This window comes from Caballeronia sordidicola (genome assembly GCF_000729995.1).
Taxonomy (GTDB): Bacteria; Pseudomonadota; Gammaproteobacteria; order Burkholderiales; family Burkholderiaceae; genus Caballeronia; species Caballeronia sordidicola_A.
This window is the reverse complement of sequence record NZ_JNFG01000007.1, coordinates 113158-170828: the sequence shown is the minus strand read 5'-3', so window position 1 is coordinate 170828 and position 57671 is coordinate 113158. Positions and strand designations below refer to the sequence as shown.

The window sequence follows — 57671 nt, the reverse complement described above, 5'->3', positions numbered from 1 at the left end:
ATGTCGCATGTTCTGATCGACAAAACTCCTCCTGTGATCTGGCATTGACGCGCTATGCGAGATGCGAGCTATACTAAAGCAGTTGCATATGCATCTGATTCTGGCGCCCCTACATTTCCCTGGTGCTCAGAGGGGGCTTAATTGCGGTAGTGCAACGGCCTGGGATTGTTCGCCGCTAATCGATTCTGGAATCTCATGTTCACGGACTGCTATTGCACACAATTCCGTCGCTCGGCAAACGCTTTGACGAGCGTCTACGACGACGCGCTCCGGCCGATCGGATTAAAAATCACGCAGTTCTCGCTTCTCCGCGCGCTCGAGCGTCTTGGATCGGCGACCTTCACTGAAATCGCAGTGGAAGCAGCGCTGGATAAGACCACCATCTCGAGAAACCTCAAGGTCCTGATCGATGCCGGCTGGGTCAAGGTCGGCAGTGAAGAAGATGCCCGCTTCAAGGTCGCTACCTTGAGCAAGGAGGGGGTGAAAATGCTGCGGCGTGCAGAGCCTCACTGGCAGGTCGCGCAGAAGCAGGTTGAAAGCGAAGTTCAAAAGTTTATGAAAGGCCCAGCAAGCAAGCGCCTGTTGGAAGCGCTCGAAACGCTTCAAGGTGTGGGGCGGGAGGTTTGACGCTGGTGGCAGTGTCGACCGATGGGTTCGTCGCATCGACTGCCGGGTAAACACGTGTATCTGGCCGATATTGCAAACAATAAGATGTAGCTACAACTATCTTTCTCGGTTTCATTCATTCAATTAGTTGTAGCTGCAACTGTACGTTGTTGAACCTTATCTTCTGCACAATAGTTGTATATGCAATAGATGAGACGAAATAGCGAAAGCGTCGTTCCATTGCTCACGGAGGGGCTATATGCCAACCTATATTGTTTCCGCTGCCGCCGGTTGTCTGTCTGCCGATGTCAAGCAACGCATTGCGGAAGACATCACCCGGATTCACAATCAGGCCACCGGCGCGCAGTCTTTCTTCGCTCAGGTGATTTTCAACGAAGTGCCTCATGGCAATCACTTCGTGGGTGGAAGTCCGCTTCGCGCGGAGCAGATTTTTGTGCACGGACATATTCGCGCCGGTCGCACCGCAGAGCGCAAGCGTGAGTTGCTTGAGGGCATGGTCGACGCGATTTCGAAAACCACATCCGTTGCCAAGCGATACATCTGGGCCTACATATCCGAACTGCCTCCGGCACAGATGATCGAATACGGTCATGTTTTGCCGGAACCCGGTTCCGAAGAAAACTGGCTCTCGTCACTGCCCGCCGAGGACCGCGACTATATGCAAAGCATCTGAAAAGACGTCCGATGCACGCCGCGCCGCATCCATGCCAAAGACGATGATCGATCGACGTTCACCGGGAACATTGATCGATCGCTTGCACGAGCGAATCCTGCAGCGACGGATCCTGGAAAAAAGCGTCGAGACTGCGGTGTTCATCGTTGGCGAATGCCTCTAGGCATCGTGCATTGTTTGCGCGAATGCTGGAAACAGAGCAGGCAAGTGCGACCAGCAGGGCCGCTATCCCTAGGATTGCCATAGCGGCGCTGGCGGCGCGTACCGGTGACCATCGCCACCCGATGCGCTTTTCAGCCACGGCCATTCGACGCAACTCGTTATCCATTTGCTTGCCTCCACTATAATTAGCAAGACAACTATCTGTCTTTAAAAAAAGACGTTGGACTTACACCAACGCCTTCCTCACGCCGTGCATGGACGTGACGGCCGACTCGAACAACTCCGGGCCGATCTTTGCGCGCAAGGTCCGTGCAATCTTTGCGCTGGCATTGTTGATTGGCCGATCGAGCGCCTGACCGCCGGCCGTTGCATGGACTGTCCACTCCCGGCCGTCTTCCTTGGCTTGACGGCGTTCCACTAATTGTTTTTCGCAGAGACTGTCGATAAGCCGGGTCGCGGTGGGTCGCGCTATGCCGAGGATCTCGGCTATCTGACTGCTGAGGCAACCGGGCGTGGCCAGCACAACTCGAAGCACAAATCCCTGCGGTGGTGTCAGCCCGAATTCTGCATAGACGACCGTCCACTCCCGCTCCACGAGACGGGCGAGGGCAGCCGAGTTGAAGTAAAGGCAGTGATCGAACATGGATAGATTAAATCACGAAATAGTTAGCAAGGCAATTAATTGAGAGCTTGTTGTGCAATTCCATGGCGTGTGCAACATGAACGCGCCGGGGGCGAACGTTCGAGCATTATTCGGCGTTGAGCCAGGCGGCGCAGGGTTGCGCCCGTGCCTGCGTTTCCACGTTACGCCGCGTAGGTTCTGTGCCGAGGGCGCATTTCCATCGATACCTATTTGCAAATCGGGATTTCTTGGTTTGTGATTGTTTTGCATGCCATTACTCTCCTCAGCTATTGCAGCCGATTCACTGCTACCTGGTCGATAATGTCGCCCGGCGCCTTATCGGCCGATGAGCGGCCGATAAGCGACCAAGAACGCCTTTCCTTTGCAAACAACCGTTTAACCGAGGTCACCTCCCCATGGGAATAGCAAAATCAATCAAAACATGGGGCGCCGCCGCGCTCGTGCTGACCATGTCCGCTGCTTCCACCGCTTATGCAGCGGACTCGGTCACCGTGGCATCGAAGATCGACACCGAGGGCAATCTGCTCGGGAACATCATTGCCCAGGTGCTGAAGTCGCATGGCATTACGGTCTCCGACAAGATAGGCCTCGGGACCACGCCGATTGTGCGCAAGGCGATCACGACGGGTGAAATCGATATCTATCCGGAATACACCGGCAACGCCGCGTTCTTCTTCAACAAGGCCGATGACCCGCTCTGGAAAAATGAAGCCAAAGGCTATGAGGAAGCCGCCAAGCTCGATTACGCCGCCAACAAGATCGTCTGGCTGACACCCGCGCCTGCTAACAACACCTGGGCGGTAGGCCTGCTCGGAACCGTGGCGAAGGCCAACAAGATCAAGACCTTCGAAGACTTCGGCAAGTGGGTGTCGGCGGGCGGTCAGGTCAAGCTCGCGGCATCCGCCGAGTTCGTCAATACCGCAGCCGCGCTGCCGTCGTTCGAAAAGACCTATGGATTCAAGCTGAAACCTGAACAACTTCTTGTGCTCTCGGGCGGCGATACATCGGCGACGATCAAGGCAGCCGCCGAGCAGACCGACAAGGTCAACGCAGCCATGGTCTACGGCACGGACGGCGGCATAGAGGCCGCGGGCCTGGTGGTACTGGAGGACAACAAGAGCGTGCAACCCGTCTACGCGCCCACGCCGCTGATTCGCGAGAGCGTGCTGAAAGCGCACCCGGAAATTGCCGGCTACCTCAAGCCGGTTTTCGCCAGTCTTGATCTGAAGACCCTGCAGACGTTGAACAGCCGCATTCAGGTCAACGGCGAGCCGGCCGCAACGGTAGCGGCGAGCTACCTGAAATCGAAGGGTTTCGTTAAATGATTGCCGGCACGGGGGCCGATGCACGGGCTGATGCACGCCCTCACGAGACCCAGGACGCGGCCGTGGCGCAGCACGACGCGGGCAGGTCGCGTATCGACAAGGTCGGTTCGCTGATTGCAGCGCTGGCCGTGCTCGCGTTGGTGTTCCAGCCGTTCGTGACCTTCCGTGCGAACCGGATCGTGTCGGGCAAAGGTCTCGGGTTGACCGATATCTTCACAGCTGGACAGGCTTGGGCATTTCTTGCGGTGTTCGCGGCAGGGGCGCTGTTCGCGTTGCTGCGCAGCCGGCCGACGCTTCGGTTCGTGGCCGGCGTTGTCCTGCTCCTGACGCTCTGCGTGCTGCTCGGCCTTGTGCCCGCGCATCTCGTCACAGAGGATCACCCGTTGGCGAGGGTGTCGCCCGCCGGTGGGTTCTGGATCCTGTTCTTCGCGTTCTCGGTGCTGGTAACCGACGCTATCGCCAAGCTCTCGTTCGGACCCGTGCAGCATCTCCTTGCGCTTGCACTGGCTGCGGCCGCAATAGCCGCCATCCTCAGCAGTGGACTATGGAGCGGGCTGTCGGTCATGCAGGAGTATGCGAATCACGCCGATACCTTCTGGCGCGAAGCGGCTCGCCATGTTGAACTCGTCACCGGGTCGGTTGCAGCGGCAGTCCTGATCGGCGTGCCGCTCGGTGTAGCGTGTGCGAAGTGGTCGACGCTGCGTGCGCTCACGTTGCCGGTGCTGAACATTGTCCAGACCATCCCGAGTATCGCGATGTACGGGTTGATGATGGTTCCGCTAGGGCTGCTTGCCGCCCGATTCCCGCTGCTCGATGCGCTGGGCATTCGCGGTATCGGTGTCGCGCCTGCGGGAATTGCGTTGTTCCTCTATTCGCTGCTGCCGGTCGCGGCAAGCGTCGTGGTGGGTTTTGCGCAGCTGCCGCGCGAGAGCGTTGAAGCGGCAGTGGCGATGGGCATGACCCCGCGCCAGCGGCTCTTTGCTATCGAATTGCCGCTTGCGTTGCCGGTCATCCTGACGGGCGTGCGGATCGTGCTGGTCCAGAACATCGGTCTCACGACCGTGGCCGCGCTGATCGGCGGGGGTGGCTTCGGGACCTTTGTTTTCCAGGGGCTTGGGCAAGCGGCGACTGATCTCGTGCTGCTTGGTGCCGTGCCAACTATCGCGCTCGGTCTCGCCGCGGCCATCGTGTTCAACGCCGTCACGGAACTCGCTGAAAGACGCCACTAAAGGACGCCACTAAAGGGCGACACGTATGATCGAAATCGAAAAGCTCAGCCGGCGTTTCGGCGATATCGTTGCAGTCGATGACGTCTCGCTCACTATCGAACGCGGCACCATCACCGCGTTTGTCGGCACGTCGGGCAGCGGCAAGTCCACGCTCCTGCGCATGATCAACCGCCTGATCGCGCCCACGAGCGGCACGATCCGTATCGACGGACGCGACACCGACACCTTGCCGGCCGAGGTTTTGCGGCGCGGGATTGGTTATGTGATCCAGGGCAACGGTTTGTTTCCGCATTGGACGGTGGCGCGAAACATCGCGACGGTTCCGCGCTTGCTGGGGTGGAGTGCGGCCAGGATCGACCAGCGTGTGCGCGAGTTGCTGGCGCTCTTCAACCTTGACGCCGATGCCTACCTCGACAAGTTTCCTCATCAGCTTTCCGGTGGTCAGCAGCAGCGTGTGGGCGTGGCGCGGGCGCTGGCGGCGGAGCCTGCAATCTTGCTGATGGACGAGCCGTTCGGCGCACTCGATCCGATCATTCGTGCCAAGGCGCAGGAGGACTTGCTTGCGCTTCAGCGGCGCCTGGGGATCACGGTTGTGATCGTTACGCACGACATGGAAGAGGCGTTGCATCTGGGCGATCGCATTGTGGTGATGGACGGTGGCCGCGTTCTTCAGGCGGCTACGCCCGCGGAGATCTTGCAGCGGCCCGCGCCGGGTTTTGTCGAGCGATTGGTGGCGGGCGTCGACCGGCCGTTCCGGTTGCTGTCGTTGATTCCTGTTAGTGAGATCGCTGAAACCGGCGCCGCCGAGGGCAGTCCCATTGCCGGCACGCAGAGCCTTCGCGATGCCTTGTCCGAGTTGCTTTGGCGTGGTGCGCAGAGCTTGCCGGTTGCATCGGCGGACGGTGGAGTGCACAGCCGCATTTCGCTTGCATCGATCCTGGCGCGCGCCGAGAGGTCCACATGAAATCAGCTGCCTGGATAGCGCGTACGTTCGCGCTTGCCGTGCTGCTCCTGCTGCTGTTCAAGCCGCACGTGTTCCAGCCGCTCCTTGCACCGTTGGCTGAAAACGGCGCACCGGCTCTCTACGACCGGGCGAGCCTGCTGGACCTCACGCTTGCACATCTTGCGATTGTGGCGGGCGCCAGTCTGGTGGGTGCGGTGATTGCATTGCTTGCGGGGATCTTCGTTACGCGCGAGGCGGGTGCGGAATTCCTGCCGCTCGCGCGTAGCGTGGTGAATATTGGGCAGACGTTTCCGCCGGTCGTCGTGCTGGCGCTTGCGGTGCCGGTGGTCGGGTTTGGTGTGAAGCCGACGCTGGTCGCATTGATTCTTTACGGTCTCCTGCCGATCTTCGAGAGCACCATTACGGGCCTGAAGGAGATTCCTTCGACGACTATCGATGCGGCGCGAGGAATGGGCATGAGTGCGACGCGGCAGTTGTTCACTGTCGAACTGCCGCTCGCGTTGCCGGTGATTCTTGCGGGCCTGCGGTTGTCCGTGGTGATCAACTTGGGCACGGCGACGATTGGTTCGACTGTGGCGGCGAAGGGGTTGGGCGATGTCATCATTGCCGGGCTGCAGACATCGAATACGGCCTTCATTCTGCAGGGCGGCGTTATTGTTGGGTTGCTTGCCGTGTTGATCTACGACGCGATGGGCTTCGCCGGGCGGTTGGCCTCGCGGCATGTAGTGGATGCTGCCGCGGGCGTTGCTTAGGGACTCGACGGGTCAGTTGTATCATCCCCTTCCGACATCCGTCAGAGCGAGAAATCCGAAGCACTTCCTTGCGACGAGGTTCGCCGGCTAAACGCCAAGCAAAAAAAGCCGACCTTGCCCGGTCGACTTTCAGCTTGCGAATTTTCTAGTTACTTCCTGAATATGTCGCGCACGGCGTCGGCTGCTTTACCGACCTTTGACTGAACTTTGCCCGCGACTCTTTCGGCGGCGCCTTCAGCTTGTGTTGTCCTGTTGCGGGTGACTTTGCCGAATGCTTCCTTTATGGAGCCGGTCACTTGCTTGGCTGCGCCTTCAACCCGATTCTTGTCCATGACGGTTCCCTTTAGAGAGCTTGCGTTATTCGCGTGCTAAACGTGCGTCGAGCGCTGATTTGCTTCGCGTAACCACAACCCGACAAACGCTTTCATTCTGCTCATTCACTTCAATTGCCGGCGGTCGCAACTCGATCGGTCTGACCAATGCATTTGAAATGCCGCTGAGGCATATATTGTTGGTATTGCGTGGATAGCCGACCAACCATGCTCGACCTGCAAGCGTAGCAACCAAGGCGCACAAAACGTTCCCGGGCTTGGTCGGGGTTGCGATCATGGTCGGCTGAGCTTTGATCGAGCTTGAAATGTGTGTTTGCGCTTAATGCCTCCTTACGGCTTGGTCTCTCGGAGGGTTGGCGACGCGGTTCGACGTGCGTATATATTTGAAGGGAGGTTGTCCGCGGATAGCGCGGAATGAACCTTTGGCAGGTTCAGTCACTGGTGGCGAAGCGTGTGGGTATCCGTGTTCGGAGAAGGAGGGTTTCACACATCGGTGGTTCTGGCGAGCACCGTGCTTTTGGGGTGCCAAAAACGTGGAAACCGCACGCTAGGTCAACTTACGAGCCCTCGTTTTGAAAGCGCTTTCTTTGCTTCGTTTCTTTGTCGCTTTGGACAAAGAAATGACGCGCTGCCACGCGCAGTGGCTAACAGCGATAAAGAGATTAGCAAACCTAAGTAGATCATTAACGCCAAAAGCAGCAACCCGGCATCGACTCCGACCACCGACCCCAAAACCGCCAAACCCCGACCCCTAGCGCGAGCGAAAATCACCCATCATTCCGCTTACTCCACCCAAAAGCAAAGATAGTGCTTAGCGGTATAGAACTGCATACCGACGCGCAGAGTTTCCCTGGCATAGGCAAATCAAAGACACACCAAGGCTCCGCCTCAGAAACTCGAGCCAAAGCCGAACCGGATCCGCCAATCGCGACGTTTAAATGATCGATACCCGTACGATGCCCAGCGGCGCTAAGCAAACTATTATCACGCGCTTGCTGCTTGCTAAAAAGCAAACCCTCCGACGTCGCTAAAACCTGGCCCGATACGCGACTCGGCATCGGCGCAACGTCATCGGATGCCACCTTGTACGAAGGCAACGACGTCCCCAAGCCCAAACAACTAGCACTGATGCCAACCATGATCCAGACACCCGCATAGGCTATATCGGCGCATAAAACGACGTCCCCCCTGGCGTCTTGCACGAACATCCGACCCTTGGAGTCATCACGCAATTCAACCGCACCGGGCTGGCATCCAAGCATCCGGGCAACAGCCAGCCGCAACACCGCGCGGCTCGATATATACCTATATCGCAGCGCGGGACTGGGAAGCAAAGCCGCGCGCCGGGTCTCGTCCTGGGTCAGCCACTGCGCCGAATCCTGCGCACTCACGCGTTGCCATTGACTGCGAAACCGGAACACAAAGATCTCACCGGGGGCCGGCGAGCGTGGACTGAGCGAAAGCGTTTCGTTCATGCGAAGCGGCAGGAACTGCGGCTGCGTTTCGTAGACGGGCAGTTGGATCGGCGCATCGAGGTCATCGATAAAATCGCGCTGCGATGTCTGCGTCAATGAGCGCTCAGTCAATAAACCGGTGGGCATGGTAAATACCGTTTCAGAGCGAGAGGGTACGTGCCGACAGTCCGCACGCGACAACGCCGGAGCGGCCCGGCGAACCGGAACCGCCAGGCGTTCCTCTCAAGCCGATGAGGGATAGGATCACGAACCAAAATGGCGTTGATATCGCCGTTCCTTTCGCACCACTTCTGTCTGCCGCCACTCAGGCGCAGGCTTCGAGCCATTCCGTCACGTAGCGGTCGCTGGAGGGACGCTCCACCGCGCGCACACCATCGGCTGGCGTGCCGACAAACAGAAATCCAAGCAAACGATCACGCGCGGTCAGCCCGAGCGCGCGATGCATTTGCTGCTCATAACTATCCGGTCCGGTCGCCCAGAAGCCGCCAAAACCGAGCGCATGAATAGCGTTGAGCATGTTCATGGCCGCGGCCCCAACGGACAGCAACTGCTCGACTTCAGGCACCTTCGTCTCGCGTGTCAGCGACACCACGAGCGCGATCACAACGGGCGCCGCCAACGCACGGCGGCCACGATGTTCATGCGCCGAACGAGGCTCTCCCGGAGCTCGAGCGCAAGCGAGATCGACGAGCAACTCGCCGAGTTTCAGCCGCGCGTCGCCGCGAATCAGTACAAAGCGCCACGGCCGCAACGCGCCGTGATCGGGGGCGCGCAGGGCGGCATCGAAAATCTGCTGAAGCTGGGAATCATCGGGCGCGGGTTCGGCTAGCGGCCAGTGCGACTGGCGTGTCATCAGCACGTTCAGGGCGTCGGCACTGACGCCGGGGGTCATCGTTTCCATAGGAGGGTCCGGGCTTTCTCAAGGCATCCATGATCGCGAAAAACTCTCCGTATTGCAAATGATTCTCAATAACTTGATTTTGTCATGGCAGATGCCTATGCTTCGGTCCTGTTAACAATTTTTGAGATTCCGCGTCGATGACCCCCGCACCGGTCCCATTCCGACAGCTGCGTGCCGATCCGCTGACGTTGAGTTATGGCGTGTGGAACTCTGAGCCTGGACGCCGATTCGGCGGAGGTGTGGCGTCACTTTTGGCGCGTGTTGTTCGACCTGGTTTGTGCGCCTGAAGAGGCGCGGCGGATCGGGACCGTGCGTGAGTTTTATCGCTGCTCGACTGCGAAAGAGGCGCTGTTGAAAGCGGCCGGCGCGGGGATTAGGGAAGGGCTGAAATCATTCGATGGAACCAAGGCCAAGGCGCGGGCCCCACCGGGGCGCATGCCTGGATGAGCTGAACGGTTACCCGGCGCGCCGGCACTCGGACTCTGAGCCTGCTGCCGCAACGCTGCCAGACAGGGTGACAAACCGGCTGACAAACCGGCTGACAAACACGGTGACAAACGATCTTTACATCAGATGATTTAAACTGTAATAATAGTAATTCTCATTCGCGTTAAGGAGATTTCATGAGCTGGGGCGACGAAAACACGACCTACAACGTTGTGATGAACCACGAGGAGCAGTACTCAATTTGGCCGGACTACAAGGCGCTGCCCGCAGGATGGACTGCTGTGGGCAAGACCGGCAAGAAGGACGACTGCCTTGCGTACATCGACGCGGTGTGGACCGACATGCGTCCGCTCAGCCTGCGTCAGGCGATGGCGGCCGATGCCGGCGCCAAAGCGGCCTGAGACAGGTCGCGGATGAACGTCACGCTGATCTGTCTGCCGTTCGCCGGAGCAAGTGCGGCGGTGTATCGGGAATGGGGTGCATTGCTGCCATCGTGGATTCGCGTTCGCGCCCTCGACCTTCCGGGCCACGGTGCGAAACGCGCGCAGCCTGCGCTGCATTGCTGGCCTGATGTGGCGGGCGCACTGGGACGCGAAGCCTTGCGGGCGATCGACGGACCTTTCGCGATCTTCGGCTATAGCATGGGCGCGCTGGCCGGTCTCGAACTGGCGCACTGGTTGTACCGCGCAAATGGCCTCGTGCCAGTGTGGTTCGGTGCCGCGGCGTGCGCGGCGCCGGCCTGCCGGACGCTCGACGCAACCTGGCTGGATTGCACCGACGAAGCAATGATCGATGAACTGCGGCGTCTCGGCGCAACGCCCGAAGAACTGCTTGGCGATTCCGGATTCCTCGATCTCGCGCTGCCCGTGCTTCGCGCTGACTTTCATCTGTGCGCGACGTACGTTCGTACCAGCAACGCGTTGCGTGCACCACTCACTTGCCCATTGACCACGCTCGTCGGCCGAGACGATACGTTATCCGAACAACCGGAAAACCTGACGGCATGGGCACACGAGACCTCGGGGCGTTTCACTCAACGCGTGTTCGACGGTGGCCATTTTTTCATCGATACAGCGCGGGCCGAGTTGATCGACGCAATCGTGGCATCGCTGGCGGCAACGCTACCGCATGCAGCCTCCGCGATTCCGCTTCGTCAGGCGAGCGTCGCACACTTGCGCGCCTCAAGCGCAGTTTCTCGCACTGCATCTACTGATTCCGCCGGCGCGGCCGGTCCAAGGAGTTTTCATTCATGACGTTTTCTTATCCTGCGCTGTTCGACTTCGAACCCTTTGCCGGACGAAGCGAAGAGTTCGTGGCGCTGATCAGGCAGTTCGCGGCCGCGCATCCGTTTCGCAGCGCCACCGTCGATGAATTACTGCTCGATGACGACTATCATCGCCGGCCGTTGCGCCCGGAAGATTTCGGATTCCTCAAGTTCATGAAGCCGGTGCGCGCCGACAATGTCAGCCGGCTTCCGTCGCTGGCGTCGAACCGCACGCTGCTATCGATCTACGAGCTGGACGTCGCACGCATGCCGCACAGCGGCGAAGCCGCGGACTGGCAACGCTTCACTGAGTTTTATCGTGACGACGTCAGGACGCTGGGTGCACAACTGGCCCCGTTCCTCGAAGCGTATGCGTTCTCTTACTTGGGCAGTGCGTCAACGGCACGGGAAAGCGTTGCGGCTGCGAGTGCCCGGCTTGCACGCATCATCGACGACGAAAGCACCTTCTGGGATACAACGTTTGCGCGCCTGATGCGCAACGACTATCTGGAAGAAGGGCTGCGCTTCATCATGGTCCAGCGCTGGGCGCTCGCGCCGTCGAAGCGACGTGCGGTGGCGCGAGCGGCAGCGAACGGTTATTTCGATGTATTGCCACAGCACGCGTGGCCCACACTCGAAGGTGACCTTCCCGACGACACCTTGTTGCAGCGCGTAGCTGCGACTTGCGGCGTGACACGCCAGCAGCACGCGTACTGGCAGTTCTATTTGCCGACGAGCATGGCCAAAACCAATCTTCTGTATGCGCTCGCCCGGCGTCCGGATCGCGCATTCGCGCTGACCGGCGCGGTGTTTGCGGCCGAAGCGGAGTGGCTGGCTTTCGGTCTTGCACTCGAGCGTGCATGCGCCTGGCTGCAGCCCGCGGGCCGGGGACCCGGCGAAGCCGAAGCGCGCAAGGCCGCATTGGTCGGCCGTTTCGCAACCGCGCTGCAAACCGCGGCAGACCGCTTTGGGCGTGCCGCGTTCGAGCAATGCGTGTCGGGCGCAGCAGCGGGCGAACGGTTGGCTGAGCGCGGCCGTTGGGATCTGGGCGAGCAATTGCAATGGCTTGGTGCGATCCCTCAATACTGCGAGTTCGCGCGCCGCATCAGCAAGCGGATTGATGCCGAGTGCCCTGACATTGACCGCGAGACGTTCATCGAGCCGCATGAAATGTGTTCGACGACGCATGTCCATAACGACCATCGGCTGGTCACCATTCAGGAAGGCGACATGCTGTTCTGGGGCAACGTCGGCATGCAACTCAAGATGCATGAAGGCGACATGGTCCTGATTCCCGACGGCCGCCTGCATGGCTCGACGGTGGTGTCAGGTGAGTGCACGTACCACCAGCCGATCATTCCTGATGACTGGGTGCAGGCACTGGTCGCCGAGCTGGACGCGAAGACGCCGGCGGCACACTAGCCGCGCTGATCAGCATCAAGCGGAGTGCAACGCGCTTCGCTGTCCAGGCGCCTCTCTCGAAGGCGCCGGTTCTCCCCACAAAAGACACGGATATGGCAAGCGCCCATGACAGGGCCGGTATCGGCTCGCCCGCCGATTGTGTCGCGCTGCGCGCGGCACAAGAACGTCAGGGCGAAGCCGGGTGCGAAATTGGGCGATGAACGACAGGAATGAAGATGCTGACAAACGAAGAAACGACGCAGCAAAATCCCGCCAAGCCGGCGAAATCAATTGATGGTCAGGGCTTGATGGGCACATCCGGCAGAACGCCCGAGTTTGATGCGAGCGACTGGAAGAGCCGCATCATCGCGGGCCGCTTGATCGGCGCTGAAGTTGATCTGCCCGGGTGGTTGGAGGCCTCCTACGAGACCTTGCGCGAGCAGGTGATGCATCCGGCCTATCCGTGCTTCTTCGGTACGACGGCGGAACGGCGCGGTGAGATGTTCTACTCGTTCGTCAGCGGCAAGGGGAAGGACATCCGCGATCTGTCCGCGACCATGCAGACATTCGCGGAACTCGCTTCGCTGCCGCAGTATCGAAAGAACAATATCGCAGTGTTCTTCGAGCCCGACGCCGATCCACTTTCACACGATGAGTATCACGAACTATTCTGGAAGACGCTCCAGCATCTTCATAATGTCGACCCCGATCCGGCTGCGGACCAGCAACCCGAGCCGTCGCATGAAGAGTGGGAGTTTTCGTTTGCCGGCGTGCAGATGTTCGTGGTCTGCGCGTGTCCCTCGTTCAAGCTGCGTCACAGCCGCAATCTCGGCCCGGGCATGGTGCTGTTGTTCCAGCCACGCAGCGTGTTTGTCGATACGATCACCAACAAGGTTATCGGCCGCGAGGCTCGCAACCAGGTTCGCAAGCGCCTGGAGACCTGGGACGAAACGCCGGCGCATCCTGACCTCGGCTTCTACGGCGATGCCGGCAATCTCGAGTGGAAGCAGTATTTCCTCGACGACCACAACGTCGCCGCGCAGGATGCCTGTCCATTCCTGAAGCGGCAGGCTCGCAAGAACATATCGCCGGCTGTCGTGCCTGAGGCGGTTGCCGCACCCGCTCCGCAAGACACAAAGCCGGCGGCAAGCGGCCTGCATGCCGTCGCTCAAACATACGCGAGTTTGCCGCCGGAAAAACGCGCGGCGTTTCGTATGCGTCTGCGTGAGCGCGGTATGTCGGGCGAGCAGTTGCCCATCGTTGCGCTCGGGGGACGTTCAGCGCGTTTTCCGTTATCGCCCGCGCAGGAGCGGTTGTGGTTCCTGTGGCAACTCGATCCGCATGATGTGAGCTACAACTTGTCGGGCGCGCTGAGGCTTGAAGGTGAGCTGCAGATCGACAAGCTGCGCGCGGCGCTCGCTCACGTCGTACAACGGCATGAAGTACTGCGCACGCGTTTTGTGGAATCCGATGGGCAGGCGTGGCAGGTCGTGGGCGAATCTGGCTACGGCTGGACCGATATCGATTCGGCGGGTGCGAGTCCGCTCGAAGGACGCTTGCAAGCGCTGTCGCTGCAACCGTTCGACCTCACGCGTGGGCCTCTCTTGCGCGTCGCGCTGCTGCACGAAGCGAGCGGGTCGCACGTGCTGCATGTGTCGATGCATCACATTATCTCCGACCACGCGTCGGTCAAGCTGTTGCTCGATGAGTTCGTCGCGGCCTACGAACAGCTATGCAAAGCAGGGGCGCCGACAGCCGAGCCGTTGCCTGTGCAGTACGGCGACTACGCCGCGTGGCAGAAGGAATGGTCGGGCGACAAAGAGAACGACCCGCACCTTGCTTATTGGGTAAAGCAACTGGGCGGGACGCAGCCCGTGCTCGAACTGCCGGTCGTGAAGAGCCGTGCGAGCGCGCAAACCACGCGCAACGCTCGCGGTGCGCGCGTCAGTGTCACGCTGGACGCAGCGCACGCCCAGTCGCTCAAACGAGCGGCGGCTAATCATCACACGACCCTGTTCACTCTACTGATGTCGACCTATGCGGTCTTGCTCGCACGTTACAGCGGTCAGAAGGACCTGCGCATCGGCGTACCGGTTACAGGGCGCAACCGGCTGGAAACGGAACGGGTAATCGGCTTCTTCGTCAACACGCTGGTGATCCGGGCAGACCTCGCCGGCGTTGCGTCGTTTAAGAGTTTGCTCGGCCAGCTTCATGAGCGCGTGCTCGAAGCGCATCGTCACGATGCATTGCCGTTCGCCCAGCTTGTCGAGGCGTTGCAGCCTGAACGCAGCATCGGGCAGACGCCGTTGTTCCGGGTGATGTTCAATCACACACGTGGGCAGCATACGGACATCAGCGTGGCGGGACTGCGCGTGTCGGAAGTGGCGAACGAGGTGCCGACAGCACGCTTCGACCTGGTGCTGAATGCCGTCGAGCGCGACGATGAGCTGCGGTTGTCGTTCAACTATGTGGCGGACCTGTTCGACGAAGCTATCGTCAAGCAGATGCTTGAGCACTACGTCCAGATCCTGGGGCAAGTGAGCGCAGTAGAGGACCAACCGCTGGCGCAGATTGCCCTAAGCCGCGATGGCACGGATGGCGCGACGGACCGGCCCGTAGCAAGCGCAGCATTCGAACCGGTCGGTCCGCGGTTTAGCCGACAGGCGGCGAAACATCCGCTAGCGCCAGCGTTGCATTGTGAGGGTGACCGCCTTTCTTATAGCGAACTCGAGCGCTGGACCAATCGTATTGCGCGCCGCTTGAACCGGATAGGCGTTCGTCCCGATGAATGCATTGGCCTGTGCGTGGAACGCTCGACCGCACTGGCCGCGGGTGTGCTTGGCGTGCTGAAATCGGGCGCCGCATTCGTGCCGCTCGATCCGGCTTATCCGCTCGAACGGCTCGCCGCGATGCTCGACGATGCCGGCATTGTGCGAGTGCTGGTCGACCAGACGGGGCGTGAGCGTCTGGGTGAATTGCTGCGCGGCCGCGAGCCGATTCATGTGGCCGATGACCGGCCGCTGCAAGGCGACACCGAAGCAGACAACGCGTTCGCCGCACCGCTTCATCCGGAGCAGCTCGCCTATGTGATCTACACCTCGGGTTCTACGGGCCGTCCAAAGGGCGTAGCGATCAACCATGGGACCCTGAGCCAGCATCTGGACGACTTCATCAGCACGTATCGCATTGGTGCGGTCGACAAGGTGCTGCAATCATCGACGATCAACTTCGATGTCGCCCTGCACGAGCTCTTGCCCGCGCTGCTGAGCGGCGGTCAGGTCGAGATGCGCGGCCCGCAGCTTTGGGACCCTGAGACCACGAGCCGTTATCTGATCGAGGAGAAGGTGACGTTCGCGCGCATTCCGACGGCGTACTGGCAGCAATGGTTGCGGGAGCCGCCGCCGGCAGCTTCGTTGGCAGCATTGCGGCAGATCACGGTGGGCGGTGAAGGATTGCCCGGCGACGCGTTGCGGCAATGGCGCAATGGTCCCCTTGGGTCTATCCGGCTTGACAACCTGTACGGTCCAACCGAAACGACCATCGCCTGCATGTATCGCGAGACCCGCGCTCAGGACGAGGAGCAGGCGATCGTATCGATTGGCGGTCCTTATCCGTCGCGCTCGGTTCAGGTCTGCGATGCCGACGGCAACGAGGCGCCGGCCGGTGCGCTGGGCGAGTTGTGTATCGGTGGGCATACGCTGGCACGTGGTTATCTTGGGCGCGCAGGGCTGACTGCCGAGCGTTTTATTCCCGATCCTGAGGGTCCTTCGGGTAGCCGGCTTTATCGGACGGGCGATTTGTGCCGCCGGCGTGTGGACGGCAGCATCGACTTCCTCGGGCGGATGGACAGCCAAGTGAAACTGCGCGGCTACCGCATCGAGCTGGGTGAGATCGAAGCGGTGCTCCGCGAAGCGCCCGGCGTGCAGGCGGCGGCAGCGGCGCTGCGTGGCGAAGGCGATGCGAAGCGACTCGTGGGCTACGTGGTCGGCGACGCCGATGACGCTACGGTCCGTCGTATCCTGCAGAGTCGTCTGCCGGGTTATATGGTGCCGTCGGCGTTAGTGTGGATGGAGCATTTGCCGCTGATGCAGAACGGCAAGGTGGATCGCGCGGCATTGCCTGAACCGGGCGTGGAGGTGGCACGCAAGCGCATGGCGCCGCGCACGGAGCTGGAAGCGGCATTGCTCGCGATCTGGCAATCGGTGCTGGGCCGTGACGGTCTGAGCATGACCGATAACTTCTTCGAGATCGGCGGTCATTCGTTGCTGTTGATGCGAGTGGCCTCGCGCATTCGTCAGGAACTCGGCCGCGATGTCTCGCTGCAGACGCTGTTCCTTCACCCCGTGCTTGAAAGTTTGGTGGCGGAACTGGCGCTGAGCGAGGCGCGTGCGGGAGACGTCATTTCGCCGCGCAAGCAGGAGGCACGCATTCCGCTGACGCACGAGCAGGAGCGGTTGTGGTTCTTATGGAAGCTCGAACCAGACAGCGCTGCTTACACCATTACCGGCGTCGTCAATCTGCGCGGTGCGCTCAACCGGCAAGCGGTGCGCAGCGCCTTGGATCGCTTGCTCGAGAGACATGAAAGCCTGCGAACGCGTTTTGTCGAAGAGGATGGCCAGCCGTGGCAAGTAGTCGATAACGCGGCGCACGATGGGTCCAGTGGGCTCTACGGCTGGCGCGAGGAAAGCGTGTTCGGTCAGCATGAACTCGATGCGCGCTTGCTTGAATTGGGCCGCGAGCCTTTCGATCTTGAGCATGGGCCAATGCTGCGCGTCACGTTGCTGGACCGTGCGCAGGACGAGACGGTCCTGCATTTCGCGATGCCGCACGTGGTATCGGATGCGTGGTCGCAAGTCATCTTGCTGCGTGAGTTCTCGCAGCTGTATCGCGCGGCGAGTTGCAACGAAGCGGCCGATCTGGCGCCGTTGCCGATCCAGTACGGGGACTATGCGTTATGGCAGCGCGACCCACGGAACGAAGCCGCACTCGATGCCCACTACGCATACTGGCAGTGCGAACTCGGCGGTGAACAACCGCTGCTTGCGTTGCCTGTCGACCGGGTATGTCACGGGGTGCGTAGCAGTGCGGGTGCGGTCATTAGCAGATCGCTCGGTGCTGAGTTGACCGATGCACTCGAACAACGCTCCCGCGAACATGGCGCCACGCGTTTCATGACCTTGCTTGCAGCCTATGGAACACTGCTGCAAGGTTATAGCGGACAGGACGACGTTCGTGTGGGTGTCCCGGTAGCAGGGCGCGACCGATTGGAGACAGAGCGTCTCATCGGCTTCTTCGTCAACACGCTGGTTATCCGCATGGCGACGCGCCGTACGGAACCGTTCAGCGCGCTGCTGGCCGAGGTGCGGGACCGAACGGTTAGTGCGCAGGCGCATGCCGGCGTGCCGTTTGCAAAGCTGGTTGAACTGCTGCAGCCACAACGGAGCATCAGCCACACGCCGCTGTTCCAGGCGATGTTCAACTACAGTGCAGAGCCGCGCTCGCAAGTGGAACTGCTCGGTATCGAAGTGAGTACGCTGACGGGCGGCACGGGATCGGCGCAGTTCGACCTGTCGCTCGATGTATCGGTTAACGGCGACGGCCTCAGGATCGCGCTGAACTACGCGACTGATCTCTTCGACCCGGCGACAGCTACCCGCTTGCTCGATAGTTACGTAGCCGCGCTGGAGACAATCGCATATCAGCCAGACACGCGCGCAGTGCCATTGCTGGGAGATCGCGAACAGCAGCAACTCCTCGCATGGGGCCGCAACGACCAGACGTTTGCAGATGCTGATCCGGTGCACCATTTGTTCGAACGTCAGGCGATGAAGACCCCGGATGCGACTGCGTTGGTGTTCGGCAACCAGACACTCACCTACCGCGAACTCGACGAACGCGCCAATCGGCTGGCGCACAAACTGGTGCGGCTGGGTGTACGGCCTGAGGTAAAGGTCGGTATCGGCGTGGAGCGTTCGGTCGAGATGATGGTCGGCTTGCTGGCCGTATTGAAGGCGGGCGGCGCCTACGTGCCGCTTGACCCGCAGTATCCGGCAGATCGTCTGACGTACATGGTGGCCCATAGCGGCGTGCGGTTGTTGCTTACGCAAAGAGCAGTGACACAGCGCTTCGGCGCGAACGATCAGACCCTGCCGACGCTGGAACTCGACACGCTCAATCTTGACGATGAACCGTCGTACAAGCCGCACGTGGATGTGCGCCTACACAACCTGGCCTACGTCATCTATACGTCCGGTTCCACCGGTCAGCCTAAGGGCGTGATGGTTCATCACCACGCGCTCAGCCACTTCATTCACAGCATGCAGGCAAAGCCCGGCCTGGCAGCGGACGACGTGCTGGTCGCGGTGACCTCGCTGTCATTCGATATTGCCGCGCTCGAGTTGTACCTGCCGCTTGTCGTCGGTGCGCGAATTGTCCTGGCTACGCGAGAGACGGCTCGGGACGGAACGGCGCTCGCACGGCTAGTGCATGACGCGAAGGCGACGGTGTTGCAATCGACCCCTGCCGGCTGGCGGTTGCTGCGGGCCGGCGGCTGGCCACAGGCACCGCTTGTGCGCTTCAAAGGATTGTGCGGAGGCGAGGCATTGCAGCCGGATCTGGCACGCGACCTGAACGAACAGGGCGTCGAGCTATGGAACATGTACGGACCGACCGAGACGACGATCTGGTCGACGGCCGGGCGCGTGGTCGATGCCACGCCGGTTCTGGGCAGTCCTATTGCGGGAACGCAGCTTTACGTCCTCGATTCAAGCATGGCGCTCGTTCCGCCCAACGTCCCGGGCGAGTTGTATCTCGGCGGTGTGGGGCTGGCACGTGGTTATATCGGGCAGGGCGGACTGACGTCGGAGCGCTTCGTGGCGGACCCGTTCAACGGTGACGGCGCGCGCTTGTATCGGACGGGCGATCTCGTCAAGTGGCGCGGCAACGGTCGCCTTGAGTATCTGGGGCGTATCGACCATCAGGTGAAGATCCGAGGCTTTCGTATCGAACTGGGCGAAGTCGAGGCGCAGTTGCTGGCGCAGCCGGAGGTAAGCGAGGCGGTCGTCGTGGCGCACGAGGGTCGACTGGTGGCCTATGTTTCGTGCCTGGCCGGGCAGACAGTGGATGCCGCCGCGCTCGCCGGCCAGCTAAGAGAAAAGCTCAGCATGGTGTTGCCAGAGTACATGGTGCCTGGTCTTGTCATGGTGCTGGAGCGCCTGCCGCTCAACACGAATGGCAAGGTCGATCGCCACGCTTTGCCGCTACCTGTTCAGACCGAGAAAATCTGGGAAGCGCCGAGGGGTGATATGGAAGCCGTGCTCGCTGGCGTCTGGCAGGACGTGCTGCGCGTAGAGCGTATCGGCCGTCACGATAACTTCTTCGAGATGGGCGGCCAATCGTTGTTGGCATTGCGCGCGGTAGCCGCGCTGCGTGAAGCGTTGCGCGTTGAGTTGCCGGTGCAGAAGTTGTTCGCCTACCCGGTGCTGGCGGATCTGGCGCGTGCGATCGAGAGCGATGCGTTGTCCACGGTCCACGTCGAGATCTCCGCGAGACCAGCAGGAATGCTAAACATACCATTGTCGCCGGCACAGGAACGGTTGTGGTTTTTCTCGTGCCTCAGTCCGCAGAGTCCCGCATACAACCTTGCGGGCGCGGTGAAACTGGAAGGCGCGCTCGACCGCGACATCCTGCGCAAAGCGGTCTCGACCCTCGTTGCGCGTCATGAAAGCCTGCGCACGCGTTTCATTGAAGTCGATGGCGTGGCGATGCAGCAAGTCGATGTTGTCGAGCCGGGTTGGTCCGTGGTCGATCTCGAAGACGTCCCGCAGGAGAGCAGAGCCAAACGCGTGGCCGACACCGTGCACGCGATCTCCCGCGCGCCTTTCTCCCTGGAAGAAGGACCGCTGTTTCGCGTCACGCTGATCCGGCTTGGCGACTGCGAACACGTGCTTCATTTCGTGACGCATCACATCATCTCGGACGCATGGTCGAACCGGATCATCCTCGACGAGTTCTCGCGTCTTTATACGGCGATTCGTCAAGGCCGCACGCATCAGCTTGCACCGTTACCGGTCCAGTACGCCGACTACGCGCTCTGGCAAAACGATGCGCAACAGCAAGCACGCGCCGACACGGAACTCGCGTTTTGGCGTGAGCGCCTTGGTGGCGAACTGACGGTGCTTGAACTGCCGTTCGACCGGTCGCCGCCGGCTTCGCGCAATCAGGCAGGCGCACGGGTAGACGCCAGGCTCGAAACGCCTGTCATTGACGCAGTGCGAGCCGTGTCGCGACGGCATCAGGCGACGCCGTTCATGGTGCTGCTGGCGGCCTTCGATGTCCTGCTCGCGCGCTATAGCGGGCAAGCCGATATCCGCGTGGGCGTGCCCGTTGCAGGACGAGACCGGCTCGAGACGCAGTCGCTGGTGGGCTTCTTCGTGAACACGCTGGTGATCCGCACAGAGATGGCCGGGCTCGATACCGTCGACACGCTGCTGCGCCACGTTCGCGACCGCGTGCTCGAAGCGCAGGCGCATCAGGAGGTGCCGTTCGCCCGCGTTGTCGATGCGCTCAATCCTGGCCGAAGCCTGACGCAGACCCCGCTCTTCAGCGTCATGTTCAACTACGACCATGGCACGGAGGGCGAAGGGCTCAGCTTGCCGGGCCTGCGGACCTCGCCAATCGAAACATCGACTGGTACGGCGCGTTTTGATCTTGTGCTGTCGGTCCGTGAACGGCATGACGGCATGACGATCTCGTTGAACTATGCCCGCGATGTGTTCGACGCTCAGACCGTCGAACGGATGCTGGGCCACTACGTCTCTCTGCTGGAACAGATCGTGACGAAGGACCATGCGTATCTGGCTGAACTCGTGCTCGATGCTGAAGTCCAGCGCTCTGCGCTCAGCAATTACGCGTTCGTGCCGGCTGGCGAACGCATCGCTGCGCGGGCACGGCGCAGGCCTCAGGCGCCCGCCGTGCATTGCGAAGGCACGCGCCTGTCCTACGGTGAACTCGACGGTTGGTCGAACCGCATTGCAAGAGCGTTGCATGTGCGAGGGATGGGTTCCGAGACGCGCGTGGGACTGTGTCTGACGCGCTCGGTGGGCTTGGTCGCGGCGGTTGTCGGCGTGCTTCGCTCGGGCGCGGCATTTGTACCGCTCGATCCAGCGTATCCGGCCGAGCGTCTGCGCACCATGATGGATGACGCGCATCTGTCGTGCGTACTTGCCGATGCTGACACGCTCGCGACCGGCGGGACGCTCTTCGAAGGCCGCGAGGTCATCGATATAAACACGCTCGATACATCGCCTGGCGATCCGCTCGATGTCTCCATTCATCCCGAGCAACTGGCCTATGTGATCTACACATCGGGTTCGACGGGACGGCCCAAAGGCGTGGCGATCAGTCATGTTGCGCTGAGCCGCCATCTGGACGATTTCATCGGCACATATGGGATCGATGCAGCTGACATCCAGTTGCAATCGTCGACGATCAACTTCGACGTGGCGCTGCACGAAATGCTGCCGGCGCTGATGCAGGGCGGTCAGGTCGAGATGCGTGGTGGGAAGCTATGGGACATCCAGACGACCAGCCGCCATTTGAAGGAGGGCCGCGTCACGTTCGCACGGATTCCAACCGCGTACTGGCAGCAATGGCTGCGCACACCGCCGCCATTGGAAGACCTGGCTTCGTTGCGGCAAATCACCGTCGGCGGCGAGGGACTTCCCGGCGACGCACTTGCGCAATGGCGCAACGGGCCGCTCGCCCGTATCAGGCTCGACAATCTGTACGGTCCGACGGAGACGACGGTGGCGTGCATGTATCGCGAGACGCGTGCGGCCGATACGGCGCAGGCGATCGTCTCGATCGGCGTGCCTTATGGGTCGCGGAGCATCTATGTGATGGGCCGGCACGGTAACGAGGCACCGGTTGGCGCGCTCGGCGAGTTGTGCATTGGCGGCCTGACGCTCGCACGCGGTTATCTGGATCGACCCGGCTTGACGGCGGAACGGTTCGCGCCTGACCCGCGTATGCCGGGGGCACGTTTGTATCGCAGCGGCGATCTTTGCAGGCGGCGCGTGGATGGCAGCATCGACTTTCTGGGGCGGTTGGACAGTCAAGTGAAGCTGCGCGGTTTCCGCATTGAACTGGGCGAAATAGAAGCGGTGCTGCGTGAAGCGCCCGGTGTGCAGGGATCGGTTGCTACGCTTCACGGTGAAGGCGATGCAAAGCGGATCGTTGGCTACGTGGTGGGGGATCGTGACCAGTTCGATGAAGCAGGCGTTCGCGGTGTACTGGAAAGCCGTTTGCCGGGCTACATGGTGCCGTCGGCGCTGGTGTGGCTCGAGCGTTTGCCTCTCATGCAGAACGGCAAGCTCGATCGTGCGGCGCTGCCCGAGCCGGGCAATCACAAGAGTGCTAAACAAACCGCTCCGCGTACGCCGCTTGAGACGCAGTTGCTTGGCATCTGGCAGGAAGTGCTCGAGCGCGATGACCTCGGCGTCACCGATAACTTCTTCGAAGCAGGCGGACATTCGCTGCTCGCGCTCAAGGTGCTTGCCAAGGGTGCTCAGGCCGGGTTGGCGAGCTTGACCCTTGAAGCGTTGTTCCAGCACGCGACGGTTCGCACGCTCGCTGCGTATCTTGGCGCACGGGATGCGAGTGTTGAGCCCGCAGCGAATGTCGTCTCGATGAGCGAGCGCACGGACGCACCGATCGTCTTCGCAATTCATCCAGCCTCGGGGTTGGTCGCGGACTACCGGCCGCTTGCTGAAGCCCTCGATGGGGTTGCGAACGTCTATGGCGTACAGGCGCCGTTTTATACGGAAGACTGGTGGCCCGGTGATTTGTCGGAGCTTGCTGCCGATTACGCCGCGCGTATTCGCACGGTGCAACCGGTCGGGCCGTACCGGTTGATAGGCTGGTCTGTGGGCGGCGTGATCGCGACCGAGGTGGCGCGTGTGCTGTCGCGCGACGGCGGTGAAGTGCCGTTCGTCGGCTTGATCGATGCACATGTGTTGAAGGCCGAAGACAATCGAGAGACCAGCGATGCAGCGCCGGTGACCCATGAGCAAATGCGCACGTATCGCGCAACGGATCACGAGTTGCAGAAAGTGTTAGACGATGCAGGCAAAAAATGGCCGTCGATGCAGGGCGAATTGTCCGATGCCGGTACTCGCGCACTGCTCAGCAAAGTGATGTTGTTCCAGCGGCACCTGGGTCATATCGTCCGCTACACGGAGCGCGCGCCGTTGCCGGTCGACCTGAAGCTGTGGTGGGCACGGCACCGGCCTTATCGCCCTGCACGCGAAGCGACGGCTATGTGGTCGGCGCATTCGACGGGCTGGGTGTCGGTGGTCAGCGTGATCGATGCGGATCACACGCACATCGTGCGGCACGGCGATCTCTTCGATGACCTCGCTCGCGCGCTGGCCTCCGGCGCTTCAGGCGACCGCGATCATGACCGTCGGCCGGAGGAACTGTCATGAGCTTGAGTGAGCACGATGAGGCGGGCATGGCGACGCGCCTGCATACGCTGGCGCTTGAACGTCCCGGCGCGGTCGCCTTGATCACGATCGACGCCGCGGGTGAAACGTCGTACGACTATGCCGAGCTCGATCGTCGGGCGGTGTGCGTGGCCACCCACTTCGGTAAGCAACGGGCGGCGGGTGAGCGCGCGTTGCTTCTAATGGACAGCGGCGTCGACTACGTGAGCGCGTTTTTCGGCTGCCTGTATGCCGGGGTCGTCGCCGTCCCGGTCTATCCGCCGGAATCGAAACGCGAGCAGCATCTGGCGCGGCTGCGGGGGATTGCGCAGGACGCGGGGGTGCGTTACGTGCTGACTACCTCAGCGTTGCAAGAGCGCTTTGCGGACCAGTATGGCGAACTGGCGCCGGACGCGGAGATCATAGCGGTGGACACATTGAGCGCAACGAGTGCATCGTCCGTGCCCCACGCCTTCACGCTGCATGACGTACAACCATCCGATATCGCGTTCCTGCAATACACGTCGGGTTCCACGGGAACGCCGAAAGGCGTGATGGTCAGCCACGGTAATCTGATCGCGAACGAAATAGCGATCAAGGCGGGACTTGGCGTGCAGAGCGACGACGTGTTCGTGAGCTGGCTGCCGCTCTATCACGACATGGGTTTGATCGGCAGTTTGTTGCAGCCGGTCTTCAGCGGCATCCCTCTCGTACTGATGTCGCCGCAGTATTTTCTCGAACGTCCGCTGCGCTGGCTTCAGGCTATCGCGCGGCATCGGGGCACGATTTCAGGTGCACCTGATTTCGCGTATCGATTGTGTGCCGAACGCCTGCGCGACAACGCGGTCGCGGAACTTGACCTGTCGAGTTGGCGGCTCGCTTTCTCGGGTTCCGAACCCGTGCGACGCGACACGCTCGATGCGTTTGTCGCGCGCTTCGCGTCCGCCGGCTTCGACGCCGCCGCGCTATACCCGTGTTATGGCCTCGCCGAAGCAACGCTCTTCGTGACGGGTGGCCGGCGCGGCGCGGGTTTGGTATCGGCCAGGTTTGAGAGCGACGCCTTGTCTGCCGCTCGCGTGGCCGTCACGTCGGAGAGTGAGCCGGGCACCGTGCTGGTCGCATGCGGCGCGCCGCAACCGGGCCACGTGATCGACATCGTCGATCCGGAGAATGGGCAAGCGCTCACCAGTGGCCAGATCGGAGAAATCCATGTAAGAGGCCCAAGCGTAGCGCACGGTTATTGGCAACGTGCCGATGCCAGCGCATCGACGTTTCGTGCAGACGGCGCGACACGTTGGCTGCGCACCGGCGACCTGGGTTTCGTTCATGACGGGCAGCTTTATATCGCCGGCCGTTGCAAGGATTTGATCATCGTGCGCGGCAAGAACCTGTACCCGCAAGATATCGAGCAGGCTGTTGAAGCGCGCTGCGAGTTCGTGCGCAAAGGCCGGGTTATCGCGTTTGCCGCCGATATCGATGGCGCCGAAGGTCCTGCGATCGCACTCGAAATCGCGCCGCTGATGAAAAAGCGCTTCACGGCGGCCGACATTGTGGCGCAGTTGAACCGCTGCGTGTTCGACGCGTGTGGCGAGGTTCCTGTAGCAGTCGTACTGCTGAATCCTGCGGCGTTGCCGAAGACATCGAGCGGGAAGTTGCAGCGCGCGGCTACGCGGCAAGGCTGGCAGGATCGCACGCTTGATGCGTATGCGCTGTGGGAGCGTGGTCACTTCGTATGGGGCGCAGCTTCTAGCGAGACGCCGCAGCAGGCTCCGCTCGACGGCCTTGAAAAAGAACTCGCGGCGATTTGGAGCGAAGTGCTCGACCTGGAGGTTGCGACACGCGACGCACATTTTTTTGCGTCAGGCGGAAGCTCGCTGACGGCCGCGCGCTTAGCGGCACGCATCAGCCAACATTGGCGCCGGCCGTTCGAGATCGGGCAGGTCTTCGAATCCCCGACACTCGCGACCATGGCTCAAGCGCTGTCTCATGTACTTGAAAATCCTGAGTGCGAGTCAGCCGACACCATCAAGTTGGAACGTGGCGACGAGCTCGTTGTATCACACGCGCAGCAGAGGCAACTGTTCGCGTGGCAGTTCGATCCGCAGAGCCGCGCTTATCACATCGCTGCCGGCATACGGTTGCGTGGCCAACTCGATATCGACGCGTTGCGCCGCAGCTTCGACATCCTCGTCGAACGTCATGCCGCGTTGCGTACGAGCTTTGTCGAGACGCCGGGCTCGGTGCATGTCTATGTGCCGCGAATCCATCCGGCAACACCCCTCGACTGGATGCGAGCCGATCTGCTTGATGAAAGCTCCAGCGAAGAAACGCTTCGCAAGCTCGCGCAACGCTTCGCCGCCGAGCCCTTCGATCTTGCGCAAGGACCCGTGTTGCGGGTGGGCCTTGTACGTTACGGCGACAATGAACACTTGTTGCTGCTGGCGCTGCATCACATCGCAACCGACGGATGGTCGATGCAGATCATCGTCGATGAATTTGTCGCGCACTACTGTGCCGCTGTCACGGGAACGGCGGCCACGATTGCCGCGCCGCCGGTTGGTTATAGCGATTACGCCGCGTGGCAGCACCGTTGGCTCAATGGCAGCGAAGCGCAGCGCCAGCTCAACTATTGGCGCAACGAACTGGGCGACGAAGCACCTGCGTTGGCCTTGCCATTCGATCGTTCGCCCGCCGCCGGGACCGGAAGCCTCGCTGCCGCGCGTATCCCGTTCACGCTTCCCGCAATCCTCGCAGGCCAGGTCCGCGATGCAGCGAGCCGGCATTGCGCCACGCCGTTCATCGTGCTGCTCGCGGCTTATCACGCGTGGTTGTATCGCGTGACAGGGCAAGCCGACATCCGCACCGGCGTGCCGGTAGCGAATCGCCAGCGGCCTGAAACGCACGGTGTCGTTGGATTTTTCACGAATACCATCGTGCTGCGTAGCGTCTGCACGGCTTCGCTGAGCGTATCGGGGCTACTGGCGGTGCTTCGTCGCGCGGCGATCGAGGGGCAGGCGCATCAGGCACTGCCGTTCGATGTGCTGGTCGAGCGCTTGAACCCGACGCGCGACGCGCAAGCGCTGCCGCTCTTCGAGACAACGTTCAACTATCTCGCCGATGACTATCCGGCACTCGAGCGTCTGCCCGGTCTCACTGCATCGCGTTATGAAATTGAAGAAGCACACGTGAAGGTTCCGCTCGCGCTCGATCTTCGCGAATCGCGGGAAGGTGGAATGCGTGCTTACCTGACCTACGCGAGCGATCTGTTCGACCCACCGAGCGTCGAGCGAATGGCCGCGCAATATCAACGGGTAGTTGAAGCGTTCACCGTGGCGTTGCTCTCTGATGATCCTGCTGCGGACTCGACCCTCGCAGCCCTTGATCTGCTCGATCCTGAAGAGCTGGCGCGCGTAGCAGTCGCGAGCCAAGGAAGCAAAATAAACCTCTCCGGCGAGCCGGTCCATGTGCGCGTCGCGAGCCATGCGCAAGCCCAGCCGGACATGCCGGCGCTGATCGATGGAGAGGCGCGTCTGAACTATCGCGAACTCGACCAGCGCGCGCAGCGGATCGCATGCTGGTTGCTCGATCAGGGACTTCGGGCCGGGCAACCCGTTGCGATTGTCGCGGACCGCTCGGCGGCATTTGTCGTCGCGATGCTGGGTGTATTGAAAGCCGGGGGCGCCTATGTTCCGCTCGATGCGGGGAATCCGCCGCGAAGACTTGAACAGACTTTGCGCGGTTGCGGCGCGCGATTTGTGCTGTGGGAGAAAGAACAGACCGGACTAGTGCTTGATGGTCCGCAGAAGCAAACGACGATCGGCCACGCCCAACAACACGCGCACGCACTAACCCGCGAGCTACCTGTCGTCGACTCGCGCGAAGCGGCCTACGTGATCTACACGTCGGGCTCTAGCGGCACGCCGAAGGGCGTAGTAATACCTCACGCCGCGTTGAGCAACTACGTGGAAGCGGTGCTTGACCGTCTCGCATTACCGCCGCGCTCGACGTTCGCGATGGTGTCGACCGTGGCTGCCGATCTTGGACATACCGTGTTGTTCGGTGCGCTCGCGTCGGGTGGCACTCTGCACCTGATTGACCGTGATACGTCGCTGGATGCAGACCGCTTCGCTCGGTATATGAAGGAAAACAGCATAGATATACTGAAGATCGTTCCGGGACATCTGAGTGCATTGCTGCAGGCGCGGAATGCCGCGGATGTCCTACCCGCTCATACGTTGGTGTTAGGCGGTGAGGCAACGGTGTGGCCGTTGTTCGAAAAGATCCGTTCGCTCAAGCCATCGTGCCGTGTGATCAATCACTACGGCCCGACCGAAACAACCGTCGGCATCCTGACGCAAGACGCGGCGCATGCTGATGCAAGCGCAGCCACGTTGCCCCTGGGCTTGCCGTTAGCCAATACGTCGACGTGGGTGCTCGATACACACATGAACCCCGTCGGTGCAGGCGAAATCGGCGAACTGTATCTGGGCGGCGCGGGTGTCGCGCGGGGTTATCTGGGACGGCCGGGAATGACGGCGGAGCGCTTCGTTCCTGATCCCTTCGCGGCAGGCAGGCGGTTGTATCGCAGCGGCGACCGGGCACGCAGGTTGACCGACGGTGCGATCGAGTATCTGGGTCGTATCGACGATCAGGTCAAGATTCGGGGCTATCGCGTGGAGCCGGGCGAGATCGCGGCGCGACTGCGTGCGCTCGATGGCGTGCTCGACGCAGCAGTGATCGTCTCGGCAGCGGGGCGTCTGGCTGGGTTTGCAACGGCGAAGCCGGGATGCAACCTCGATACCGCTTCGCTCAAGAAGCAACTCGCAGCTGTCCTGCCGGACTACATGGTGCCGTCAAGTTTGCGTGTGCTCGATGCGTTGCCGCTCAACCGTAACGGCAAGCTCGACCGGCAGGCGCTGGGCGAACTGGCGCGCACGACGGCAAGAACTGGCGGGAGCGTCAGTCGTATGCCACAAGGTGCGATTGAAATCACGCTCGCAGCTATCTGGGCCGACGTGCTGGGACTGGCTGAAAAAGCCCCCGGAAACAGCATCCTTCGCGACGACAATTTCTTCTCACTCGGCGGTCATTCGCTCGCCGCCATGCGGATGTTGTCGCGCGTGCGGGCCGCGTGGTCAATCGAGTTGCCGCTGCGTGCCGCGTTCAGCGTACCGACGCTCCAGGCGCTTGCTGTGTGTATCGATGAACTGTCCGGAAGCGCAGCCGAAGCAGGCAGCGAGACGCCGACGATCCGTATTGTCGAGCGGCAGCGGGAGATGCCACTATCGCTCACGCAGCAGCGCATCTGGGTGGTGGACCAGTTGGCGGGCGGCAGCCTCGCGTCGTACAACATGGCCGCGGGCCTGGACCTGCGCGGTGAACTCGATGCGAACCTTCTGCATGCGAGCCTCGCTGCATTGGTCGGGCGCCATGAAGTGCTGCGTTCGTCATTCGTTGACCGTGACGGCGATCCTGTGCTGAGCATCGCCGACCATCTTGATGTGCCCATGCCGCTCGTCGACTGCGGCGCATTGCCCGATGGGCAGCGCGAGCACACCGTCGCTCGTTATCTGGCCGATGCGGCCAACCGTCCATTCGATCTTGCTGCGCCGCCGCTGATGCGCGCGTTGCTCTTGAAGTTCGAAGCGTCGCATCACGTGCTGATTCTCGTGCTGCATCACATCGTGGCGGATGGTGCGTCTGTGCATATCCTTATCGATGAGTTGTGCGCGCAATATCGTGCGAGGCGCGACGGTATGCCGATAGCGTTGCCGCCCTTGCCGTTTCAGTACGCCGACTACGCGGCGTGGCAGCGTGAACAACTGGCACCGCCGAAATTGAACATCGAACAGGACTTCTGGCGCAAATATCTGGAGAATGCGCCGCACTTCCTGGCCGTGCCTGCTGACCGTCCTCGTCCCCCAGTCGCTTGCCACGATGGCGGCACAGTGCGCTTGACGTTGTCTCGCGAGACCGGCGCACGCGTCATGAGACTCGCGAGTGCAAACGGCATGACACCGTTCGCGGTGCTGCTCGCCAGTTTCCAGTTGTTCCTGCACAAGCTGACGGGTCAGGCAGATCTTATGATCGGCACCGACGTAGCAGGGCGCGAGCGCACCGAGTTCGAAGGGTTGATCGGGTTCTTCATCAACGTGTTGCCGGTCCGTTCGCGCATCAGCGCCAATAGCTTGAACACGGCGAGCTTCAACGCATGGCTCGACACCGCGAAGCATTCAGCTTGGGAAGCGCTTGAACATCGGGCGTTGCCATTCGACCGGATAGTCGATGCGCTTGCTGTTTCGCGCCGGCGCGATGCGAATCCGTTACTGCAAATGTTGTTTGTACTGCGCGACCTGCCGCGCAAGAACACAAGCGTGCCGGGACTTGCGATCGAGCTGCTGCGAGCGCAGACAACCCGATCGAAATTCGACATGGCGCTGTTCGTGGAGCCAATCGATGGCGGCTACGAAGTCGAATGGGTCTACGCATCGTCGCTATTCCTGCGGTCCACGGTGGAGCGCTGGTTCGGGTTGTGGCGTGACTTGCTCGACCAGATCTCAGGCAATCCCGAAGCACCGCTCGATCTCGCCCCGACGCTTCCCGACAACTCGTCCGACGCCGTGCCGCGTGACGTAGCAGAAACCATTTCGCAATGAACGAGAGCCACTCATTTATGAACGCGACCCTGATCACCGACGCTTGCGTCGAGACTTCTTTTTTCGGCTCCGGCACGCGCTTGCCCATTGTCCTGACACCGACCGGCCCGATCATCGATTTACCCGGCTGGATAGGCGCGCATCGCGACCAACTCGAGATGTGGCTCCTCCGCCACGGCGCCATCCTGTTCCGCGATTTTGGCCTGCCCAGGCCTGCCGACTTCGAAGCCTTCGCCGAAGCCATCTCACCTGCTCTGTATGGCGAATACGGCGACCTGCCAAAGAAGGAGGGCGGCCGCAATACCTACCGCTCCACGCCATACCCCGAGCAGCAGATGATCCTCTACCACAACGAAAGTTCGCACCTGTCGCGCTGGCCGCGTCGGCAATTCTTCTTCTGCGAACTGGCGTCCGTGTCGGGCGGCGCGACGCCTATTGTCGATTGCCGCGAGATGCTGCGGCAGTTGCCGGCGCAACTGGTCGATACGTTCGAGCGCAAGCAGCTGATGTATGTACGCACCTTCACGCGCGGTCTTGATGTGCCGTGGCGCACCTTCTTCGATACCGACGACCGGCGCGTGGTGGAAGCACGCTGCGAGGCGGCGGGTGTCCAGTACGAATGGCTGCCGAACGACGAGCTCCAGACCCGCACCGTGTGCCCGGCGGTGATCGTGCATCCGCTGACCGGTGAGCGCTCGTTCTTCAACCAGGTGCAGTTGCATCACATCGCCTGCCTCGCGCCGGATGTCCGCATGGACCTGCTCGATGTGGCCGGGCTCGAGCGCATGCCACGGCACGCGTATTTCGGCGACGGCAGCGCGATCAGCGACGAGGACATCGCGTTGATCGGCGAAGCGTACGAGCGCTGCGCGGTGCGTTTCGAGTGGCGCGCGGGTGACGTGCTGATGCTCGACAACATGCTCGTCGCCCACGCTCGCGATCCCTATCAAGGGCCTCGCAAGGTTGTCGTGGCGATGAGCGAGCTGGTCGAACGCTCGCAATTCGCACGTTCCGGCGGCGTCTGACGTACGCGCTTATTCCCCCATTCCTCATAAAGAAAGCAGACTACATATCATGGATCAACAGACTCCCGAACTACAGGAACCGGCTCTCGACGCAGCCCTGCGTACGCTCTTCGCAACCTTGCTCGAGGTCGATCCCAACGCGGTCGGCGACGATGACGACTTCTTCGAACTGGGCGGCGACTCGCTGCTGGTCATCAAGCTGGTCGCACGCATCCGCCGCACGCTGAGCCGTGAACTTTCTCCCGGCGATGTCTTCGATCACCCAACCGTCGCCAGCCTGGCGCGCTTCCTCGACAAGCCTGACTGACCTTATCGAAGAACCCGCGCAACCGACCAGCGACAGACCCGCACGATAGTCAGGGAAATTTCACACAAAAAATATCTCATCGATATAATCTCGTATTAGTAATCATTCGCATTCGCATTATCGTTCACAAAACCCAACCACACCAACCGCAAGAGACCATGGCACGACAACAATCAGAACGACGCGGCGCGGGCCGCCTCGGGGCGCGCGGGCGCACAAACAATCCCTGGTGGCTCGCGCCGATCGCAGCGGGCGTGCTCCTGGCGTCCTCCGCGTTTGCTCAAAGCGACGCAGTCGTGCCTACGGACGGATCCGGCCAGCCGGCGGCATCCGCCAGCCCGGGTCAACAGTTGCCGGCTGTGGTGGTGAAGGGGCAGCGCGATGCGGAAACGGGCACGGGACCGGTGAAAGGTTACGTGGCGAAACAGAGCACGGCGGGTACGAAGACCGATACGCCGATCATCAAGACGCCGCAGGCGATCTCGGTGGTGACGCGCGACCAGATGGACATCCAGGACGCGCAGAGCGTCGCGCAGGCGCTGCGCTATACGTCGGGCATCAACCCGGAGCAGCGCGGCACCAACACGGATTCGCTCGAGTACCTGTACGCGCGCGGTTTTCTCGTCGATGAGTTCTGGAACGGTTTGCGCACCCCCGGTCCGGCCGGCGGTTTCGGCTTCAACGTGACGAGCTTCGATCCGTACATGTTCGAGCGTATCGAGTTGCTGCACGGACCGGCGTCGGTGTTGTATGGGCAGGGTTCGCCGGGTGGCACGGTGAATCTCGTGAGCAAGATGCCGACGGCTGAGCCGCTGCATGAAGTCGGATTCCAGACCGGCAGCTATGGGCGCTTGCAGGGTTTCTTCGACTTCAGTGGTCCTATCGATCAGGACGGCAAGGTGCTTTACCGTTTGACGGCGGACGGTTTTAATACCGCGACGCAGACCGACTACGTGAACCAGCAGCGTTTCGCAATTTCGCCGACCATCACGTGGAAGCCGACGAAAGACACCACCTTCACGGTCTTTGCGAACTATCAGGCGGACCCCGAGGCGGGTATCTATAACAGCGTGCCGGCGGTGGGCACGATCCAGACCGGCGTGGCTCAACTGCCGCGCAGTTTCTATCCGGGCGAGCCGGACTTTGACAGCTTCCGCAAGACGCAGGAGTCGATTGGTTACCAGCTGGATCATCGTCTGAACGACATGTGGTCGTTCAAGCAAAGCTATCGCTTCCTGCATAACAGCCAGACGATCCAGTATGTTGCCGACGACGCGGGCTACACCAACAACGGCACGGAGCTCGCGCGTGACGTGTACCTGAACACGGGCCGGCTGAACTCGCACACGCTCGACAACCAGGCGACCGCGCGTTTCAACACGGGACCGGTGTCGCATACGGCGACCGTGGGTGTCGACTATCAGTACACCCAGTTCGATCACGCGTTCTACGGAGCGTTCGACAATGTGCCGTCGCTCAGCGTCACGAATCCGCAATACGGCCAAGCTGTGCCGTATCCGGACTTCATGTTCGGCACGTCGAACAAACAGGCGGTCAAGCAGCTTGGCACGTATGCTCAGGATCAGATCGATATCGACCGGTGGTCGTTCCTGCTGGGCGTGCGTGAAGACTGGACGAACGAAAATAGCCAGTCGTACGTGACGGGTGCGCAGTCTAAGCAGTTCAACCGCGCGTTCACGTGGCGTGCGGGCGGTGTGTACAAGTTCGACAACGGCTTTGCGCCTTACGTCAGCTACACGACGTCGTTCCAGCCGCAGGTCGGCGCGACTGCTTCAGGGGCGGCGTTCTCACCGACGACGGCTCAACAGTATGAGATCGGCGTGAAGTATCAGCCGAAGAACTACAACAGTTTCGTCACGGTATCGGCATTCCACCTGACGCAGCAAAACGTGCTGACCACGGACCCGAACAACGTCAACTTCCAGGTGCAGACCGGTGAAGTGCGGTCCCAGGGTTTTGAGGTCGAAGCCCACGCGAGCCTGACCAATAACCTCGCGCTGATCTTCAGCTACACGTACACGAACCTGCTCAATACGAAGAGCAATACGTCGAACCTTGACAAGGTGCCAGTCGGCATTCCGCGTAATACCGCGTCGCTGTGGGCGGACTACACGGTGACCAGCGGGCCGCTCAACGGTGTGCAAGCGGGCGCGGGCGTGCGTTATATCGGCGGTTCATACGGCGATACGGCGAACTCGCTCCTGCTCTCGTCGGCCACGCTGGTGGACCTCGCGTTGCGTTACGACCTAGGCCGCGCGTTCCCATCCATGCACGGCTGGACTGGCTCGCTCAATGCAAGCAACCTGCTCAATCGCACTTACATGGCGTCGTGCAGCAACGGTTCTTGCTACTGGGGCCAAGGTCGACTCGTACTCGCGGGATTGAAGTATCAGTGGTAATTCAACAGGAGGCAGGGCGCCGATGCGGTCTATTGCAGCAAGAGCTTTATTAACGTCCTTATCGACGCCCGGCGAGCCAGCCGGACCACTGCCGCTGTCCCCTGCGCAGGAAGGGCTCTGGTTCATGCAGCGGCTTGCGCCGCTGTCTACTGCCTACCATCTGGCGCGGGTTTTTCACTTGCGCGGACAGGCCGACATCAGCGCGCTTGAACAGGCGCTGAATGTTGTGCGTGCACGGCAGGCTATATTGCGTACGCGTTTTGCGGAACGAGACGGCAAGCCTGTTCAGATCGTCGATGCACCGGTCGATGTGCCATTGCCATTAACCGATCTTTCTTCGCTTCATGCCGATGCACGCGACGAAGCGCTGGCAGAAGCGCTTGCTCATGAGGTGCGGCAGCCGTTCGACCTGACCGCTGAAGGTGCGGTCCGCGTGCGGGTTTTCGTGATGTCGGCGCAGTGGAACGTGTTGTCGGTGGTGGCTCATCATCTCGTCTCGGATGGAACGTCTACTGGGATCTTCACGCGTGAACTCGCCCACGCATACGGCCGGATCGTGCATGATAAAACGGCTCCTGAACTACCAGACCTCACATGGCAGTACGCGGATTTCGCCGCATGGCAACGCGACATGCTGGCAAGCGACAAGTCCCGCGCCGACGTGGCGTGGTGGACCGATTACATCGGATCGCCCCATGCAGGTTTCGAACTGCCTGTCGACTTCACCCGCGCGCCGACTCTGGAACGTCTGGCGCGCACCCATACCTTCACGCTGACTGACTCATCATTTAACGCGCTGCGCTCGCGCTGCAGGGCCGAGCGCTGCACGCTGTTTGCCGTGTTGATGGCGGCGTGGCAATTATTGTTGTCGCGCCATGCAGGCAGCGATGATTTCTGCATCGGCGTGCCGACCAGCGGACGAATCCGCGAGGAAAGCGAAGACCTGATTGGTCTTTTCGTCGATACGCAGGTGTATCGTGCGCGCGTTCAACCGGCCATGACGGGACACGCGCTGCTGCAAGCGGTACGCAACGATACCCGCGCTGCGCTCGATCACGGCAGCGTCACGCTGGCCGCGCTCGTCGATGCGATAGGCGGGAGGCGGGAAGCCGATCGTCACCCGCTCTTCCAGACGCTCTTCAACGTGCAAGGCGCTGCTGCTTCGGGAAAATTGCAACTTGCTGGCCTTGACGTCGATATCGTCGACGCTGAAAGTCATGTGGCCAAGTTCGACCTGAGCATGGATATCCGCGTGAGCACCGATGCCGTCACGTGTACCGCACGCTATGACGGCGCGTTATATCGCGCTGACACCATCGCGCGGCTTGGACGCCACTATGAAGCGATGCTGACCGGCCTCTGCCAGGACCCTGATCGGCCGGTGGCGGAGATTGCGTTTATCGATGAAGAGGAACTAGCCGCTCTCTCAGCTTGGAGCACGCAAGCTGCGGAGTTTGGCGAGGCAGAGCCCGTTCACCGTTTATTCGAACGCCACGCGATAAAGACGCCGGATGCGCTAGCGCTCTTGTTCGGCGACGAGGTGCTGACTTACCGCGAACTCGATCAGCGTGCCAACCAACTTGCGCATCGACTGGTGAAGCTTGGCGTGAGACCGGAAGTGAAGGTCGGTATCGGCCTTGCGCGGTCAGTGGAAATGGTGGTCGGCTTGCTGGCCATATTGAAAGCGGGCGGCGCTTATGTTCCGCTCGATCCGGACTATCCGCCCGAGCGGCTCGCCTACATGATTGGCGATAGCGGCATAAGTCTGTTGCTTACGCAGCACGCTGTGCGTGAACGCCTGAACCAGCATCTGCCTCCGGGCGATGCATGCACGGTGCTCGAACTCGACGAACTGGATACATCGGGTGAATCGCAGCTTCGTCCGGACGTTAAGATCCACCTGGAAAACCTGGCCTACGTGATTTATACGTCGGGTTCCACAGGACGTCCGAAGGGCGCGGCGAACCGCCACGGCGCATTGTTCAACCGGCTGGCCTGGATGCAGACCGCATACCATCTCGACGCTACCGATACCGTTCTGCAGAAGACCCCGTTCAGCTTCGATGTGTCGGTCTGGGAGTTCTTCTGGCCATTCATGTTCGGCGCGCGTCTGGCGGTGGCGGGGCCGGGCGACCATCGAGACCCCGCGAAGCTGGTTGAATTGATCGACCGCTTCAACGTGACCACGCTGCATTTCGTGCCGCCGATGTTGCAAGCCTTCATCGCTTCACTCGATGCTGACAGCGCCGTTTGCGGAAGCCTGCGCCAGATCATCTGCAGTGGCGAAGCGTTGCCGGCGACATTGCAGGATCGTGCGCTGCAACGTCTGTCGCATATCCAATTGCATAACCTGTACGGCCCGACCGAAGCAGCCATCGACGTCACGCACTGGACTTGCCACGCAGGCGATCCGGTGGTGCCAATCGGTCGGCCGATTGCGAACGTCAGCACGCATGTGCTCGACCAGTCGATGAATCGTTTGCCTGTGGGTGTCGCGGGCGAACTCTATCTGGGCGGTGCGGGACTCGCGCGTGGTTACCTCAATCGACCGGCGCTGACGGCCGAGCGTTTTGTGCCTGATCCGTTCACGGATGGTGGGCGGCTTTATCGCACGGGCGACCTTGCGCGCTGGCGCGAGGATGGAGCACTCGACTATCTCGGACGGCTCGATCATCAGGTCAAGATCCGCGGCTTTCGCATTGAGCCGGGTGAGATCGAAGCGGTATTGCAGACCTTGCCGGGCGTCGATGAAGCGGTAGTCATTGCGCAGGATGGGCCGGGAGGTAAACGGCTGGTAGCGTACGTGACGGCGCGTGCGGGTCATGCGTTGCAGCGTGACGTGCTGGCTGCGAGCCTTCACAACGTCCTGCCCGAATACATGGTGCCGTCCGCCTGGGTCGAACTCGAGCGCCTGCCGCTGTCGCCGAATGGCAAGGTCGATCGCCGGGCGCTGCCTTCGCCTGATCAGCAGGAACGGGCATGGGAAGCGCCGCAAGGCGATGTCGAACCGATGCTGGCGCGTATCTGGCAGGAGGTGTTGCGCGTCGAACGCGTTGGCCGCGACGATAACTTCTTCGAACTGGGCGGCGATTCAATTCTGAGCCTGCTGATTGTGGAGCGCGTACGGCTGGCCGGGTGGAAGGTCACTCCGCGGCAGTTGTTCGAGCGTCAGACCGTGGTCCAGCTTGCTGCGGTAGCTGAGCCTGTTACGGCAACCGCGGTCGTCACTGACGCGGTCAAGCGAGACACCACCAAGGCGCTTTTGCCGATGCAGGCATGGTTCCTCGACCTGCCGATGGAGCAGCGGCATCACTGGAATCAGGCAGTGCTGCTGACCAGCAGCGAACCGTTGGACACGGCGCTGCTCGAGCGCGCATTGCATGCGTTGGTGCAGCACCACGGCGCGCTGCGCATGCGCCTGACGCAAGACGCTGCCGGTGGATGGTCCCTGGGTAGTGAGCGACCGTCGACAGACTTGCTATGGGTACGCGAGGCGGCTACGTCCGCTGACATCACGGCGCTTTGTAATCAAGCTCAACGCAGCCTTGATCTCGGTCAGGGACCGCTGCTGAGAGCGCTGGCAATTAATTTTGCCGACGGCAGCTGGCGGCTCTTGCTCGTGATCCACCATCTGGTTGTCGATGGCGTGTCATGGCGCATTCTGCTGGCAGATCTGCGAACCGCGTATGCGCAATTGCAGGCCAACGAAGCAGTCACATTGCCGCCGAAGACAACTTCATGCAATGAATGGGCGACACGCCTGGCACGCCACGCGAGGAGCCCTGCGCTGCGTGCGCAAGTCGACTATTGGCTGGGAATTACACGCACGCCGGCCGGCCTGCCCTGTGACTTCCCGGACGGCGCGAACATCGTGGCTTGTCAGCAGCACGCAACGTTCCGGCTCGACCGTACCTTGACGCAAAGTCTGCTGCAGGAAGCGCCGGCAGCGTATCGCACGCATGTCAACGACCTGCTGTTGACCGCGCTGGGTCGCGCGCTTTGCAACTGGACCGGAAAGGAGCGAATCCGCATCGACCTTGAGGGACACGGTCGAGAGGATCTCTTCGACGACCTCGACCTGAGCCGCACGGTCGGCTGGTTCACGAGCCTGTATCCCGTTTCCCTCGAGCCGCAGGGCGATGTGGGTGCGGCGCTGAGGCGAGTCAAGGAATCACTGCGCCGGGTACCGGACCGGGGTCTCGGATTTGGCGTGCTCAAGTACCTCGGCGACGACGCGGACCGGCACGCGCTGGGTGGCATCGAACCTTCGCGGGTCGTGTTCAACTATCTCGGCCAGTTCGACCAGAGCTTTGATGCAACGTCTACCTGGCAACCTGCGTCTGAATCCGCGGGCCGATCGCAAGATGAAAGGGCGCCGTTGCCGCATGACCTGTCTGTCAGCGGCAAGGTGCTGGACGGCACGCTCACGTTGAGCGTGGGTTATAGCGACGAGCGTTATCGGGCGAGCACGGTTGAAGCGCTGATCGCTACGATTCGCGTAGAACTGGAACGTGTGATCGAGCACTGCACGAGTGGTGCAACCGGTGTCACCCCTTCGGATTTCGAATTAATTTCACTGACACAGCACGAGCTCGACCGGTTACCACTGACATTGAAGAACGTCGTGGATATTTATCCGCTGTCACCCATGCAGTCCGGGATGTTGTTCCACACCTTGTATGCACCCGGCAGCAGCGTGTACCTGAATCAGCTGCGGGCGGATATCGATGGACTGGATGTTGCGCGTTTCAGTGCGGCGTGGGCTGCGGTGACGGCGCGACACGACATCCTGCGCACAGGCTTTGTACCCCAGGGAGAGGGTTGGCTGCAATGGGTGGCGCGGTCGGTGGAACTGCCATTGACGCATCATGATTTGCGCGGCCGCCACGACCTTGCCGCTGCGCTGGACGATCTGGCTGCGGCCGATCTCAAGCAAGGTTTCGACGTCACGCGTGCGCCTTTGCAAAGGCTGGCGCTGGTGCGTGTCGATACGCATCGCTATCACTTCATGTGGACGCACCATCATGTGCTGATGGACGGTTGGAGCGTCGCGCAGTTGCTCGGTGAAGTGCTGCGGCACTACAGCGGCCAGAGCCTGCCCGCGCACGGCGGGCGGTATCGCGACTATATCGGCTGGTTGCAGAAGCACGATGATGAGGCGAGCGCCGAGCACTGGCGCGAGCAGGTAAAGCGAATCGAAGACCCAACGCGGCTGGCTACAGCAGTCGCGAGCCGCCATGAAAAAACGGGTACCGGGACGGCTAGCGGTTACGGTCAACATACCTTTGAACTGAACCCGGAATCGACCGCGCGCCTCGTTGCATTTGCCCGTCAGGAACGGGTCACGGTTAACACACTCGTTCAGGCCGCGTGGGCGCTGCTGCTGCACCGTTACACGAACCAGTCGACAGTGATCTTCGGCGCAACACTTGCAGGCCGGCCTGCCGGTCTGGCCGGCGCGTCGAAGTTGCTCGGGCTCTTCATCAACACGCTGCCGGTGATCGCCCAGCCGCATGCCGGCAAGCGGCTGGGCGACTGGCTGCGCGAATTGCAGCAGCAAGGCATGACCGCGCAGGAACATGCACACACGCCGCTGGTTGAGATCCAGCGCTGGGCGGGTGCAAGCGCGCAAGGCCTGTTCGATACTGTCGTGGTCTTCGAGAACTATCCCGTCGATACCGCGCTGAAAGAAGCGTCGCCCGGTGGCCTGACGATCGACAACGTCCGTGCTTGCGATGAAACCAGCTACCCGCTGACCTTGGGCGTGATGCTGGGCGACACCTTGAAGCTGGACTGCCGGTTCGCGCACGAGGCGTTTTCCGACGGGGACGTAGCAGGCATTGCGCAGCAAACGGGCGGCTTGCTGAGCGCGTTTGGCGGTGCAGCGGACCGGTTGCTCGCTGACTTCGACTTGCTTGACGGCGCGCAACGGCAAGCGCTGCTGACGTTGGGCCATGCCGACGCATTGGCTGCATCCGCAGAAAACGTGCTACCGGTGCACATGCTGATCGAGGCACGCGAACAGCAGCAACAGGATGCGCTCGCGCTCGTGGCCGGTCACGACAGCTTGAGTTATGGCGAACTGAACGCACGGGCAAACCGCCTTGCGCATCGTTTGATGCGGGAAGGGGTGGGACCGGAAGTGCGGGTCGGGTTTGCCGTGGCGCGTTCGGCTGAGATGATCGTGGGCCTGCTGGCCGTCCTGAAAGCGGGTGGTGCATATGTACCGCTAGACCCGGCGTACCCCGTCGAACGTCTCGCTCACATGGCGGCGGATAGCGGCATCACGTTGCTGATTACCCAGTCGCATCTTCACGGACGGCTGCCGGCAGAAGTTGGGCTGAAGCGGCTGGATCTGGATACGCTCGATGTATCGGCGGAACCGGCTAGCAATCCGTCCGTCAAGCTCGCTGGCGGCAACCTGGCGTATGTGATCTATACATCGGGCTCTACCGGCAAGCCCAAGGGCGTGGCGGTGGCACACGACGCGCTGTCGATGCATTGCCAGGCCATTGCAACCCGCTATGGCATCACCCCGGAAGACCGGCAACTGCATTTCGCTTCGATCAGCTTCGACGCCGCCGCCGAGCAGTGGCTGGCCCCGTTGATCAGCGGCGGGGCGATCGTATTACGCGACGACACCGTCTGGCCGGCTCAGCGGCTTGCGGCCGAGATGGAGGCGCACAAGATATCGATACTGGATTTGCCGCCTGCCTATGTCAATGCCTTCGCTCAGGAGATCGGGCCGGGTGCGGTATCGGTCAGGACGTGCATTGTAGGTGGGGAAGGCTGGTCGCGCAGCGGCTTCGAAATGGTCAGGAAGCACTTGAAGCCCTCGTGGATTTTTAACGCGTATGGACCGTCGGAAACGGTGATTACGTCGACCGTGTGGGGCGCTGATGGAGCGTCCGAATTCGATAGCGCGTATGCACCGATCGGCATCCCCGTGGGCGAGCGTACGACGTATGTGCTGGACGCGGCGTTGAATCTCGTGCCGCGAGGCATGGCTGGCGAACTGTACCTGGGCGGCGCGGGACTGGCGCGGGGTTATCTGAACCGAGCAGCGCTGACGGCAGAACGTTTCATACCTGACCCGTTCGACTTGAGCGAGGGCGGCCGTTTGTATCGAACCGGTGACTTGGTACGCTGGAACAACGCGGGCCAACTGGAGTTCCTCGGACGCATCGATCATCAGGTGAAGCTGCGTGGCTTCCGTATTGAACTGGGCGAGATTGAGACGGCGCTGCTTGCTCTGCCGGACGTACGGGACGCGGTAGCAACCCTTCACGACGCCACTCGTCTTGTTGCATACGTGAGCGCGCAGACGGGCACGGTGATCGATGGATCAACGTTGAAAACGGCATTGCATGACGTCCTGCCCGACTACATGGTGCCCGGGGCGATACTCGTGCTCGACGCGTTGCCGCTGACGCCGAACGGCAAGGTAGACCGGCATGCTTTGCCGGCCCCGGAGCTGTCCGCCACGAGGAACTACGAACCACCGCAGGGCGAAGTAGAAGCGGTCATCGCGCAGATCTGGTCCGACGTCCTTGGAATAGAACCGATTGAGCGCATAAGCCGCAGCGATAACTTCTTCGAACTCGGCGGCGACTCCATTTTCAGCCTCCAGGTCCAGCGGCGAATCTCGCGGCAGTTATCGGTCGAAGTCGAACTCGCTGCGCTATTCGCCGCGCCGACGCTCGAGACGTTCGCCGCTGTCGTGTCTACCGCGCGGAAGGGCGTGGCAGAACAAGACCGCTTGACCGACGACATGCAATCCATTCTCTCCGAACTCATGCAATGAACCGACGCGCCATGCTTTCCGCGCTGCTGGGCGCCGGCGCACTTGCCGTCACCGTACTCTCCCATGTTGCTGTGGCGGGTGACGCTTCCGTAGCGCCGCCGCGCCGTGTAGTCGTGCTCGACTGGGGACTGACGGAGATGGTGTTGTCGATCGGCGTGGTGCCGGTCGGGATCGCGAATACCCGAGACTTCCGCAGGAATTTCACGGCGTGCGATGTGCCTGCATCGGTGGTGGATCTCGGCCTGATGTTCCAGCCGAACATGGAATTACTGTTCGCGTTGAAGCCCGACCTGATTGTCATTTCGCCAGCTCACGCGACGCTGCGGGCGGCGCTCGAACGCGTCGCGCCTACGGTCACGCTCGGGCGCTACAGGTCGAGCGACACGCCTTATTCCGCGGCACGTGCAGAAACGCTTCAGCTCGCGCGTTTGCTGGGCTGCGAAGCGCGCGCCGAAGCACTTCTCGCGCAAGCGGATACGGCACTCGATCACGCGCGCACGGCGCTAGCCGCGCTACCAGATGTAAGTAGCAGCCCGCTTTACATGGTGAATTTTATCGATGAAGCGCACGTCCGTGTGTTCGGTCCGAACAGCTTCTATGGCGAACTGATGACGACGCTCGGGCTGCGAAACGCGACCCAGTCGGGAGCCTTTTCCACAACCGGTTTCGACGTGCTGGGTAGCGTGCCCGACGCGACGCTGCTCTACATGAAGCCGCTTGCGTCTTCCGTCGCGAACATGATGAAAACCAGCCCCTTGTGGCACGCCATGCCGTTCATGAACGAGGGCCGCATGATGGGCCTGCCGCGCGTTCCGCCCGACGGCTGCGTTCTTTCCGCGATGTTCTTCTCCCGCGTGCTGGTCGATGCCTTCGAGCAAGTCGGCGCAGCGAAGGAGCGCGCATGAAAAGCGTCACGACCGTCCCCGTGGTTCCCTCACGACGCTGGCCGTTCCTGCCGATTTGTCTTTTGATCGTGCTGGCCGCGCTGTTGTCGCTGCATAGGCTGGAGGAGCGCTTGCCGGCGTCGTTGTGGTGGCAAGCGTTGACGGCTCCATCGCCGACGGATCTGCGCCAGCTGCTTGTCCACTATGGCGACCTGCCACGCATCGCGGTCGCGTGGCTGTGCGGCGCGGCGCTCGGACTTGCCGGCGTGGCGACCCAGCAAGTGCTGCGTAATCCGCTCGCCGAACCGATGACCCTCGGCATCTTCTCCGGCTCCTATCTGGGGCTCTCGATTGCGACTGTTTATGCCCCCGGCTTGCTGGTATCGGGTCGCGATGGGGTTGCGCTGGCCGGTGGCGCAGTAGCATTGGCGATTGTTTTTGCGCTGGCCGCGCGACGCGGCATCTCTCCGCTCGCACTGATTCTCGGCGGCATGATTGTCAACCTATGCTGCGGCGCGTTGAGTTTCGCGCTCGCGATTTCGCACTACGACTTGCTGAGCGCCCTGATGATCTGGGGCGGAGGTTCGCTTGGACAGCACGACTGGAGCGTTGCGCTGGCGCTGCTTGTGCGGCTCGTTCCGTGCGTGGCGTTGCTGCTGCTGTGCATGCGGCCCATGGCCGTATTCGATCTGGGTGACACCGTCGCCAGCAGCCTGGGTGTCTCGTTGCGCATGACGCGCGGCGCGGCGCTCTTCCTGACCTTGCTCGTGACCGCGTTCGTGGTGAGCGCAGTGGGTGTGATCGGTTTCATCGGCCTGGCCGCACCGACGCTTGCGCGCCTTGCCGGTGCGCGCCGCTTGCGTGACCGGATGTTGTGGTCGCCCTTGTTCGGCGCAGCGCTGCTATGGCTCGCAGACCAGATCGCGCAGGAACTCGCGGGACGTTTCGGAACCACGATTCCGACGGGCGCAATCACCACGTTGCTGGGCGCACCCCTGCTGCTGGTCATGTTGCGGCGCTTGCGCGGACGGCCCGACCTGACTCATGCCCCCTCGATACAGTCAGACCCGCTGTCATCGCGCGCGCTGGCGTTGACGACGAGCGTCTGCGTACTGGTTTTGCTGGTGGTCATCGGCTTGTCGCTTGGCGTGGGGCATGGTCTTGCAGGCTGGCACGTCAGCCGCCCGGAGGAGGTATCCGCGTTGCTATTCCTGCGGATGCCCCACGTGATCGCGGCGATGGGCGTAGGTGTCCTGCTCGCGCTCGCGGGTGGCATCGTCCAGCGCATGACGGGCAATCCGATGGCGAGTCCCGACCTGCTTGGCATCACGGCCGGCGGCGCGATGGGGCTCACCGGGGCGTTGTTCCTGACGGTCAGTCCGGGGCTACCGACGTTCCTGATCTGGTGCGCATGCGGATCGGTGATTACATTGGGCGCGCTGTTGCTCTTTGCGCGCAAATCGTCCTATGCACCCGACACGCTGATACTCGCCGGCGTGACGATCAGCGCCGTGTTCCAGGCAGTGTCGACCATTGCTGTTGCGAGCGACGATCCGCGAGTGATCGTCCTCTACAACCTGCTCGCGGGATCAACTTATAACGTCAGCGCGGGGGCTGCAGGCGTGGTTGCCGTGGTCGCGTTGGCAGCGCTTTGCGTGGTGCCGTTCTGCCGGCGCTGGCTGGAGATCCTGCCGTTGGGCGCAGCCGTGTCGCGGGGCTTGGGAGTCAACATAACCGTCGCCCGTTTTGCGCTGCTGATGTTGAGTGCGCTGCTGACGGCGGCTGCAACATTAGTGATCGGCCCCCTGTCATTTATCGGCCTCATGGCGCCGCACATGACACGCATGCTCGGTATCCGGCGGGCTGTGCCGCTGCTGTTCGTTTCAGCGGCGCTGGGCGCAGCGCTAATGGTCGCATCCGACTGGCTCGGCCGATGGGTCCTGTTCCCGCAGGAGATGCCGGCGGGCGTGATGGCGACGCTGCTGGGCGGCGTGTACCTGATTGTCACGATGTTCAAGCGCAGCCCGCGTGATGCGTCCAGTACTTGAGGCCTTTACGAGCATCCGCGCCGCTCTCCAAGCACTTGCGCGGCCGCTCTATCGGCGAAGTCTCGTAATGCAAATGATTCGCATTTAATTGACTTCACTTATCAAATTAACTATTCTGTGACGCGGCCGGACCGTCCTTTTACACGCGGAATTGCGTTCGGTTTTCACTCGTTGCCCACAAGGAGTTTCATGTCGCTGTTCTTGTATCTTGTCCGCAACTCACGCTGGGTGCTGGCTGTCGCGGTGGTGGCGAGCCTCGTCAGCGGGTTCGGCAACGCGGCGCTCATCGCATTGATCAACCAGGCACTTGGGGCGTCGAATACGAAGCTCATCGAACTCGGCTGGCAATTCCTGATCGTGGGCGTGGTTGTGCTCGGCACACGAACGCTGTCGCAAACCTTATTCATGCAGCTCGGCCAGCGCGCCAAGGCAACGCTGCGCATGCGCACCATCCGCCGCATTGCCGACGCTTCGTATCAGCATCTGGAAAAGCAGGGCGCGTCCAAGGCGCTCACCGTGCTGACACAAGACCTGGATACGATCGTCATCCTGTTCCTGAGCCTGCCCGCGCTCGCGATGCACGGCGCCGTGATTGCCGGTTGCCTCGCATATCTCGGTTATCTGTCATGGCAGATCCTGCTCTTCGCTGTATTGACTATCTTCATCGGCTCGATGGGTTTTCATATTGCCAACACGAAGGCGCTGTTTCATCTACGAGGGTCACGGCGCAAGGAGGACGAACTCGTCAAGCATTTCCGCGCGCTCTTCGATGGCGCCAAGGAGCTCAAACTGCATCGCGAGCGCAAGAGTGCGTTCGTGACGGACACGCTGGAAACCAACGTGGAAGCGGTACGTGTCCAGCGCACGCGTGGCTACATCCTGTACTCAGCGGCCGCGAGCTGGGGCAGCTTCATTCTGTTCGCGTTCATCGGCATTACGCTGTTCGTGCTCGCGCGCAAGTTTCCGGTAAGCACCCACGTGATGTCGGGCTACGCCATGATCTTTCTGTACATGATCATGCCGATCGAAGGCCTGCTGTCCGCCATCCCGAACGTCAGTTCGGCGAAGGTTGCACTGGAGCGGATTGAACAGGTCAACGCCGAACTGCCGCTCGAAGATACCTTGCACGAAGCACCAGCCAAGGCCTTCGACAGCATCGTGCTCGACAAGGTCACCCATCGATACTTCCGCGAAAAGGAAAACGAAGTCTTCACCCTGGGCCCGATCGACCTGACGTTCAAGCCGGGCGAACTGATCTACCTGATCGGCGGCAACGGCAGCGGCAAGACGACGCTCGCGAAAATGCTCGTCGGCCTCTATGCGCCCGAAGGCGGGCAGATCCTGCTCAACGGCAGACCTGTCGATGAAGCGCGCCGCGATATTTATCGCCAGCATTTCTCGGTGGTCTTCAATGACTTTTACCTCTTCGACACGCTGTTCGGCATGAAGGTGGAAGGCCTGGACGCTCATGCGAAACTGCTGCTTGAACACCTGCAACTCGATCACAAGGTCACGATCAAGGACGGCGTGTTTTCCACGACCGACCTGTCGCAAGGTCAGCGTAAGCGCTTGGCTTTGCTGGTCACGTATCTGGAAGACAGGCCTTTCTACGTCTTCGACGAATGGGCCGCCGACCAGGACCCGACCTTCAAGGAAGTGTTCTACAGGCAGTTGCTGCCCGAGCTCCAGGCCAAGGGCAAGACCATCGTCGTCATCACGCACGACGACCGTTATTACCATCTCGCCGATCGTTATATCAAGCTCGACTACGGTCAGGTCGTTGAGCTCGGCCGCGGTGCGGATTTGCGTGTCGATCATCCGAACGCGATTCATCCGCAGGCTTATGTGCAGGTGCCTGCCCCGGTTGCCTCGGCCTGAGCAATATGAACGCCGACCCTGCATTTCTCGACCAGGACGCAGAGCGCGTGGCCACTCCTGAGTCCGATTGCGAGCCCCTGTATTCGCTCGATGAAGTCTCGTTCAGTATCGGCCAGCGGGTGCTGCTGCATCCGCTGTCGCTCGAGTTGCCCAAGCGTCGCGTATGCGGGCTCATTGGGCACAATGGTTCAGGCAAGTCCACGCTGCTGAAACTGCTCGCACGCCAGCAAGCGCCAGGCGGCGGCACATTGCGTTTCGCAGGCAAGCCGCTCGACGACTGGGAAGGCCGCGCGTTCGCGCGCAAGGTCGCGTACCTGCCGCAACAGCCGCCCGCCGCTGACGGCATGACCGTGCGCGAACTCGTCGCATTGGGGCGTTATCCGTGGCACGGTGCGCTCGGGCGCTTCAGCGCACAAGACGGCGCGAAGGTGGAAGAGGCCATGCGGTTGACTGACGTCGAGCGTTTTGCGCACCGCACGGTGGACAGTCTTTCCGGCGGCGAACGGCAGCGCGCGTGGCTTGCCATGCTTGTCGCGCAGGACAGCGAATGCCTGCTGCTTGACGAACCCATTTCGGCGCTGGACATTGCGCATCAGATCGAGGTTTTGCAACTGGTGCGGACCTTGAGTGTGGAGCGCGGACTCGGTGTGGTGGTGGTGCTGCACGACGTCAACATGGCCGCGCGTTTCTGCGACGATCTCCTGGCGCTCAAGGGCGGCCGCTTGTTGGCATCGGGTACCCCCGCGGAGTTGATGCACGCCGACACACTCGGCGCGATTTATGGTATTCCGATGGGCACGGTCCCGCACCCTCACGGCGGTTCACCCATCAGTTTCGCCCATTGATTCAAGGTTGGATCCCATGAAGCAAGTTGTCAGGTTCGCGGCGGCGGTGGTGTTCGCTGCAGCCATGTTGAGCGGCTGTGTTGAGTCTCCACGAAACTTGGCGAGCGCCGGTTCGCCCTTTAACGTCGAGATCCGCCGTACGCAAGACGGTATCCCGCATATCAAGGCCGACGATTGGGCCAGCCTCGGTTATGGCTACGGATACGTGCAGGCGCAAGACAACCTGTGCACGCTCGCGGATGGTTTCGTCACGTTTCGCGGCGAGCGCTCGGCGAATTTCGGTGCCGATGCGAAGCCGCCAACGGCCGCTTCTTTCGGGCAGCCGCGTAATCTCGATGCCGATTTCTTCTTTCGTTTCGTCGATGACGCGAGCGCTGTCGAACGTTATCGATCCGCTCAGTCCAAACCCATTCTCGAGTTGATGGATGGTTTTGCGGCAGGCTACAACCGCTACCTCGACGAGCTGGATGCGGGACACATGGGCGGGGCGAATGCCGAGTGCAGAGGCAAGCCGTGGGTTGGCAAGATCACGTCCGACGATATGATCCGGCGGATGGTGGCAGCGAATCTTGCAGGCGGCGCTGCACGGTTTTTGCCGCAGATAGCTCACGCGCAGCCTCCTGCGAAGGCGGCACAGTCGGCGCCGGCGATGCAAACTGGCGCCATCGACATGGCCCCCTCGCAACTCGACATAGGCGGGCGGCGGGGTATTGGCAGCAATGCACTTGCGTTCGGCGCACCGGTCGCGCAGGAAGGCCGCAGCCTCCTGTTCGGCAACCCGCACTGGTTCTTGCGCGGACCTGACCGCTTCTATGAAGCACAGCTGACCATCCCGGGCCGGTTGAATGTGGCAGGCGCATCGTTTCTTGGCGTGCCGGTCGTGATGATTGGCTTTAACGACGACATCGCCTGGACACATACCGTGTCGAGCGCGCGGCGCTTCGGCATTTTCCAGTTGTCGCTCGATCCGGCCAATCCCACGCGTTATGTCTACGACGGCGTCAGCGAACCGATGACACCTGTGCCCATCACGGTCCAGACGCGCAACGCGGACGGCAGCCTGACACCGATCACGCGCACGCTTTACCGCTCGCGTTTTGGGCCACTCGTGGATCTCTCGTCGATGTCGCCTGCGCTCGCATGGAATGCACAGCACGCGTTCGCGCTGCGCGACGTGAATACCGGCAACACGCGCTCCTTCGAGAATTTCCTGGAGTGGGATCAGGCGCGCTCCCTCAACGATTTCATCGCGATCCAGCAACGCCTCGCGGCCACGCCGTGGGTCAACACCCTGGCGATCGGTCGCGGCGACCCGCGTGTATGGTTCGCCGACATTGGCGCGGTGCCGGACGTGCCTGATTCGTTGGCGGCGGCCTGCACGACGCCACTCGGCCGGGCGTTCGATGCGAAAGCGCCAGGCGTGCCGTTTCTCGACGGTTCGAAAAGTGCTTGTGAATGGCGTGTGGAAGCATCGAGTGTGCAAGCGGGAGCATTGCCGGTCTCCGACATGCCGGGCATGGCGCGCGGTGATTATGTGGGCAACTTCAACGACAGTTACTGGCTGACCAACGCCCAGGCGCCAACTACAGGTTATCCGCACGTGGCCGGCATAACCGGCACGGAGCAATCGCTGCGCACGCGTTTTGGCCACATGCTCGCGGCCGAGTTACAGGTGCAGAAGGGTGGTGTGACGCGGCTTGCACTTGAGACGAAGGTGCTGGATAGCCGGTCGATGTCGGAGCAATTGTTCCGCAAGCCTATCCTTGATGCGGTCTGTGCTGATGCATCGGATTCGACGATTTCAGTGGTTTCAATCGCGCAAGGCACGCCCGGCGGTCAACCGCAAACAGTGGACTTGGCGCCTGCATGCAAGGTACTTCGTGAGTGGGACGGTACTGCTAATACTCAAGCGCGCGGCGCAAATCTTTGGGACGAGTTCTGGCGTCGCCTGGATGGAGCAGGGTTGGCGCATTTCTACCGCGTGCCGTTCGATCCGGCTGCGCCGCTTGCAACGCCACGTGGTCTCGACACCTCCAATCCTGCGCTCAAGCCCGCTCTTCAGCAGGCCCTTGGCGGCGCGGTACTCGCCCTGCAGCGATACGGTTTTGCGCTCGACTCCACACGCGGCGAACTGCTGCACGCTGACCGGAACGGGGAGCGTATCCCGCTCTTTGGCGGTTGCGACGATGCGGGTTATTTCACGGTAATGTGTTCTCTCCGTCCGGTCGATGCAGGCGGCTACGCGGTCGATCGCAGCGGTCACGGCGCGAGCTATTTGCAAGTGGTTTCGTTTGACGCGAACGGCGTGCAGGCGGACACCATGCTCGCTCATTCGGAATCCGACGACCCGGCCTCGCCCCATTTCGGCGATGCAACCCGGCGCTTCGCCGGCAAGCAATGGCTGAGCTTTCCCTTCACCGAAGAAGCCATCACTGCCGATCCGGGCATGACGACGATAAAGCTGCAAGCGCCGAGGTAAGCCGGATTTGGCGCGCTGTGCTATGGTCGAAAGACTTCATTCTTTCAACCGCGATGACCCAGCCGGTCATGGCGCACACCATCGCCATCATGTCCTTCACCGTCCAACAATCCACTGGTTCAAAAGCCGCGCAATATGACGAGCTCATTGCTCAGGCGCGCTCGCTTCTCAGCGATGAAACCGATCGCATCGCCAACGCCGCCAACTTTTCGGCGCTGGTGTATCACACGCTGCCGGACCTGAACTGGAGCGGCTTTTATTTCTTCGATGGCGTCGAACTCGTCGTCGGTCCTTTTCAGGGCAAACCGGCGTGCGTTCGCATCGCGATGGGAAAAGGCGTGTGCGGCACTGCCGCGCAAACCCGGCTCACGCAGGTGGTGCAGGACGTGCATGAGTTTCCCGGACACATTGCGTGCGACTCGGCATCGCAATCCGAGATTGTCGTGCCGCTGGTCGCCAAAGACGGCAGCCTGGCCGGTGTCTGGGATGTGGACAGCCCGTCAGTCGGCCGCTTCGACGCGGACGATGCCAAGGGGATGGAAGCGCTGTGCCAGGTATTCATGGAGCTGGCGTGGGAGCGGCGGACGTCAGCTTGAACCCCTCATCGGGCGTTGGTCTTGACGACAAAACCGCCAAGGTCGGCACGCACTGAGCGAGCCTTCAGCCATTCGAGCGGGATCTGCCATAGCGACGTTTCGAATCGGCTATGGAAAAACGCAAAGTGGCCGATCTCACGATACCCCATCGATTCCGGCGGAATACGCAGATGGGTGATCGGGCTGTTCCTGAAGTAAGCAAGCAGACGTTCAATGGCTGATTCCGTGCCGAATTCGTCATCGGTTACGCTGAGTGCGAGCATTGGCCCGTGCAGCGCCGCAAAACCCTCGACGAGCGTTGCGCGTTCCGCCTCCGTCAGCGCGTGCGGACCGTTCCGGAACGCATCCTCGAACCGGGGCTGCGGTGCGATCCAGTCGCGCACCACCCCGCGTGGGGTGTCTTCCATCCAGCCGAGCTTGCCACCAGGAAAATAGCCGAGTGCCGCCGTGAGTGCCGGCATGATTGCATGCCATTTGATCAGCATGCCGAATCGTTTGTGACTGGCATAGTCGCGCCAATGGGCGAACTGCGCGCCCATGGTGAAAACCCGCTCGATCAGATGATTCGACGGGGCCAGCCCCACCAAGACGCCGCCGATGCTATGGGCGACGACCTGTACAGGCTGGCGCGCAAACGTGCTGGATGCCAGGCGCAATACCGCTTCGAAATCAAGGCGACCCCAGTCCAGCCATCCTGCGTGCAAGCTGCGAAGCGACGCCGGGCGAGACCCGCCGATACCGCGATAATCATAGGTGATGACATCGAAACCTTGCGCATGCAGGAACGCGGCGAAGCGCGAGTAATAGCTGCATCGGACCGATGTAGCCGGGTTGATGATGACTACGGGCCTGGGTCCGCCGGCATCGAAGGCATCGGGTGCTTCGTCATGGCGCCATATCTGGCCTTTCAGCGCGTAGCCGTCCGCGGCATGTATCGTGACCGGTGTTGGCTGGACCTCACTCATTTTTATTTCTCTTTTTGGGGGAGTTTGAATATACCCTTGGTTATCATTTTCCTGCACAGGCCCGCGCGAACCTTAGCGAAGAACAAGCCATGCGGCACATGGAAAGGTCACCACGCTGGCGATAGTGGACAGGAGAATGGCGGCCGACACGCGATGTGGATCCGCGTCATACCGCTGCGCAAGCACGTAGATATTCCCGGCTGAGGGCAAGCACGCAATCAGAGTACCAGCCTGCACCCAGAACGGTTCGAGCGTCATCACGTGGCTGAGAACGAGCCACGTGAACAGCGGATACACGACAAGTTTCACGAGACTGATCAGGCATGCAGCGACAGCGGTGCCGCGGTCAGGACGCTGCAAGGCGAGGGCGCCGCCCAGCGCGAAGAGCGCCGTTGGACCCGCAGCGCCGCCGAGGAACGCCAGGAAGCGCGTAACCGGCTCGGGTAGCGCGAGTCCCGTGCCCGCCAGCACGGCGCCCAACACGATTGCCGCGACAACAGGATTGAACACGGTGCCTCGAAGGATCTGAGAACCTATGCCGCGCCGAGAGTCGCCATTCGCGCCCATGAGCACGCCGCCGAGGGAGAGAAGCACCATGATCTCCGCCAGGATCGCCATTGCCAGCGGACCCGCTCCACGCTCGCCGAAGAAGGCGAGCATCAATGGCGGCCCAAGGAAACCCAGGTTGCTCACCGTCGCCGTGGTCGCGTGCGCGCCGGCCGCCGCGACCGTGGACGCGGCGGTCAAACGCGACACGCCCAGAACCAGCATGAACACGGCCGCGCCCGACGCAAGATAGCCCGCATAGAAGCCAGGATTGAACGATTGACGCAACGGTTGCCCCGCAATGAGCCGCAAAACGAGCGCTGGAAGCGCAAAACGAAACGAGAAGACGTTCAGCGCATCGAGCGCGCCCGAGGCCAGGAGTTGCGCGCGCGTTGCCGCCCATCCCACGCCAATAACGCCGAACACCGGCAGGCTGAGCAGGAAGAAACCAATCATTGTTGCAGGCCGCTGCGCGCTTCAATTGCCCTAAGCACGGAAACCATGTCGGCTTCTCCGAGGCCAAGTCCCAGCGCTTCGCCATAGAGCGCGTGGCAGACGTCCAGCAACGGAGAGGCGATACCGTTTTCACGCGCCGCTTCGGCAATCAGGCGGTTGTTTTCCAGCACGTTGGAGATCGCGGCTTGCACCGCGAAATCCCGGTCGATGAGTTTCGGCGCCTTCACGCGTGATACATCGCTTGCCATGGGGCCGGCGTTCAGCACGGCGAGGAACTGGCTGAGATCAAGGCCGTTGCGCTGGGCGAAATGCACGGCTTCGGCCAGCCCCGTGACGAGTGCGATCAGGAACAGGTTGACCGATAATTTCATCAGGAGGGCGTTCGGAACAGGTCCACACACCATGGTCTCGCGGCACATCGGGGCGAGCAGCGGTCGGAGGGCTTCTACGGCATCCGCGTCGCCGGCAAGCATGGCGACGAGCTGCCCCGCTTCGGCGGGCTTGCGCGATCCCGAGACGGGCGCTTCGACGTAGCGCCCGCCGACCGAGCGGATGTCAGCTTCCAGACCACGCGAGTAGGCGGGGGAGGTCGTGCCCATGTGGACGATCGTGCGCTCGTGTACGCGGGACGCGAAGGTGGCACCGTGACGGTCCAGGACCGCGTCAATGGCGGCGCCATCGACCAGCATCAGGATGACAGTCGGAGCACGCGCGAATACCTCAGCCGCATCGCGTGCCGGCTGTGCGCCGGCTGCGACGAGCGTCGCGGTTTTCGCCGACGTACGGTTCCAGATCACTAGCGGCGTGCCGGCTTTCGCGAGGTTCAGCGCCATTGCTTCTCCCATCGCGCCGAGTCCGATGAAACCGACAGTCTGTGTTGTCATGGCCCCTTTGCCGAAATGCTTAACTGAAGCGCACTGTATTCCGCCCCGTCGCATTAGGAAAACGATACTTTTTGATGCGCCGCATTACGATACATAATAGGTCCATGACCCAGAATCTCGACATCAATCTCTTGCGGACCTTCGTCGCCGTGGCAGATCACGGCAGCATGACTGTGGCTGCGAACAGCCTTCATCTGACGCAAGGGGCGGTGAGCCAGCAGATCAAGCGGCTTGAGGAATCATTCGATTGCAGCCTGTTCGAGCGAGAGGGCCGCCGCCTTGAACTGACCCGGATCGGCGAACGCTTTCTCGGCAAGGCCAAACGCCTGCTTGGAATGAACGACGAGATCTGGGCGGATATGGCAACGCGTCCATTGCAGGGACCGCTGCGGATCGGCGTGCCGTACGACCTCGTGGGAACGTGCTTTCCGCCCATCTTCAAGGCGTTCGCGGAAGCCTGCCCATACGTGGAGATATCGCTCATGTGCGCAACGTCCCCGGATCTCTCCAAAGCACTCGCGAGCGGCTCGCTCGACCTGGCGGTCATAGAAGCCGCCACGAACGATGCGGCGGGCGAATGCCTGCGGGTCGAGCGACTTGTCTGGGTGGGTGCAAGAGGGGGAATGGCGCATCTGAAGCGGCCGTTGCCCGTCTCGATCGTGGCGGAATCCTGCGCGTTCAGGCCGGTCGTTTTACAAGCACTTCGCGAGAAGAATCTCGAATGGCGAAGCGTGTTCGAGAGTGGCAACATTGAGGCGACAACGGCGACTGTGAGAAGCGATCTGGCGATCACCGCATGGTTAGCATCTACCGTGCCGACCGACATGGATATCCTCGATACAGATACCGGCATGCCAGCCTTGCCGAACTTTGCGATCAGTCTGCATTTGCCATCCAACAGCGGACCGGCCGCGCGGGCATTCGCCCAATATGTTCGCGACGGTGTGTTGCGATGGTCGTGACGTTGGCGCCCATTTCAGAAGGTCACCAGCGCTAAGCATGAACGCCGAGCTTGAGCGCAGCCTTGCGAACGGCAGCGGCAATGTCTTGACTGACGGCGGGATCCTGCACCGCGCGAGCGAGTGTTACCCCGCCAACCAGCATCGCGAGCAGCGCGGTCGCCTCCTCCCGCCGGGCCTTGGGCTTTCCCTCCAGTCCGCCAGCCACTGCTTCGATGATCGCGCACAATCGCGTCTCGTAGGCTTGCCGGGTCTCGTCATCGGCGCGAGCCACTTCGCTCGAAAGGCTTTGCAGCGCGCAACTCTCCGCCAGATCGCAGGTACGGCGATCTCCCAGGTAGAAATTGATAAAACCCTCGCGCCAACGGCTGCCCAGTTGCTCACGTGTCTGCTCGATACCCTCTCTTAGTTCGTCGAGCCCAACCGTCACCGCTTCGCGGAACGCAGCCGCTTTCGACTTGAAGTGTGCGTAGAACGCACCAGACGTCACCTCGGCGTCCTTTGCCAGGCCGTCCACGCCGGCGCCACCGAATCCAAGGCTGCGAAACCCCCGGCCCGCGCTCTTGAGAATCCGCAACTTGCTTTCTTCCTTCTGATCCGCCCGATTTGCCATGTCCACGCTCTCCAGATAACGATCGCTATTTGATGCTTGACGATATCACGATTGATGTGAAACTATCGCCACATCACGATCGTTATATAACGATCGTGATGTCAGTGCAGGAACTCTGATTCGACCATCCGTCATCAAGGAGTTGCTTAAATGCCTATTTCAATTCAAGTCACCGAAGGCCTTCTCACCCTGGAAGGTGAGCGTGAGGTGTTCCCGCTTGTCGCTCACGCGTTGCTGCACGCACACGGCCTGACCGGCAACCGGTTCATGACCCCGAATGTCATCGGTCATCTGGTCGTGAGCCCGGAGTCGCAGAGTTATGTCGGCGGCAAGCCCCAGTCGCTGGCAATTGTCGAGGTGAAGGTTCCGTCGGCTACCTTCCCGAATGCGGAGATCAAGCAGGATTTTGTTGGCGCGGTCACTGACATCATCGACCGGTTCAAGGCGGCCGGCCATCCGCGAGACCGGACGTTTGTGAACGTGACGTATGCGGTTGACGGTGCGTGGGGCATCGGAGGTAAAGCGTATTCCAACGCTGAGATCGGCGAGGCTATACAGCAAGGGGCAGGCTAAAGCGCACCACGAGACGCACTCCGGGAGTAACGCCTATGCAGCTATCAAACTATCTTTTCTTCACGACGGCGTGCGAGCAAGCCCTCGACTTCTACACTCAGTGCGGCCTGGGCAAGGTCGTCGAAGTCCTGCGCTACGGCTCAGGCGACATGCCGCTCAAGAATGAGTCGATGCGAGGCAAGATCATGCATGCCAGGTTCGAAGGGCCGGGTGTTCTCTTCTACGCTTCTGACAATGACGACGCCGAACCCATGCGCGGTTCGGCGCACATCCTCATGCTGGATAATCGCGACCAGACAAACCAGCTATTCGAACGATTGGGCTCGGGCGCAAACGTGACCACCCCGCTTGCTGTCCAGCCCTGGGGTACGCACTTCGGCAAGCTCACCGATCGATTCGGCGTTCAGTGGATGTTCAGTTGCCCGGCTTGACTTCCTTTGAATCAAGACTGATCGCACGCCCTAAAGCAACTGCCGACTCGCCAGTTCCTGCGCCAACGCTTCGGCGCTGACAAACTTGTATCCGTGCAGACCGGCATTGATCGCGCCAGCTACATTGGTGTCGGTGTCGTCGATGAAAAGCGTTTCGTCCGCACCCACGCCGAGTTGTTCGAGACAACGAAGATAGGCCTGAGCCGCCGGCTTCGCCGCGCCGAACGAAGCGGACGCATACACGTGGGGACCGAAGAGTTGTGCCACGGGAGGATTCAGATAGCTGATATGGTCAGTGACCAGCCGGCAATTGTTTGTCAGCACCGCAATCCGGCTGCGATCGGCCACTCTTGCGGCGAGTGCGATCACTTCTGTGTAAGGCGTGATCGACGCATGGCGCGCCGCCAGCCAGTCGTCGCGATGGATAGGGCAGCCCAGCAAGACGCCCAGTTCGCTCAGATACTCTTCGTCGCTCATCTGTCCGGCATCGGCACGTGCTTCGAGCCCGGACCCCCAGATAGCGTGACGCACGACCTCGGGCGCCTGACCGGACACGGCCGACAAATGAGCGACCCGTGCGGAGCGGTCGTAGTGAGACAGTACGCCTTCCATGTCGAACAGGACCAGCGCAGGGGATACAGTCATCTTATCGGCCTCGCAGCGAAAGCTTCCAGAAGCCGATGCATTCATCGGGCGATATGCGTTTGGTCGGCTGGAATTTTCTATTATCCCTCGACGAAAAACATCGTGGTTACGTGGCCAAACAAGGCTCGACGGCAGTGGCCGATTTTGGACGCCCTTAAGTGGTTCCGAGTCAGATTTGCTCCGCGATGAGCGACTTCAACGCTATGCGCTGCGACGATTCAAGCTTCTCGAATTCCAGTCCATAGGCACCGTTGTTACCCTGCGCGTCGGCCCCTTGGACATGCCGCACTATCGCGTCGCAATCGATGTTGACATCGGTGTCGTCCGTGTTGAAACGAAACGACAAATGGATCCGGTCATCGAGTTTCGCATTCGGCTCGGCAACGGCTAACGACATGCCGAAAGGGCTGATATCGCGAATCAGGCCAAGTTGAGGGGTGCGTTCTTCGCTGTCCGCGCTGAAAAAATGCGCCGGCATTCGCGTGGTCAAGCGGGTGAACTTGCGAGCGCGTAAGCGGCGGATAATTCCCGGTTCCGACAACACCACATAGTGAAACGGTTCATGGCATACAGCGTCGACGGTGCAGGCAAACTGGAATACGGACCGCGTTGTCAGCGCGACCAGTCCCACTTGCTCGCCACGCGCAAGGTCCAGTGGCTGCTGGCCTGAAATCAGCGGCGGTGTGATGAAGAGCGCGTGTGCGCGGTGCGCTCGCGGCGTGGAGAAACCAATGAGGCGGCTTGAATACATGGCAGAGCCGGCTGCCGCCCGTAGGCCCAGGCGCGCACCGATCTTCAGGCCGATATTGTCGAGGGTGAGATGACCGGCTTCTTCACCTTCCGGCAGTTCGGCGCTTGCGTGAACGGTATGCGCTGAATCGTTCGCGCCGTCCTCGGTCGCCGTTTCAAACTTGTAGGGTTCGAAATTCTCGAACAGGAATGTCCGCACGGCCTGGCTCGGGACCGTGGTGCCGGCATC

General features: G+C 61.4%; 34 protein-coding genes (1 of these 34 running past the window's edge). 24 read left to right on the top strand and 10 right to left on the bottom strand.

Features of this window, described 5'->3' with window-relative positions; translation table 11 throughout:
* The first annotated feature begins 195 nt into the window (after positions 1–195).
* Positions 196–627, top strand: coding sequence for a MarR family winged helix-turn-helix transcriptional regulator (locus tag FH08_RS0107770; RefSeq protein ID WP_031357786.1), 432 nt, complete (start codon positions 196–198; stop codon positions 625–627).
* A gap of 238 nt (positions 628–865) precedes the next feature.
* Positions 866–1300 carry a tautomerase family protein gene (locus FH08_RS0107765; RefSeq protein WP_031357785.1) on the top strand — a complete coding sequence of 145 codons (435 nt, stop codon included), beginning with the start codon at positions 866–868 and terminating at the stop codon, positions 1298–1300.
* Between the two features lie 58 nt (positions 1301–1358).
* Here FH08_RS0107765 and FH08_RS0107760 read toward each other — a convergent pair whose 3' ends face one another.
* Together FH08_RS0107760 and FH08_RS0107755 are read right to left on the bottom strand one after the other, a co-directional pair.
* On the bottom strand, positions 1359–1607 hold the full coding sequence (locus tag FH08_RS0107760) for a hypothetical protein (protein WP_152602749.1): 249 nt from the start codon (positions 1605–1607) through the stop codon (positions 1359–1361).
* An 81-nt stretch (positions 1608–1688) separates the two neighbouring features.
* A complete protein-coding gene (locus FH08_RS0107755; RefSeq protein WP_031357783.1) occupies positions 1689–2105 on the bottom strand; it encodes a MarR family winged helix-turn-helix transcriptional regulator in 417 nt (138 codons plus the stop codon).
* Positions 2106–2554: 449 nt separating this feature from the next.
* Between FH08_RS0107755 and FH08_RS0107750 the strand changes: the two genes are divergently transcribed.
* Genes FH08_RS0107750 through FH08_RS0107735 form a run of 4 tightly spaced genes read left to right on the top strand, consistent with a single transcriptional unit; the run spans position 2555 to position 6375 of the window.
* Entirely contained in the window at positions 2555–3430 is an 876-nt protein-coding gene (locus tag FH08_RS0107750; protein ID WP_419177988.1) for an ABC transporter substrate-binding protein, read from the top strand.
* Entirely contained in the window at positions 3427–4659 is a 1233-nt protein-coding gene (locus FH08_RS0107745; protein WP_081889389.1) for an ABC transporter permease, read from the top strand. Before FH08_RS0107750 ends, FH08_RS0107745 begins: the two co-directional genes overlap by 4 nt.
* A gap of 25 nt (positions 4660–4684) precedes the next feature.
* The gene (locus FH08_RS0107740; RefSeq protein ID WP_031357780.1) at positions 4685–5623 is read left to right on the top strand and encodes an ABC transporter ATP-binding protein; all 939 of its coding nucleotides are present in this window, start codon (positions 4685–4687) and stop codon (positions 5621–5623) included.
* Positions 5620–6375 (top strand): ABC transporter permease, encoded by a 756-nt coding sequence (locus tag FH08_RS0107735; protein WP_081889388.1) that lies wholly within the window; start codon positions 5620–5622, stop codon positions 6373–6375. Before FH08_RS0107740 ends, FH08_RS0107735 begins: the two co-directional genes overlap by 4 nt.
* Positions 6376–6524: 149 nt before the next feature.
* Here the strand turns inward: FH08_RS0107735 and FH08_RS0107730 are convergent, their stop codons facing one another.
* Both FH08_RS0107730 and FH08_RS0107720 read right to left on the bottom strand, forming a co-directional pair.
* Positions 6525–6707, bottom strand: a complete 183-nt coding sequence (locus tag FH08_RS0107730; RefSeq protein WP_031357778.1) for a CsbD family protein — start codon at positions 6705–6707, stop codon at positions 6525–6527.
* Between the two features lie 1779 nt (positions 6708–8486).
* The gene (locus tag FH08_RS0107720; protein WP_152602748.1) at positions 8487–9083 is read right to left on the bottom strand and encodes a nitroreductase family protein; all 597 of its coding nucleotides are present in this window, start codon (positions 9081–9083) and stop codon (positions 8487–8489) included.
* Positions 9084–9706: 623 nt separating this feature from the next.
* On the opposite strand from FH08_RS0107720, the gene FH08_RS0107710 reads away from it, so the two are divergent.
* From FH08_RS0107710 to FH08_RS0107635, 15 genes are all read left to right on the top strand, one after another.
* The gene (locus FH08_RS0107710) at positions 9707–9931 is read left to right on the top strand and encodes an MbtH family protein (protein ID WP_031357774.1); all 225 of its coding nucleotides are present in this window, start codon (positions 9707–9709) and stop codon (positions 9929–9931) included.
* 12 nt (positions 9932–9943) lie between these two features.
* Positions 9944–10783: a thioesterase II family protein gene (locus FH08_RS0107705; RefSeq protein ID WP_051887904.1), complete on the top strand. Its 840-nt coding sequence runs from the start codon at positions 9944–9946 to the stop codon at positions 10781–10783.
* Positions 10780–12216, top strand: coding sequence for a peptide synthetase (locus FH08_RS0107700; protein WP_031357772.1), 1437 nt, complete (start codon positions 10780–10782; stop codon positions 12214–12216). Before FH08_RS0107705 ends, FH08_RS0107700 begins: the two co-directional genes overlap by 4 nt.
* A gap of 215 nt (positions 12217–12431) precedes the next feature.
* Complete coding sequence (locus tag FH08_RS0107690; RefSeq protein ID WP_160172436.1) at positions 12432–23681, top strand: non-ribosomal peptide synthetase; 11250 nt, start codon at positions 12432–12434, stop codon at positions 23679–23681.
* Positions 23678–30334 (top strand): non-ribosomal peptide synthetase, encoded by a 6657-nt coding sequence (locus tag FH08_RS0107685; RefSeq protein ID WP_051887899.1) that lies wholly within the window; start codon positions 23678–23680, stop codon positions 30332–30334. The genes FH08_RS0107690 and FH08_RS0107685 overlap by 4 nt, the downstream gene beginning before the upstream one ends.
* Positions 30335–30351: 17 nt before the next feature.
* Positions 30352–31359 carry a TauD/TfdA family dioxygenase gene (locus FH08_RS0107680; protein WP_051887896.1) on the top strand — a complete coding sequence of 336 codons (1008 nt, stop codon included), beginning with the start codon at positions 30352–30354 and terminating at the stop codon, positions 31357–31359.
* A gap of 49 nt (positions 31360–31408) precedes the next feature.
* Entirely contained in the window at positions 31409–31666 is a 258-nt protein-coding gene (locus tag FH08_RS0107675) for a phosphopantetheine-binding protein (protein ID WP_031357768.1), read from the top strand.
* Positions 31667–31824: 158 nt separating this feature from the next.
* The gene (locus tag FH08_RS0107670) at positions 31825–34086 is read left to right on the top strand and encodes a TonB-dependent siderophore receptor (protein ID WP_051887894.1); all 2262 of its coding nucleotides are present in this window, start codon (positions 31825–31827) and stop codon (positions 34084–34086) included.
* Between the two features lie 22 nt (positions 34087–34108).
* A complete protein-coding gene (locus FH08_RS0107665) occupies positions 34109–41890 on the top strand; it encodes a non-ribosomal peptide synthetase (protein WP_075583301.1) in 7782 nt (2593 codons plus the stop codon).
* The gene (locus tag FH08_RS0107660) at positions 41887–42795 is read left to right on the top strand and encodes an ABC transporter substrate-binding protein (RefSeq protein ID WP_035565558.1); all 909 of its coding nucleotides are present in this window, start codon (positions 41887–41889) and stop codon (positions 42793–42795) included. Before FH08_RS0107665 ends, FH08_RS0107660 begins: the two co-directional genes overlap by 4 nt.
* Positions 42792–44822 carry a Fe(3+)-hydroxamate ABC transporter permease FhuB gene (gene fhuB / locus FH08_RS0107655; RefSeq protein WP_035565556.1) on the top strand — a complete coding sequence of 677 codons (2031 nt, stop codon included), beginning with the start codon at positions 42792–42794 and terminating at the stop codon, positions 44820–44822. The genes FH08_RS0107660 and fhuB overlap by 4 nt, the downstream gene beginning before the upstream one ends.
* Positions 44823–45011: 189 nt before the next feature.
* Positions 45012–46700, top strand: coding sequence for a cyclic peptide export ABC transporter (locus FH08_RS0107650; RefSeq protein ID WP_081889386.1), 1689 nt, complete (start codon positions 45012–45014; stop codon positions 46698–46700).
* Between the two features lie 5 nt (positions 46701–46705).
* Positions 46706–47545 carry an ATP-binding cassette domain-containing protein gene (locus FH08_RS0107645; protein WP_031357762.1) on the top strand — a complete coding sequence of 280 codons (840 nt, stop codon included), beginning with the start codon at positions 46706–46708 and terminating at the stop codon, positions 47543–47545.
* 16 nt (positions 47546–47561) lie between these two features.
* Positions 47562–50024 (top strand): penicillin acylase family protein, encoded by a 2463-nt coding sequence (locus tag FH08_RS0107640; RefSeq protein ID WP_031357761.1) that lies wholly within the window; start codon positions 47562–47564, stop codon positions 50022–50024.
* Positions 50025–50092: 68 nt separating this feature from the next.
* Positions 50093–50620, top strand: a complete 528-nt coding sequence (locus FH08_RS0107635; RefSeq protein ID WP_235210304.1) for a GAF domain-containing protein — start codon at positions 50093–50095, stop codon at positions 50618–50620.
* Between the two features lie 5 nt (positions 50621–50625).
* On the opposite strand, the gene FH08_RS0107630 is transcribed toward FH08_RS0107635, so the two are convergent.
* The 3 genes from FH08_RS0107630 to FH08_RS0107620 form a co-directional block, all read right to left on the bottom strand.
* On the bottom strand, positions 50626–51585 hold the full coding sequence (locus tag FH08_RS0107630; protein WP_051887882.1) for an alpha/beta fold hydrolase: 960 nt from the start codon (positions 51583–51585) through the stop codon (positions 50626–50628).
* 72 nt (positions 51586–51657) lie between these two features.
* Complete coding sequence (locus FH08_RS0107625; protein WP_031357758.1) at positions 51658–52587, bottom strand: AEC family transporter; 930 nt, start codon at positions 52585–52587, stop codon at positions 51658–51660.
* On the bottom strand, positions 52584–53471 hold the full coding sequence (locus tag FH08_RS0107620) for an NAD(P)-dependent oxidoreductase (protein ID WP_031357757.1): 888 nt from the start codon (positions 53469–53471) through the stop codon (positions 52584–52586). The genes FH08_RS0107625 and FH08_RS0107620 overlap by 4 nt, the downstream gene beginning before the upstream one ends.
* A gap of 104 nt (positions 53472–53575) precedes the next feature.
* On the opposite strand from FH08_RS0107620, the gene FH08_RS0107615 reads away from it, so the two are divergent.
* Entirely contained in the window at positions 53576–54433 is an 858-nt protein-coding gene (locus tag FH08_RS0107615; protein WP_031357756.1) for a LysR family transcriptional regulator, read from the top strand.
* 31 nt (positions 54434–54464) lie between these two features.
* Here the strand turns inward: FH08_RS0107615 and FH08_RS0107610 are convergent, their stop codons facing one another.
* Complete coding sequence (locus FH08_RS0107610) at positions 54465–55043, bottom strand: TetR/AcrR family transcriptional regulator (RefSeq protein ID WP_031357755.1); 579 nt, start codon at positions 55041–55043, stop codon at positions 54465–54467.
* Positions 55044–55193: 150 nt separating this feature from the next.
* Between FH08_RS0107610 and FH08_RS0107600 the strand changes: the two genes are divergently transcribed.
* Both FH08_RS0107600 and FH08_RS0107595 read left to right on the top strand, forming a co-directional pair.
* Positions 55194–55616, top strand: coding sequence for a tautomerase family protein (locus tag FH08_RS0107600; RefSeq protein WP_031357754.1), 423 nt, complete (start codon positions 55194–55196; stop codon positions 55614–55616).
* Positions 55617–55651: 35 nt separating this feature from the next.
* Positions 55652–56047, top strand: coding sequence for a VOC family protein (locus tag FH08_RS0107595; RefSeq protein ID WP_031357753.1), 396 nt, complete (start codon positions 55652–55654; stop codon positions 56045–56047).
* 30 nt (positions 56048–56077) lie between these two features.
* On the opposite strand, the gene FH08_RS0107590 is transcribed toward FH08_RS0107595, so the two are convergent.
* Both FH08_RS0107590 and FH08_RS0107585 read right to left on the bottom strand, forming a co-directional pair.
* Positions 56078–56692, bottom strand: coding sequence for an HAD family hydrolase (locus tag FH08_RS0107590; RefSeq protein WP_031357752.1), 615 nt, complete (start codon positions 56690–56692; stop codon positions 56078–56080).
* Between the two features lie 169 nt (positions 56693–56861).
* Positions 56862–57671: the 3' portion of a flagellar brake protein gene (locus tag FH08_RS0107585; RefSeq protein WP_031357751.1), read on the bottom strand. It continues 123 nt past the right edge of the window; 810 of the gene's 933 nt are visible here — the last part of the coding sequence; its start codon lies off the right edge, out of view; the stop codon is at positions 56862–56864.

Excerpts from the sequence above, each read along its gene's own strand:
- FH08_RS0107770 (WP_031357786.1), top strand. The coding sequence starts at position 196 with ATGTTCACGGACTGCTATTGCACACAATTCCGTCGCTCGGCAAACGCT.
- FH08_RS0107765 (WP_031357785.1), top strand. The coding sequence starts at position 866 with ATGCCAACCTATATTGTTTCCGCTGCCGCCGGTTGTCTGTCTGCCGAT.
- FH08_RS0107760 (WP_152602749.1), bottom strand. The coding sequence starts at position 1,607 with ATGGCCGTGGCTGAAAAGCGCATCGGGTGGCGATGGTCACCGGTACGC.
- FH08_RS0107755 (WP_031357783.1), bottom strand. The coding sequence starts at position 2,105 with ATGTTCGATCACTGCCTTTACTTCAACTCGGCTGCCCTCGCCCGTCTC.
- FH08_RS0107750 (WP_419177988.1), top strand. The coding sequence starts at position 2,555 with ATGTCCGCTGCTTCCACCGCTTATGCAGCGGACTCGGTCACCGTGGCA.
- FH08_RS0107745 (WP_081889389.1), top strand. The coding sequence starts at position 3,427 with ATGATTGCCGGCACGGGGGCCGATGCACGGGCTGATGCACGCCCTCAC.
- FH08_RS0107740 (WP_031357780.1), top strand. The coding sequence starts at position 4,685 with ATGATCGAAATCGAAAAGCTCAGCCGGCGTTTCGGCGATATCGTTGCA.
- FH08_RS0107735 (WP_081889388.1), top strand. The coding sequence starts at position 5,620 with ATGAAATCAGCTGCCTGGATAGCGCGTACGTTCGCGCTTGCCGTGCTG.
- FH08_RS0107730 (WP_031357778.1), bottom strand. The coding sequence starts at position 6,707 with ATGGACAAGAATCGGGTTGAAGGCGCAGCCAAGCAAGTGACCGGCTCC.
- FH08_RS0107720 (WP_152602748.1), bottom strand. The coding sequence starts at position 9,083 with ATGGAAACGATGACCCCCGGCGTCAGTGCCGACGCCCTGAACGTGCTG.
- FH08_RS0107710 (WP_031357774.1), top strand. The coding sequence starts at position 9,707 with ATGAGCTGGGGCGACGAAAACACGACCTACAACGTTGTGATGAACCAC.
- FH08_RS0107705 (WP_051887904.1), top strand. The coding sequence starts at position 9,944 with ATGAACGTCACGCTGATCTGTCTGCCGTTCGCCGGAGCAAGTGCGGCG.
- FH08_RS0107700 (WP_031357772.1), top strand. The coding sequence starts at position 10,780 with ATGACGTTTTCTTATCCTGCGCTGTTCGACTTCGAACCCTTTGCCGGA.
- FH08_RS0107690 (WP_160172436.1), top strand. The coding sequence starts at position 12,432 with ATGCTGACAAACGAAGAAACGACGCAGCAAAATCCCGCCAAGCCGGCG.
- FH08_RS0107685 (WP_051887899.1), top strand. The coding sequence starts at position 23,678 with ATGAGCTTGAGTGAGCACGATGAGGCGGGCATGGCGACGCGCCTGCAT.
- FH08_RS0107680 (WP_051887896.1), top strand. The coding sequence starts at position 30,352 with ATGAACGCGACCCTGATCACCGACGCTTGCGTCGAGACTTCTTTTTTC.
- FH08_RS0107675 (WP_031357768.1), top strand. The coding sequence starts at position 31,409 with ATGGATCAACAGACTCCCGAACTACAGGAACCGGCTCTCGACGCAGCC.
- FH08_RS0107670 (WP_051887894.1), top strand. The coding sequence starts at position 31,825 with ATGGCACGACAACAATCAGAACGACGCGGCGCGGGCCGCCTCGGGGCG.
- FH08_RS0107665 (WP_075583301.1), top strand. The coding sequence starts at position 34,109 with ATGCGGTCTATTGCAGCAAGAGCTTTATTAACGTCCTTATCGACGCCC.
- FH08_RS0107660 (WP_035565558.1), top strand. The coding sequence starts at position 41,887 with ATGAACCGACGCGCCATGCTTTCCGCGCTGCTGGGCGCCGGCGCACTT.
- fhuB (WP_035565556.1), top strand. The coding sequence starts at position 42,792 with ATGAAAAGCGTCACGACCGTCCCCGTGGTTCCCTCACGACGCTGGCCG.
- FH08_RS0107650 (WP_081889386.1), top strand. The coding sequence starts at position 45,012 with ATGTCGCTGTTCTTGTATCTTGTCCGCAACTCACGCTGGGTGCTGGCT.
- FH08_RS0107645 (WP_031357762.1), top strand. The coding sequence starts at position 46,706 with ATGAACGCCGACCCTGCATTTCTCGACCAGGACGCAGAGCGCGTGGCC.
- FH08_RS0107640 (WP_031357761.1), top strand. The coding sequence starts at position 47,562 with ATGAAGCAAGTTGTCAGGTTCGCGGCGGCGGTGGTGTTCGCTGCAGCC.
- FH08_RS0107635 (WP_235210304.1), top strand. The coding sequence starts at position 50,093 with ATGGCGCACACCATCGCCATCATGTCCTTCACCGTCCAACAATCCACT.
- FH08_RS0107630 (WP_051887882.1), bottom strand. The coding sequence starts at position 51,585 with ATGAGTGAGGTCCAGCCAACACCGGTCACGATACATGCCGCGGACGGC.
- FH08_RS0107625 (WP_031357758.1), bottom strand. The coding sequence starts at position 52,587 with ATGATTGGTTTCTTCCTGCTCAGCCTGCCGGTGTTCGGCGTTATTGGC.
- FH08_RS0107620 (WP_031357757.1), bottom strand. The coding sequence starts at position 53,471 with ATGACAACACAGACTGTCGGTTTCATCGGACTCGGCGCGATGGGAGAA.
- FH08_RS0107615 (WP_031357756.1), top strand. The coding sequence starts at position 53,576 with ATGACCCAGAATCTCGACATCAATCTCTTGCGGACCTTCGTCGCCGTG.
- FH08_RS0107610 (WP_031357755.1), bottom strand. The coding sequence starts at position 55,043 with ATGGCAAATCGGGCGGATCAGAAGGAAGAAAGCAAGTTGCGGATTCTC.
- FH08_RS0107600 (WP_031357754.1), top strand. The coding sequence starts at position 55,194 with ATGCCTATTTCAATTCAAGTCACCGAAGGCCTTCTCACCCTGGAAGGT.
- FH08_RS0107595 (WP_031357753.1), top strand. The coding sequence starts at position 55,652 with ATGCAGCTATCAAACTATCTTTTCTTCACGACGGCGTGCGAGCAAGCC.
- FH08_RS0107590 (WP_031357752.1), bottom strand. The coding sequence starts at position 56,692 with ATGACTGTATCCCCTGCGCTGGTCCTGTTCGACATGGAAGGCGTACTG.